Source organism: Maritimimonas rapanae (assembly GCF_057837205.1).
Map to the genome: position 1 here is coordinate 1,735,001 of NZ_JBYQFI010000001.1, position 57,671 is coordinate 1,792,671.

Below are 57,671 nucleotides of genomic sequence, written 5' to 3' on the forward strand. Positions count from 1 at the left end.
AAATTTACATCAAAAATGAACTCTACCAAAGTTTTTTGAAATGAAAGTTATTAACAAGAGTCAAAGAATTCTTAATTAAGCTGTATCTAGTTGATTTTTAAAACGTTGTAAGCCTTCTTTAAACGTATATAATGGTAAGCCTAGCTGCTTATGAGACTTTGTAAGATCAAATCCTGTTTTTATTGGTCGAGGAGCGCGTTGATTTAGCTCTTGGGTAGAGACTCTTTTTATATATCTTTTATCGAGATTAAATAAATCTGCTACATCGATAGCCATATCGTATATGCTTAATAATTTGGTACTCGATACATTATATATACCAATACTACTTTTTTGAATTGCTAGCAAACATGCATGAGCTAAATCGTCTGCTAAAGTTGGCATACGAAATTGATCATCTATAATGGTAACTGCCTTTTTATTTTCTACAGCTTCTTTAATCCAAAGGATAATATTATTTCTACTCATTTCATCCACTAAACCATAAACTAATATGGTTCTTAATATGGTGTGATCAATTTTGGAATCTAGAACTACTTCTTCAGACTTCAACTTAGACAATCCATAATAATTTACCGGATTTGGTTTATCATCTTCTTTATAAGGGCCGTCTTTTCCGTCAAAAATAAAATCGGTAGAAATATGAATTAAATGAATCTTATGTTTTTTACACGCCTCGGTTAATTGTTTAACCAGCTCTACATTTAAAAGATTACATTCTTCCTTATTATCTTCGCATTGATCTACATTGGTCATCGCTGCCGTATTAACAATAAAATCAGGGTTAACTTCGTCAATTAAACTATGTAGCTCGTCAAAAAGAATTAGGTCTATATTATAATAGGTATAGTCTGACTTATTTGCATTTCTATTTTTTCCTCTGGAAAGTGCATAAACCTGATACCTTTCCTGGCAAAGTAAATTCACTAACTTTTGCCCAAGTAAACCATTACTCCCGGTAATTAATACTTTCTTCACCTATAATATAGTATTGAGTTTTGCAATCTGTTCGGTACGGCCTAAAACAATTAACTTGGAATTTGGAATTAATTCAGTATCTGATTCTGGATTGATGATATATTCATTTTCTGGAGTTTTAAAACCTATAATCGTGCATCCAGTTCTTCCTCTAAAATTTAAATCTTTTATAGATTGTAATACATATTCTTTAGGTAAATCTTCAATTGCAATTTCTTTTAAATGTGTAGAATTCTCTTCGTCAACAGCAAGCATATCTACAAATTCAACAATATCTGGAGTCACTAAAAGCGAAGCCATATGCTCACCTCCTAATTTATCTGGCATTATAACATTATCTGCCCCAGCTATTCTTAGCTTATTATCAGATGAATCATTAGAAGCTCTGCTAACTATAGTTAAATTATTATTTAATTGTCTTGAAGATAATACAACGTATAAATTATTGGCATCTGAAGGCAATGCTGATATTAAACTTGCCGCATCCTCTATACCTGCTTTTTTTAAAACACTATCTCTGGTAGCATCTCCTTTAATATATAATATCCCTTCTTCTTCTAATTCGATAATACGTTCATCGTCATTCTCAATGACAATTATATCTTTATTAAACTTTTTTAATTTGGCAACTGCTTGTTTACCATTTCTACCATAACCACATACAACGGCATGATTATTAAGCTTTTCAATTTTTTTTTGCACTTTTTTATTTTTTAACTTTTCAAATAATTCTCCACTTGCAATATATTCAGTTAACACCGTAGCTACATAACCAAGGGTAGTAACACTCATTAAAATCAAAAATATTGTAAAGAGTCTTTCTTCTTCACTTAACGGATGTACTTCACCAAAACCAACAGTAGTTATAGTTATTACTGTCATATAAAGTGCATTGATAAATGTATCGTTAGATAGATACATATATCCTAGCACACCAATAATTATAACAAGAAAAAATAATAATATCGCTTTATATAACTTTGACTGGAAAACGTTCATAAAAACTATAAATCAAATACTGAACTTCTTTTAGTATATATCATATCCTTTAATTTTAACAAGAAAGCCAACGTTAAATAAATACCAAACCAAAAACCTAAGGTAACAAAAGAAATATAAATAAAAAATAGTCGAACATTGGTAACACGCATCCCCAATTTATCGGCAAATCTAGAGGAAACATCGAAGCCTCTTTGTTCAAAAAAATGTCTTATGGAATGGATTACTTTCAATACTCAAAAAATTATTGCGCAAGTTAACTATTTCTTAAAATAATACTTTAAGGTTATAATTAAATTTAGATAACAATTCTGTATTTTTGTGGTTTGTCAATTTTTAATGAATTTATGATCGCGGAACAAGAGTATATTGAGGTACAAGGAGCTAGAGTTCACAATCTAAAAAACATTGATGTAAAAATACCACGCGAAAAATTAGTAGTTATTACTGGGTTAAGTGGTAGCGGAAAATCTTCTTTAGCATTTGATACTATTTATGCCGAAGGTCAACGTCGCTATATCGAAACTTTTTCAGCTTACGCAAGACAGTTTTTAGGAGGATTAGAACGGCCTGATGTCGATAAAATTGATGGCTTATCGCCAGTTATAGCAATTGAGCAAAAAACCACAAGTAAAAATCCAAGATCAACTGTGGGTACAATTACAGAAATTTATGATTTCTTAAGATTACTTTTCGCTCGTGCAGCTGATGCTTTTTCTTATAATACTGGTGAGAAAATGGTCAGTTATTCTGATGAGCAAATCCAAGAACTGATCTTACAAGATTTTAAGGCTAAAAAAATTATCGTATTAGCTCCAGTTGTTAAATCTAGAAAAGGGCATTATCGTGAGCTCTTTGAGCAAATATCTAAGCAAGGATTTGTACGTGTTAGAGTAAATGGTGAATTATTGGAGATAGAAAAAGGAATGCGTTTAGATCGTTACAAAACGCATGATATTGAAATTGTAATTGATCGATTAAAAGTTGATGACTCTTCTGAAAAGCGCCTAAATGAAACCATTAAAACTGCAATGTATCATGGTGATGGGGTTTTATTGGTTTTAGACCATGAAACACAAAAAGCGCGTTATTTTAGTAGAAATTTAATGTGTCCTTCTAGTGGAATTTCTTATCCACTACCAGAACCAAATTCATTTTCATTTAACTCTCCAAAAGGAGCTTGCTCAAACTGTAATGGTTTAGGAAAAGTAAGTGAAGTAAATATTGATAAAATTATTCCTAATAAATCGAATACTATTTTAAATGGTGGCATTGCTCCGTTAGGAGATTATAAGAGCTCTTGGATTTTTAAACAGATAGATACTATAGCTGAGCGTTATAAGTTCACCATGACAACTCCTATAGAAAAAATTAAAAAGGAAGCCATGGATATCATCCTTTATGGAGGTAATGAAAAATTTGATGTGGTTTCTAAAGATGTTGGTATTACCAGAAATTATGAAATAGATTTTGAAGGAATTATAAGTTTTATAACCAATCAATATCACAATACCGAATCAACATCAATTAAGCGTTGGGCCAAAGAGTTTATGGACGAAAATATTTGTTCAGAATGTAATGGTTCTCGTTTAAGAAAAGAGGCGTTGCATTTTAAAATAGATGGTCAAAGTATTGCAGACATGGTTAGCATGGATATTATTCAACTAGCCGATTGGTTTGCTAATATCAAGAAAAAATTATCTGAAAAACAGTTGCAAATTGCTTCAGAAATTTTAAAAGAAATAGAAGCTAGAATTCAGTTTTTATTAGATGTTGGGTTAGATTATTTAACTTTAAATAGAAGTTCAAAAACCCTATCGGGTGGAGAAGCACAACGCATTCGTTTGGCAACTCAAATTGGTTCTCAACTTGTTGGTGTTTTATATATACTAGATGAGCCAAGTATTGGCTTGCATCAAAGGGATAATCAAAAATTAATTGATTCATTACAAAAGTTGAGAGATATTGGCAATTCTGTTTTGGTGGTTGAGCACGACAAAGATATGATAGAACATGCCGATTATGTTATTGATATTGGCCCCGAAGCTGGGCGACATGGAGGAGAAATAATCAGCATCGGCACTTCTAAAGAATTACTTTCAAGTAATACATTAACAGCTAATTACCTTAACGGAAAGTTGGAAATTGAGGTTCCTAAAACAAGAAGAAAAGGTAATGGTAAAAATATAGTTTTGAGTGGTGCAGCTGGTAATAATCTAAAAAGTATTACGGCTACTTTTCCTTTAGGTCAAATGATCTGTGTTACAGGAGTTTCTGGTAGTGGCAAATCTACTTTAATAAATGAAACATTATATCCAATTTTAAATCAACATATTTATAAATCGGTAAAAAAGCCACTTCCTTATAAAACTATTAAAGGATTAGAGCATGTTGATAAAATCATAGAAATTAATCAATCACCCATAGGTAGAACACCACGCTCAAATCCTGCGACCTACACAGGTGTTTTTAGTGAAATACGAAATTTGTTTTCTAAAACACCTGAAGCTATGATTCGTGGCTATAAACCAGGACGATTTTCTTTTAATGTAAAAACAGGAAGATGTGAAACCTGCGAAGGTGGTGGTGTTCGCGTAATTGAAATGAACTTTTTACCTGATGTTTATGTAGAATGCGAAACATGTCAAGGCAAACGTTTTAATAGAGAAACACTTGAAATTCGCTATAAAGGAAAATCAATTTCAGATGTTCTAAACATGACCATCAACGAAAGTGTAGCATTCTTTGAACACATTCCAAAAATTTATAGAAAATTAAAAACCATACAAGATGTTGGTTTAGGTTATATCACCTTGGGGCAGCAATCTACGACCTTGTCAGGTGGCGAAGCCCAACGTATAAAACTTGCATCTGAACTTTCTAAAAAAGACACAGGTAATACCTTTTATATTTTAGATGAACCTACTACAGGGCTGCATTTTGAAGATATACGCGTACTAATGGAAGTTCTTAATAAATTAACAAATAAAGGGAATACTGTACTTATTATCGAACATAATCTTGATGTTATTAAATTAACCGATCATATAATAGATATTGGACCAGAAGGCGGAAAAAGTGGTGGTGAAATTTTATGTGTTGGTACCCCAGAAGAAATTATAAAAAGCAAAAATAGTTATACCGCAGAGTTTCTTAAAAAAGAATTACTTTAGTTGGTTGTTTAACATTAAAAAAGAGAAAAATGACGAATGATTCAAAAGTTAATGAAGAAAGAAAAATTTTAGAAAAACTTCAGCAAAAAACATGGAATGAGATAAAAACCAATGACTCTTGGGCAATCTTTAAGATTATGTCTGAGTTTGTTGATGGTTATGAAAAACTGAGTAAAATAGGGCCATGTGTATCTATTTTTGGTTCAGCAAGAACAAAACCAGATCACAAATACTATATATTAGCCGAAGAGATAGCTTACAAACTGACCCAAAATGGTTTTGGAGTGATTACTGGAGGTGGCCCTGGTATTATGGAAGCTGGTAACAAAGGTGCAAATAGAGGAAAAGGAACTTCGGTTGGATTAAATATAGAACTGCCTTTTGAACAACATGATAATCCTTGGATCGATAGTGATAAAAGTCTTGAATTCGATTACTTCTTTGTACGCAAAGTAATGTTTGTAAAATATTCGCAAGGTTTTGTAGTAATGCCTGGTGGTTTCGGAACATTGGATGAGCTATTCGAAGCGATGACTTTAATTCAAACTAAAAAGATTGGTCGTTTCCCTATTATTCTTGTGGGAACAGAATTTTGGAGTGGTGTTTTAGACTGGATTAAAAACGTACTTATAGACAAATATGCTAATGTAAGTCCTGAAGATTTAAACTTATTTAGAGTGGTAGATACAGCAGATGAAGCGGTAGAACACTTTAACAAATTTTACTCTAAATATAGCTTAAAACCGAATTTCTAATTATCGATTTTCTAATGAGTTTCAAGAAAAAAATAACCATCTTTTTGATGGTTTTTCTTTCTATAAATATGTTTTCGCAAGAAAACATAAAAGTTATGTTCTATAACTTATTGCAATTCCCAGAAGCTCCTCCATCTAATCGTGATGAAATTTTAAAAACAATTATAGATGAGACGACCCCTGATCTTTTTATGGTTTGCGAATTACAATCAGAATCTGGTGCGATTACTATTCTAAATAAATCGTTACAAACTAATGATGATAGGTATAAAATGGCAGATTTTGTAGATAATCATTCTAGTGGTACAGATTTACAACAAATGGTTTTCTATAATTCAAAAAAAATCATTTTAGAAAGCCAGAGTGAAGTTATTACATCTGTAAGAGATATTAATCATTATACTTTTAAATTAAATACTATAGATGTAACTACTAACCCAATTTATATTGACGCTTTCGTTACACACTTAAAAGCAAGTCAGGGTTTTGACAATGAACAAATACGTTTAAATATGGTTCTTGATTTTACTACCGCATTGGCCCAAGTACCTAAAGATCATTTTGTATTATTTGCAGGTGATTTTAATTTTTACACCTCAAATGAAGCTGGTTATCAAGAGATTTTAGACCCAACGAACTCAATAATACTTAAAGATCCTATTAATAGACCCGGTAATTGGCATACTAATTCTTCTTTTGCAGATATTCACACACAATCTACAAGAACATCAAACTCCAACTTTAGTGACTTTGGAGCTGGCGGCGGTTTAGATGATAGGTTTGATTTTATTATGTTATCTGAAAACCTATTTACTAATTCAACTTTGAGTTATGTAGATCAATCATACAAAACTTTTGGTAATAATGGCAATTGCTATAACGGCAACATCAATAATTCTAATTGCTCGGGCACTTACTCACAATCCATAAGAAATGCATTGTATAATATGAGTGACCATCTACCAGTTATACTAGAATTGCAGATGAATAACGTTCTAAGTGTAGAAAATCATACTTTATTATCTAATTTGATTCATTTTAAAGAAGGAAATGTCATTAAGAATAAACTTTCATTAAAAATTAATGTCAAATTATTAGATGAAAAGTTGATTATTTATAATAGTTTGGGGCAAAAAATAAAAATTGTTAATATTACCAATTCAATGATTAGTAATGATATAACTTTAGACGCAACTAATCTAGCAAGTGGTATCTATTACTTAACCATTGATAATTCTTCTACACTAAGCCCTATAAAATTTATTAAAGCCATTGATTAAGAAAAGGTACATCATATCGTTTATTTTGCTTTTTTGTTTGAATTCATTTGCACAAAATGATCAGATTAAAATAGATGCTTTTTTAAATGTAAAGACACACGAGTTAGAAATAGCTCAAAGCATTATTTATTTTAATAAAAGTGATGTAGCACTAGACACCGTTTATTTATTAAACTGGCCAAATAGCTATTTAGGAAGAAGGTCTCCTCTAGCAAAACGACTTGTAGAAGATTATGATAAAAGCCTATACTTTGCTAAACGAAAAGATAGAGGCAACAGCAGTATTAAAGAGCTTAACGATGGTTCTCAACCTTTAAAATGGTTTGTAAAAGAAAATGTGCAAGATATAATAGCTGTAGCCTTAAATGATAAATTAAAGGCACGCGATTCTGTTCAAATTAAAATTAATTATACCGTAAAGATACCTAGTGATGCTTTTACAAAGTATGGTGTAAAAAACAATACTTTTAACTTAAAAGATTGGCATATTATACCAGCTGTATTTGATGGTAAATGGCAATTAATGAGCAACTTGAATATGGATGATCTTTATATGCATCCTACCGATTATGTAATTAATTTAAAACTATTCGAAGGCATTACTTTAAATACTGATCTAGATAATTCTAAAACTGATTCTCCACCACTTACTATTCATACATTAACTGGCAAAAATCGTGTAAATCCAGAGCTAAATATTACAATTTTAAATGACTTTAAATATTTTAAAACTGACGATATTGAGATTATAACGAACCTTAACGGAACTCTTTTACAAGATAATGTAAAAAGAGATGTCTTAAACCGTCAACTTTTTTTTATTGAAGCACATCTAGGAAAATATCCTCATAAAAAATTGTTGATCAATAAAATATCTTATGATAGAAATCCTATTTACGGATTGAATCAATTACCAAAGATCTTAAATCTTTTTGCAGGTGTTTTTGAGTGGGATATAAAAATGTTTAAAGTTTTAACCAGAAAATATTTAGAGAATACTTTATTGGTTAATAGAAGAAAAGATACATGGCTTTTAGATGGTATTCAAACATATTTAATGATGCAATATGTTGAAAAATATTATCCAGAAATTAAAGCTATGGGTAATATTTCTAGAATTTGGGGTGTAAGAAGTTATAATATTGCTAAGCTAGATTTTAATGAGAAATATCCTTTTGTGTATCAATTTTCTGCTCGTAAAAACTTAGATCAAGCCTTAACTACTGGTCAAGATTCTCTATCAAATTTTAATAGAAAAGTTGTCAATAAGTATAAAGCAGGTATAGGTTTACGCTATTTAGATGAATATTTACAAAACGACATTGTTCAAAGAAGTATTAAAGAATTTTATCAAAAAAGTTTTCTAAAAAGAACTTCTAGTGACTATTTTAAAGAATTAATAGCTACTAAAACTTCAAAAAATATTGATTGGTTCTTTGGTGATTATGTAAATTCTAAAAAGAAAATAGACTATACTATTTCTAAAGTAAAAAAATCTACAGACTCTGTTGAAATCACTATTAAAAATAAACGTAATTTTTCTGCACCAATAGCTTTATATGGAGTTAAGGACAAAGAAACTATTTTTAAAAAGTGGTTAGACCCAATCGATTCTACTAGTACAATAAAAATTGCAAATGGTGATTACACAAAACTTGCATTAAATTACGATTATCAATATCCAGAATTAAATCTTAGGGATAACTGGAAAAACTTAAACGGAATTTTTAATAAACCCATTCAACTTCGATTTTTTAAGGATATTGAAAACCCTTTTTATAATCAAGCATTTTATAATGTTTTTGTAGATTATAATTTTTATGATGGTTTACTTATAGGTCCTCGTCTATATAATGAAGCCTTATTTAAAAAGAAATGGCTCTATAAGATTACACCAACTTATGGGTTAAAAAGTAATCAATTATCAGGTTCTTTTTCATTAGTTTACGAGACCTTGCCTGAAAAAACCAAAGTATACAGGTATAGAATTGGTTTAGGTGGTAGTACTTTTCAATATGCTCCAGAACTATCTTACACAAGATTTACACCTTTTATTACTGTTGAATTCAAACGAAAAAGCTTAAGAGATGTTGGTGGAAAATCTTTCTTTGCGAGATATGTTTTGGTAGATAGAGAAACAGAACTTAATGCTCCTGAATTAGAATCTGATAGTTATAACGTACTTAATTTACGATTTGGGGCTTCTAAACCAGATATAATAAAAGGCATTGGCTATTCTACAGACTTTCAGTTATCTAAAAATTTTAGCAAACTATCTTTTAATTTTCGTTACAGAAAACTTCTTAATTCTAATAGACAGTACGATCTACGCTTGTTTGCTGGCACATTCATACATAATGATACCCAAGGTGATTTCTTTAGCTTTTCACTTGATAGGCCTTCCGATTATTTATTCGATTATAATTATTTAGGTCGATCTGAACAATCAGGTTTTTTAAGTCAACAGATTATAATTACCGAGGGTGGATTTAAATCACAATTCGAAAATAGTTTTGCCAACCAATGGATGGTAACTGCAAATGGCAGCATAGGTATTTGGCGTTGGGTAGAGGCGTATGCTGATGCAGGGTTTTATAAAAATAGAAATCAAGATATTCAATTTAAATATGATAGTGGTATTCGTTTAAATCTTGTTCAAGATTTTTTTGAAGTTTACTTTCCATTACAATCTAGTTTAGGTTTTGAACCTTCTTTAGATAATTACGATACTAAAATTAGATTTGTAATCACCTTAGAGCCTGCAAAAATTTATAATTTTATAAAACGAGGATTTTATTAAGCGCCAGTATTAAATCTATAGTTTATTATTTTCAACAAAAGATAGAAAATCAATTAATTATTTCATTAAGTTTTTGAATTTTTGATAAAATTTGATGTGATTTTTAGATAAAATTATCATTTTATCAATTCTATGGCTTTATTTTTAATTTTCTTATAAATAAGCTATCTTTGCGAAGCTGCTAAAAAATCTAAATTCATGTCAGAAAAACTAATTGATTCTCAAGAAAAACTATCTTACGAAGAGTTTAAAAAAGAGATCATAGAAGACTATAAAACTGCTGTGGTTAGTAGAGAATGTAGTTTATTAGGTAGGCGTGAAGTTTTAACTGGTAAAGCAAAATTTGGCATTTTCGGAGACGGTAAAGAGGTGCCACAATTAGCTATGGCTAAAGCTTTTAAAAATGGTGATTGGCGTTCAGGTTATTATAGAGATCAGACTTTTATGATGGCAATTGACGAATTAACACCTCAACAATTCTTTGCCGGTCTATATGCACATACAGACATTACTGCTGACCCTCAATCTGCAGGTAGACAAATGGGTGGTCATTTTATGACTCATACAGTAAATGAAGACGGTAGCTGGAAAAATCTAATGCAGCAAAAAAATGTGAGTGCAGACATCTCTCCTACAGCTGGGCAAATGCCTCGTTTATTAGGTTTGGCACAAGCATCTAAAATGTTTAGAAATGTAGCTAGTTTAAAAAATAAGTCTACATTATCTGATAACGGTAACGAAATTGCTTGGGGTACTATTGGTAACGCAAGTACTTCTGAAGGATTATTTTTTGAAACTTTTAATGCTGCGGGGGTGCTACAAGTACCGATGGTAATTAGTGTTTGGGACGATGAATATGGCATATCTGTTCCAGCAAAATACCAAACAACAAAAGAAAACATTTCTGAGATTTTAAAAGGATTTCAGCGAGATGAAGATAATCCAGGTTATGAAATTTTTGTAGTAAATGGTTGGGATTATTCTAAACTAATCGATGTTTACAATCAAGCTTCAGATGTTGCCAGAAAAGAACATGTACCCGTACTAATTCATGTAAAAGAATTAACACAACCTCAAGGACATTCTACTTCTGGTTCACATGAACGTTATAAAAGTGCGGAACGCTTGCAGTGGGAAAAAGATCATGATTGCATCTCTAAAATGCGCGAATGGATTATTAACGTTTTTGAGAATGAAGAAGAAATAATAGTATTAGAAAAAGGTGCAAAAAAACAGGTTAGTACAGCCAAGCGAGAAGCTTGGTCAGCTTATTTAAAACCTATTAAAGAAAAACAACAAGAACTATCGCAGCTTCTTGAAGTAATAAATTCTAAAAGTTCTAATGCAGTTTTTATCTCAAAACTGAAGAATGAATTACAATCTAATAACGAACCAACCAAAAAAGATGTTCTTTCTATAGCCAGAAAGATTCTTGTCTATATTAGAGAAGAACAGTTTGAAGAAAAGCAAAAGCTCCAAAGTTGGATTCAAAACTTTATCAATTTAGGGTTTAAAGAATATAGTACACACCTCTTCAGTGAAAACAACAACAAGGCAACATCTATTAAAGAGATCCTTCCTGAGTATTCAGGTGAAAGTCAAAATGTTGATGCGAGAGTTGTATTAAGAGATAATTTCGACAAAATTCTTTCTAACAACGAAAGTGTGGTAATCTTTGGTGAAGATGCTGGTTACATTGGTGATGTAAATCAAGGTTTAGAAGGTTTACAAGAAAAACATGGGAAACTTAGAGTGGCAGACGCAGGTATAAGAGAAGCCACTATTATGGGGCAAGGTATAGGTATGGCCATGCGAGGTTTAAGGCCTATTGCAGAGATTCAATATTTAGATTATTTACTATATGGCTTGCAAATTTTAAGTGATGATCTTGCTACATTAAGATATAGAACCTTAGGAAGACAAAAAGCTCCTCTAATTGTTCGAACTAGAGGACATCGTTTAGAAGGTATTTGGCATGCGGGTTCTCACATGGGCGCAATACTACACCTCTTAAGAGGTATGTATATTTTAACGCCTAGAAACATGACGAAAGCTGCAGGGTTTTATAATACTTTACTTGAAAGTGATGAGCCTGCTCTAATCGTTGAAAATCTTAATGGATATCGTTTAAAAGAGAAATTACCTAATAACTTAGGTCAATTTACAACACCAATTGGCGTTGTAGAAACTATTAAAGAAGGCTCGGATGTTACCGTAGTATCTTATGGCTCAACCTTAAAATTAGTAGAAGATGCTGCCAAAGAATTAGCTCAAGTAGAAATAGATATTGAAATAATAGATGCCCAAAGTTTATTACCGTTCGATTTAAATCATGACGCTGTTAATAGCTTAGAAAAAACAAATCGTCTTGTTATAGTAGATGAAGATGTTCCTGGTGGAGCTTCAGCATATTTATTAGATCATATACTAAATAAACAAAAAGGATATCAGTTTTTAGACAGTCAACCAATTACTATAACCGCTAAAGATCATAGAACCGCTTATGGTACAGATGGAGATTATTTTTCTAAACCATCTACAGAAGATATTTTTGAAGGAATTTATGCCTTAATGCATGAACTAAATCCAACAAAATATAAGAATCTTTACTAAAAAGCGTTTTTTAAAATAATTATAATTTAGTTTAGAAGTAATTAATTACTTTTGTCAACTGAAAAATAACTCAAATTTTAATTAAATGATACGAGCTAAGTTAATAATCTCAGTTCTTACCCTACTTTTCATTTCATTAACTATTAATGCCCAAGATGGTCAAGACCAAGAAGTTAAAGCTTCTTTAAACTCTGGTTCTCTAGAGAGTCAATTTGATTATATGTTTAAAAAATCGTTTAGATGGACGGATCCTAAAACTGGGTTAAGGTATAAAACCATTAAGGTAAATGATCTTTACAAATTTAAAGGAAATGTTGTTGACACCTTAAAAAATGCCAAAGCAAAATATATTCAGGCAAATGCTACTATAGCTACTCAAAAAAATGAAATTGAAACATTAAAAACTGATCTTGGTAAAACTAATGAAAACCTATCGTCTGTTACACAAGAAAAAGATAGTATAAAGTTCTTAGGTATACCAATGAGTAAAGCTGGATACAATACTTTGTTATGGTCTATTATCGCCGCTTTATCTGTATTACTCGCTCTTTTTATTGGAAGATTTAAACGTAGTAATGCGATTACTATCGAAGCAAATAAAGCAAAAGTTGAAATAGAAGAAGAGTACGAAAGTCACAGACAGCGTGCTTTAGAGCGTGAGCAAAAACTACGCCGCGAACTTCAAGATGAGCATAACAAGCAAAAATATGCAAAGCAAGAAACTAAAAAGGGTAGTAAATAAGCTATCCTTTTTTTTATGCTTTTATCTATTATATACAATAAATTAAAAATTAAACTGTTAATAGTCTTTGTGTGTAAAACACAACCTCCCTTTTAAATTTATGAATTGTTTGAAACCTTGTACCGAATGAAAGGAAAAGGACTATTTTTAGTAATTATATTTTTATTGATTTCACCAATATATGCTTGGAAAGAAATTCCTATAAAGAATATTCCGTTGGTTAAAACTGTGAAATCTTCTGAAGTTTCTTTTAAAGATTACGCAACAGTTTTCTACAATAGTTTAGAATGTATGGAGCTTGATTTCGAGATTTTTAAATTTGCTTTAAAAGGATATTTAAAACTCGAAAAAACTGGTGAGTTAGACAATTCTAAATACTTAACTGTTATAGATTTTAGTAGATCTTCTAAAGAGCAAAGACTTTTTCTTATTGATACCGAAACAAGAAAGATAATTCATAAAAGTCTTGTTGCACATGGTAGAAACTCAGGTTTAGAATTTGCTAAAAAATTTTCAAATAAAGTTAATAGCCACCAAAGTAGCTTAGGCTTTTATAAAACAGCTGAGACATACAGAGGTAAGCATGGTTTTTCGCTTCGTTTAGACGGATTAGAATATTCTAACAGTAATGCTAGAAGACGAGCAATAGTTATTCATGCAGCAGATTATGCCGAAGAAAATTTTGTAAAAAAAGAAGGCAGGTTAGGTAGAAGTTATGGGTGCCCATCTCTACCAAAAAAAGGATATACAGAAATTATTGAAAAAATAAAAATGGGTAGTTGTTTATTTATTTATTATCCTCAAAAAACATATTTGGTAAATTCTAAATTGGTAAATTCTAATATTACCATTTCTCAAGATATCTAGTTAAGCCTGCTAGTATATCTCTTTTTTATATTTTCCATTTGCTCTACAACCAATTTATCGGTGTTATAAACGTCATCATAAAAAATAAGATCATTATTCTCATCTACTTTAGCTGTAAAATAATACAATAATACAGGTAATCGATTATTTAATTTAATTATCTTTTCCTTTTTATCTTTAATGTATTTTTTAACACTATCTATATTTCGCTTATTTTCGTCATACTCTAAAATATAATCAGCAAGTTTTAATGCGTTGTGAACCCTAACGCATCCATGACTATAACTTCTTCTTTCTTTATAAAATAGAGATTTTGAAGGTGTATCGTGTAGATAAATGGCATGTCTATTTGGGAAAATAAATTTTACTAATCCTAAAGAATTAGAACCGCCTCCTCTTTGCCTAACTAAATAATTAAATTTTCCTTTATTAATTTCATCCCAATTCAAGCTACTAAAATCAACTGAGTCTTTTTGGTAAGTAATTACTTCAAAATTATTGCGTTCAAAATAAGTTGAATCTTTTTGAGTCTTAACCAATATTTCTTCTAAAGATATCTTTTTAGGCACATACCAATATGGATAAGCTATAATATATTTTAAAGAATCTCTAATTTCTGGTGTTTGTGTTTTATACTTACCTATAACCGTATTATGCTTGTATTTCAATTGATTATCCTTAAAAATCTCTAATTTAAAAGCAGGTATGTTTGCAAATAAGTAATCTTTTGGTAATTCTTCTTTCCATCGCCAACGCTCTAAATTAGTAGATAACGTTTGGTAATATTCGTAAGGGCTTTTTGACAAAGCCTTAGCAGTATTTTTACCAATCTTACCATCTGGCTTTAAACCATGTTTTTTTTGAAACTTTTTTAGTGTTTCTATAAATATTGAATCGGTAGGTATTGAGTCTAAATAATTGTGGTGTGCCAAGGCTTTTTTAGCCTGAACAATTGCTTTGATTGAGTCTGTTCTAAAGTTAACAACTTTAATACGTTCGTTACTTAAAGATGAATTTTCTAAATATACACTAAGCTCTAATTGCAATTCTTTATATGGCTTGCTTTTGGGTTGGAGGTTTAAAAGCTCACCAATTAAGTTATTCTTTTTAAGTGCATTAATCATATAATTAGACAAATCTACCTTGAATTGTTTTCTGGGTAAAACTGTAATAGAGTCGATCGAATCTAAGATACCATAGTTTAAATGTTTACCAAAAAGCATGTAAGAGTTGGTCAATAATAACTCCAGCTCAGATGCAACTTTATAGCGTTCTTTAACATCTTTTATTTCAGTAAGTTCTCGTTTGATCTTATTTAAAATATCGGTTGCATATAATACTGAAAACAAACCGTACTCATTAGCCTCCGATAATTTTTTTAATAAAATTGATCCTCGGGTGTTTAATTCAACTGAGTCGTTGATCCAAATAGGATTATGTGATACGTCTTTATAAAAATCATTGATTTCACTTATGTTTTCTAAAGATACTTTTTGAATGATCTGAGCGCTGTCTAAAACATTAAAATTTGTTTTAAAAAAGGCTTGCAACTCTTTTTTATAGTCAACTTTTTCTATAAAAGGAGCTTCTTTTTTCAAGTCTTTAGCACAAGAAAATAGCAACATTAAAATACAGCTACAGAGGAGAGTGTTCTTCATAGCTTTACATTCTTTTTCAATTTTTGGTTATTTTAAATATACAAAAAAGCTGCCAAAAGGCAGCTTTCGTGAAAATATTTCAAAAGAAATACTACTTCTTAGTATAAAACATTTAAAGCAATTCTATCATTATTATTAAATGTAATTGCTGGACCACAAGATTGCATTAATGAATTTACATCGGATCCTGTTGGCGTACCAGCTATATGGATTGCACCAACACCTGCACTACCTTCATTTACATTAGATCCACAGCTTTCTCTAGTTTGGTAGTCAGTGTGACGGAAACCGATACAGTGACCTACTTCATGTGCCATAGTACCAGCTAATTCTGCTACATCAGGAGCAATTGAAAGTTCAAACCATCTACTGTTGATACCAAATCCTTTTGCAGGGTCACCTTTTCTTGTTGGAAAACCAGCAGCTCTACCTAATGTGATAAATCCACCAGATTCTAACTCATAAAATTCAGTCACTTCTATATTAGCCTTTCTTTTTCCTTTTAATCCAAATGCTACTCTACTAAAAGTAATATCTAATTCTTCTGCATTATACATTTCGATAGTAGCATCTAAAGCATCAGATCCCAATTGTCCTAAATCAGGGTCAACACTCATTGTTATGTTTCTAGAGCCACCTCTAACACTAACTATATTATTAGTTCTATACTGTTTTGTGTTTATACCATCTTGTACGCCTGCAGCCATTTCATCAATCTGCTCTAAGGTAAAAAACATATCTTCGACTGCTATTCCATCTTCATCCATAAAATTCATTGCTTTAGCATTAGATACATCAAAATGCATCTTTTCTAATTTAGCCAAAGCATCTTTAGGAATTTCAGTTTCAATAGAAGTACTATCTGTGTTACAAGCGACAATTACTGTTAAACAAGATAAAATCAATAGGGAGAAAATCTTGGTAAATAAATTCGTTTTTTTCATTTTTAATTTTGAATTTTTGTTAATATTAAGTTAAAAATTTGACGAATATACATTTTTATTTAATAAATACTAATTTTAAGTTATAAAAAATAAGAAAAAGTTAATATTTATTTAATAAATCATTACCAATTCTGCATTTTAGGCAATTCTGTTTATCACAATATTTATTTTTAAGTTGAAGTAATGCCTGTGATTCTAAAGAAGAATGAGCCATAATTTTAAGTTTAGCGAACTTTTCTACAATCGAATTCTTTTCTGTTTTAATACTTTTGATTAATTTAAGAATGATTTCTTCGTCTAATTTTCCAATATGTTTTAGATAAATAAATCGTAATGGAATCACTGTATTAATTAGCAATAGGTCAATGAATTGTTTTGAAAGTTTTTTAGCTCTTTTCTTAGAAGTTGCATCGAAAGTATAATGTGTTTCCCAGTAAGAGGAAGTAGCAACCGAAAACAGCTTATAATACTCTTCTATAGTATTAATTTCTATAAGTCTAGAAAATAAATTTTGATTGCTATAATACAAACTTGCAAGTTGCGCCAATCGAATTGTAGGAAAGTTATTGGGGCGCAATCTAAAAAATTGAACGCTGACTTGATTAGAGGTTTTTAATTGATGTTTTTTAACTAAATAGTTATACTCTCTTTTTAATGAAAGGTAATACTCATCTTCTACGGTTTTATTTAACAACCCAGTTTGACCAAAAAGTAGAGCTTCTAATTTTAGAGGATCATTCCATTCTTTTTTAAGTACAGAAAATTCGAAACTATTAGCTAGTTCAAAAAAGGCTTCACTATTTACTTTTAATCCGAAATTTTTCGCTAGCAATTGAAATAAAACAGCTTCCCAGTCATTATTAGACTTTTCCAATAACTGCAAAATAAAAGAAGTTTTCTGCTCCAAACGTTCAAAGTATAAAAATTCAAACCAATTATTGAGTAAAAAATTATCTATACTAGCAATGTCTTTTTGGCAATTGATCCATTTTGATTCTTTAGAAAATAAGTTGTTATAATTATTAAGAAGATCTTTTTCAACCAACGATTTTAATTCAAGAGTTGGTAATAAGCTATTATCCTTTCTGTAAATTGGCGCATCATCTTCCCAAACTACATGTAAAATTACACTGTCATAATTAGTATCTTTTTCGTGACCATGGACATACCAATCAGATGATTTAACATGTAGCTCAACATTGCCAGCCCATTTTTGTTCATCTATTATGATTTGCGCATTAAAAAAATCTGGGCCTGTATTTAGATTATGGCTCCCAACTTTTTCAATAACTACTGGTAATTTATTGATAGTTTCTAGTTCCGATAAGGTAAATAACTTGAACTTCCAGATGTGATGTAAAAAATCTTCCTTCATAGTTTAAGAAGGTTAATTTACATCTTTTTTATAAGTAATTTATCGGTAGGAAAAATCAATTATATACTAAAAAAATTATTGATTTATCAATCTGTAGATTAAGATAGCTGCGCGTTTTGTAAGATCTTCAATAGTATTCAAATTTACTGTTTCTTTTGGCGTATGCGCTCCATTGCCCATAGTTCCTAAGCCGTCAAGGCAATCAACATATTCTGCTACAAAAGACACATCAGCCGCTCCTCTTTTAGCAGGATCGTAACCTTCTACACCGCCCTGTTTAAGGTCTGAACTTACTTTATTTAATACATCTAAAAGAGCTTTATTGCCTTCTGTAGGTTTCATTGCAGGGTAACTATCTATAAAACTAATTTTAGCAGAAGTTTGAGGTAGGTTATTTGCAACTATTTCTCGCATTTTTGCTCGAGCTCTTTCCTTTTGTTCTTCAGATATAAATCTTAATCCACCATCTACAACTGCTGTTTGAGCTACCACATTACTTTTACCAAATGCATTTCCTTTACTTAAAGCTTCTTCAAAACTTATTTGAGTTCCACCTAAGATTACACCAGGGTTAAAAGTTAAGTATTGCTCTCCTCTTACATCATTATAAAATTCATTAAGAATTCTAGACATTTCGAAAATAGCGCCAGCACCCACACGTTCATTAAATACACCAGACGAATGTGCTCTCTTACCAGTAACTTCTACTTTCCATCCAGAAGATCCTCTTCTTGCTACTGTTGCATTATTAAAACCTGTAGAAGTTTCAAAACCCAAAGCAATATCACTACGTTTTGCAGCTTCAATTAAATCTTTTCTACTAATGGTTAATGGCTTACCTGTACTCTCTTCATCACCTGTATATGCAGCAATTATTTGTGCATTCTTTAGTAAACCGTTATCAGCCAAAGCTTTTAAAGCATATAACATAATCACATCTCCACCTTTCATGTCATTACCTCCTGGAGCATGTGCAATACTATCGTTTACCATTTTAAATTCTTGAAAAGGACTATCCTCTTCAAAGACAGTATCTAAATGTCCAATTAATAAAATACGTTTTCCTTTGGTCTTTTTTGGCTGTGTCTCAGCAAATAAATGGCCAGAACGATTTACCTCAGATAGATCTACCCAAGTCGTTTTAAAACCTAAATCGCTAAAAGCATCCTTAAATACCATCCCAACTTCTTTAACACCTTTATGGTTCATTGTACCACTATTGATGTTAACTACTTTCTTTAAAAAATCAATCGCCTCAGTATTATTAGCTGAAACTGATTTTAAAATTTTCTTTTCTGCTTTGCTTAGCTTTTGACTAAAAGCGTTACACACTAAAAAGCAACAAATAAAGAGGATGGCTTTAGTTTTCATATTGGTTAGATTACATTAATTACATCGTGTTTGGTTATTATATGGTGTTCGCCATTACTCAAATCTACTAAAACGGCTTCGTTTTCTCTATTGATCAATTTAGATATTTGATCTATAGAAGCATTTTTAGTTACAACAGGAAATGGTGCTTTCATAATATCTTTAATAGGTTTATCTGCTATATTTTTATCCTCAAAATATAATCTGAATAGATCACTTTCATCTACGGAACCAACAATACCTTCGGTATCGACTACTGGCATTTGCGAAATATTAAATTTACGCATTCTATCAATAGCATGACCAACCAATTCTTCAGTTTTTATAGTTACTAAAGGTTTATCTATATGATCTTTAATAAGATCGATCGCATTGGTTACTTCTTCATCTAAAAAGCCGCGCTCTCGCATCCAATCGTCGTTAAACATCTTGCCTACATAACGACTACCATGGTCATGAAATAATACAACTACTACGTCATCCTTTTTAAATTCATCTTTTAGTTGTATCAATCCTTTTATAGCAGATCCTGCAGAATTTCCTACAAAAATCCCTTCTTCTTTTGCTATTCTTCGCGTATAAACCGCTGCATCTTTATCAGTTACTTTTGTAAACCCATCTATAATATCAAAATCAACATTTTCAGGTAAAATATCTTCACCAATACCTTCCGTTATGTAAGGATATATTTCATTCTCATCAAAAATTCCAGTTTCATGATATTTTTTAAATACAGATCCATAAGTATCTACTCCCCAAATCTTAACATTCGGATTTTGTTCTTTTAAATATTTACCAACACCAGAAATGGTTCCGCCTGTACCAACACCTACTACAAAATGAGTAACCTTACCATCTGTTTGTTCCCAAATTTCCGGACCCGTTTGTTCATAATGCGCAACCGCATTGCTCGGATTATCATATTGATTTACATACCAAGAATTTGGCGTTTCTGTACCCAAACGTTTAGAAACTGAATAATAACTACGTTCATCTTCTGGTTTTACATCAGTAGGGCAAACGATCACCTCTGCTCCCACAGCTTTTAATACATCTACTTTTTCTTTAGACTGCTTATCGGTAGTTACAAAAATACATTTATAGCCTTTTACGATTGCTGCTAATGCTAAGCCCATACCTGTATTACCCGAAGTTCCTTCTATAATGGTTCCGCCAGGTTTTAAGCGCCCATCAGCTTCTGCATCTTCTACCATTTTTAAAGCCATTCTATCTTTTACCGAATTACCAGGGTTGGTAGTTTCTACCTTTGCCAATACCAAAGCATCTACATCTTTAGCTACATAATTTAGCTGTACCAATGGCGTATTACCTATGGTTTCTAATATATTTTTTGCGTATTTCATTCTAAAAATTTATCGCAGCAAAAATAGCGAATACTATGCACAAATTAATATGCTAACTAAACATTCTTGGGAAAGCCTTTTCTATCGATTGTTGAAGTACACTTACGCGGAAGGCCGACCTCAAAAAGCCCAAACCGTAACCTAAAAACTGTGTAAGTGTAGTAAAAATACTGGTAAGACCAACTAGAGGGTTTTTATTTTTAATAGTACTATCAACGAAAATTAACACGAAATAAATACCATAGAAATAAAGAAACCATTTATAGACAAAGTAAAAAGATATGATAGAAAAAAGCAAGCCAAGTAAAAACAAACTAGGAAACCAGTACGTAATCTTTGCCGTACTAGGGTGTTGTTTATTCAAAATAGGGCGGGCAGCACCAAAATTAAAAGTCTGTTTAAAAAAGCTTTGGAAGGTATTTCTGCGTTTATGATAGACAAAAGCTTTTTCTATAAATTGTGATTTATATCCGTTTTGCCATAATCTAAAAGTTAGATCGATATCTTCACCAAAATGTTGTTTACCAAATCCACCCATTTTATTAAATGCTTCCTTTGACAGCCCCATATTAAAACTGCGCGGTTGAAATTTTTTAAGGTTTTTATTACCACGAATTCCTCCAGTGGTTAACACCGAAGTCATAGAATAGTTGATCGCTTTTTGTAAGATGGTAAATGATTTATGCGAAGCATCTACTCCACCAAAGGCATCGATATAATTATTTTGCAAAGCCTTATCAACCTCAGCTAAATAATTTTCGGGTAATAAAACATCAGAATCTAAGATGATAAAATAATCACCAGATGCTTTTTGCATACCATAATTTCTACTTAACCCCGGCCCACTATTCTCTTTAAAAAAGTATTGAATGTTTAGTTTATCCTTAAAGCGTTTTACAACGTTTTCTGTAGTAATAATAGAACCATCTTCAACTATAACAATCTCAAAATCTTCTTTAAAAGTTTGTTGCGTTAAACTATCTAATAACTCCTCAACTTCTTGTGGACGATTGTAGACAGGTATAATAATAGAATAGCTTAACTGCACTATATAAATTAGGTTTACTGTAAAAATAGAAATTTAGTTTGATTCTTGATTCATTTTCGGGTAACTTTGCTTATCAGTCGATAAAATGAATTAAAACTCACATTAGCTTAACGTTTGTAGCACATTCAGCGAAACTGCAGATTTTTTATCATTTTTTAACTTCATCTAAAAGAAGTAAATTGTAGCTTTTTATAATTTCTTATGAAGCTCTTCAAAAAAATTGTACTGTTCCTTTTTGTAGTTATAATTGGCTTTGTGGCCCATATTTTTATTTCAACAGGGTTTTTTAGAACTATTGAAAATAAATTTGATGGTGAAATATTGTATAGAATTCCAATTGCAGGAGCAGAAGACATTACTATAAGTGCTATTGATAGCTTTGCTATTGTTTCTGCTACTACAAGAAAATCTTTACCCAGAACTGAGGAAGAATATGGTGGTTTGTATTATTTAGATTTAAAGACCAAGGATTATAAACCAATACATTTAACTTTCAATTTTAAAAAGCCTTTTGCTCCACATGGTATTTCTATGGCTAAGATTGATAGTACCTACAAAATAATGGCTGTCAATCATACACCAACAAGTCATACGATAGAGGTTTTTAAACTTAATGGTCAAAGTTTAAAACATATAGAAACGCTTGAGCATTCTTCAATGATTAGCCCGAATGATATTGTAATGATTGATGATGATCGTTTTTATTTTACGAATGACCACAAATACACCGAAGGTATTCTGCAATTAATTGAAGATTACGGAGGGCTATCTATTTCTAATATTATTTATTTTGATGGAGAAAATTATACTGAAGTCGCAGGCGGAATTTCTTACGCCAATGGCATTAATTATGACGTTGAACGAAAGTTGATATTTGTTGCTTCACCACGAAAATTCTTAGTGAAAGTATATCAAAGAAGTAATAATGGTTTATTAAAATTTATTGAAAATATTGATTGTAATACTGGTGTTGATAATATAGAATTCGATATGAAAGGTAATTTATGGATTGGTGCGCATCCTAACTTACTCCGTTTTGCATCTTATGCTAAAGGTGAAAAAGAAACCTCACCATCAGAAATTATAAAAATAGATTATCGGAATAAAGGAGATTATATTATTGAGCAAATTTATGTTGAAGATGGCAGCGAAATGTCTGCATCTACAGTAGCAGCTCCTTTTGGTAACCTTATTTTAACTGGTAATGTGATGGATGATGAGTTTTTAATCTTAAAAAAAGATATGGAATGATATTCGAAAAGAATTGTATCTTGTTTTATCCTTTTTAAAAGATAATTTTATTCAAAATTTAGAATTATGAAAAACTACAATTGGCTGCTAGCTATTTTACTTTCAGTAGCAATTATTATAGCAGGTTACTTTATTGGCAACATGCATAAAACAGGAAAAAAATATGATCGTTATGTACAGGTAAAAGGTTTATCTGAGCGAGAAGTATCTGCAGATCTTGCTGTATGGCCTATGAATATTACCCTTACCGGAAATGATCTAAGAACATTGAAAAATGAAATCGAACGACAAAACAACGAAGTCTATAGCTTCTTTATCAATCTAGGTTTTGATAAAAATGAACTAACAAAAGGTATTGCCACTATTAATGATGCCCGTGCTAATATTTATAATAACAATCAAAACACAACTTATCGTTATTTAGCTAAGTCAGAATTTACAGTAAGAACCAACAATGTAGAAAAGCTTCAAAAAGCTTTAGCTGAATCGTTAGATCTTATAACTAAAGACATTTTGTTAAGTTCAAAAAATACATGGAGACCAATTGAATATATCTTTACAAGATTGAATAAGTTAAAACCATCTATGATTGAAGAGGCAACTAAAAATGCACGTGAAGTTGCTGAAAAATTTGCACAAGATTCTAATTCTAAAGTTGGTGAGATTAGAAATGCTAGACAAGGTTTGTTTTCTATAAACGATAGAGATCAAAACACTCCAGAAATTAAAATTGTTAGAGTAGTTTCTACCATAGACTTTCAACTTGAAGATTAAATTTAAATGAAGGCAGCTACCGTAAAAGAACTTAAAACTGAACTAAATTACCAAACAAAAGAGCAGCTGCTAGAATTATGTTTAAGGCTTTCTAGATTTAAAAAAGAAAACAAAGAATTACTTACCTATTTACTTTTTGAAACTGATAGTGAATCTGGTTATATAGAAAGTGTAAAACAAGAAATTGATGAGCAATTTAAATTGATTAATACGAGTAGTTACTTCTATATTAAAAAAAGTGTTCGTAAAATATTACGAATGGTAAAAAAATACATTCGATATTCTAAAAATAAAGAAACTGAAGTGGAGATTTTGCTCCATTTCTGCGACGTTTTAAAAAACATGAAACCTTCTATAGCTAGGAATCTAACATTACAAAATATTTTAAATCGTCAAATAGTATTGATAAAAAAAATAATTACAACACTTCATGAAGATTTACAATATGATTATGAATTGGAACTGAAACAATTAAATAATTAATGTTTTTAGAAAAAGAAATAATAGAGATAACGTCACTAATAGAAAAGGCATCAGTAAAAAATTTATCAGTTTCAAAAAAAGGAATTGATTGGCATTTAGATCACACACTTAAAGTGTTAATAAATGTACCTAAGGCATTGAAAAAATCTGATCCAACAAATTATAAATCAAATTTTAATTTTTGGCGTTTTGTGATTTTTACATTGAATTGGATTCCTAGAGGAAAAGGAAGAGCACCAAAGCATGTTAGGTCTTTTGAAGAAATTAAGCCCAACGAATTGACACTACAACTAAAAGAGACTAAAAGGCAACTAGCTAGTATAGAAGAGCTACATTTAAAAAATAATTTTAAACACCCTTATTTTGGTATTCTGAATTTAAGACAAACTAAGAAGTTTTTAAGATTACATACTGAGCATCATATAAAAATATGTAGAGATATACTCAAATAAAAATTCTTTTTATTTTTAATACTAAAAAAAAAAATTATTACGTTGTATAATATAAAAAATCCTCTTAATGTCTAGAAATTGCATTGTCCTACTTATTTTATTACCCTTTTTTATCTATTCATGTGGAGAAGAAGAATTTGTATGCGAAAACTGTATCGATATTGTTGTAGAAGAAGATAATTCGGAAATTATTCAAGATAATGAGTTAATTTTTATTGATGATGAAGGTAGAAGTTATTCTCTTGGGCTAGATTGTGGAACACCTAATGGTGACTATACTATCATTTCAAATGAGTTTACATTACAAGGCACTATAATACCTGATGATTTACCTAATGAATTTGATTTAAGTAATTTTTTACCTCCAATAGGAAATCAAGGTAAACAAGGTTCTTGTGTGTCTTGGGCGGCTACATATTACATGAAATCAGTGCAAGAAAAAATACAGTTTGATCATGAATATGATGAGACAACAATTATGAGTCCTGCTTATACATATAACCAAATTACTAAAGGTCAATGTGGAGGGACATCCATAACGGCGACTTTAGATATTTTAAAAGGAAAGGGGGCTGTATCATTAGATATATTTCCTTATTTAGAAACTGAATGTCATAAACAACCTACTGATGCAGCTGATGCTTTAGCTGAAAGTGCGAAAATTGATGATTATAAAGTTTTAAGTGGGTTTGATATGGTTGATGAAATGAAAACTTTATTAATAAATAAAACACCTATTATTATTTCAGCAGTGTTAGATCAAGAATTCGGAAAAAAAGATGCTCTTAACTTGACTGCTTATAGAGAACATGATGTTAATTATGAGGGAGCGGGTTGTCATGCTATGCTTGTTGTAGGATATTCTGACATCAATAACGCTTTTAAAGTTGTAAACTCATGGGGAATTGATTGGGGAGATAATGGCTTTGTCTGGATTGATTATAAAGCTTTTGAAAATGTACTAAAACAAGAAGAAAAATTTAGAGTTATTACTGGAGCTTACATTGCTATTGATGCTATTTAAAATAAAAAATCCCGCTCGTGGCAGGATTTAATTTTATTTAATTAAAAGTTTAATTTCCCTTTTTATAATCTGCTAAAAATTTAGCTAAACCTATATCAGTTAATGGATGCTTCAACAGCCCATCAATTGCTTTTAATGGTCCTGTCATTACATCAGCACCAATTTTAGCACAATCCATAATATGCATAGTATGCCTTACAGAAGCAGCAAGAATTTGAGTTTCAAATCCATAGTTGTCATAGATTAAACGAATCTCTTGTATTAAACCTAAACCATCTGTAGACACATCATCTAAACGACCAATAAAAGGGGACATATAAGTGGCTCCAGCTTTAGCAGCTAATAATGCTTGTCCAGCAGAAAAAACTAAGGTTACATTGGTTTTAATTCCTTTATCAGAAAAATATTTACATGCTTTAACACCATCTTTAATCATTGGTATTTTCACAACAATCTGTGGATCTAACTGCGCAAGAGCTTCACCTTCTTTAATCATTTCTTCAAAATCAGTAGCTATTACCTCTGCGCTTACATCTCCATCAACAATTTCACAAATGGCTTTATAATGGTTTAGAATATTTTCTTTACCAGTAATTCCTTCTTTGGCCATTAATGAAGGATTAGTAGTTACACCATCAAGAATACCCATATCTTGAGCTTCTCTAATTTGGTCTAAATTGGCCGTATCTATAAAAAATTTCATTGTGTTATTTTAAGTTGAGCAAATATACTTTGTCGAAAAAGTAGATGCTAATAGATAACGTAGATTTTATTAACATGTTTTACAAGCTATAACTTGTAATGATTCATTAACAACTTCTCGTAAACTTTGTCAGGAAGAACACGCTTTAATACTATAGAAAATTTCTCCATAAAAGCGCCAACTTTATAATGTCCTTTAGGATGTTTAGTATTAATTATTTTATAGACCATTTCTGCCATTATTTCAGGATTCATCCCAGAATCTACATGTGTATCCATTAAAGCTAAGTTCTCTGTATACTTGTTTTTATAAGCAGAATCTTCAAAAACTGGTGTATGATATCTACCAGCCGCAATATTAGTAGCAAAATCTCCTGGAGCAACATTAGTAATGTGTATGCCAAATTCTTTTGTTTCCATTCGTGCAGCTTCTGTTACTAATTCTAAAGCTCCTTTGGTTGCAGAATACATTCCCCGAAAGGGTAAACCCATATAACCCGCTATTGAAGTAACATTGATAATTAATCCAGATTTTTGTTTACGCATTTGTGGTAAAACTGACTTCATTACATCAATAGGACCAAAAAAATTGGTATCAAAAACCTTACGCATCTCTTCGGTTGGTGTATCTTCTATTGGGCCAGTAATGCCCATACCAGCATTATTCACCAAAACATCTATTTTGCCTTCGTTAGAGATAATTGTATTTACAGCATTATTTATTGATTTAACATTAGTAACGTCTAAAGCCAACATGTTGATTTTACCACTTTTTACTTTATCAGGATTACGACTAGTTCCATAAACTATCATTCCTTTATTTAAAAGATATTGGGCTATGCTTTTGCCAATACCAGAGGAAGCACCAGTTATTAAAACAACTTTAGACATAAAAAAGGATTATTTAAAAGCAAATGTAACAAATTGAAGTTTTGTGTTACTAACAAGTGAACTTTAGAAGTTTATGTAAACAAAAAATGGCAAGCGACCTACATCACACCGCTACGACCTAATACCTTTGCTGCATTCCTGCCCTGGAGGATTCAAAGGGAGCTGGTTGTGTAGGACTTGCCGCTGCAAATTTACAACCAATTTCTAATTTTCCTATAGTTTTTGCACTTTTTTAAACAACTCATTAAGCGCAAAAATTAAGTATCTAACACTTAAATAATTATATTTGTTCAACTCAAAAATTTAACACAATGGAAAATCAACAAAACCCAACAAAAAAAATTGCCTTAAACTATGGACTTTATCTAGCATTTGCCTCAATTTTACTACACGTAGCTTTGTTCGCTATGAGTAAACATTTAGAACAAGATTGGAAAATTACAGTTTTAGGTATAGCAATTACTGCTGTACTAATTGTATTAGGTATTAAAAAGTATAAAGAAGCTAATGGTGGTCTATTAACTATAGGGCAAGGTTTAAAAACTGGTATTTCCATTGCTTTAATAAGTATCGTTATTTACATTATTTATACCCAATTATTTTTAAATGTTATTGCTCCAGATACCATGGAACAAGGTATGGAACTTGCTCGTCAAAAACTTGAAGAAAACCCTAATTATAGTGAAGATCAAATTGAGCAAGCTATAGAAATGCAAAAGAAATTTTCTTCGCCTGCAATTTTATCAGCCGTTATGCTAATATTTAGTTTATTCATAGGTTTTGTTATATCTTTGATCGCCTCAGCAGTGATGCAGAAAAAAGAAGAATACTAAACCTAAAAGTATATGAACATATCGGTAGTTATCCCACTACTTAATGAAGAAGAATCTTTAAATGAATTACATGATTGGATTGTACGTGTTATGCAATCCAATCAGTTTTTATACGAAATCATTTTTATCGATGATGGCAGCACAGACAACTCTTGGAAAGTAATTGAAGACCTATCACATAATAATAAAAATGTAAAAGGTATTCGTTTTCAAAAAAACTATGGTAAATCACAAGCTTTACATGCTGGCTTTAAAGAAGCTCAAGGAGAAGTAGTGATTACAATGGATGCTGATTTACAAGATAGCCCAGATGAAATCCCTGAATTATATGATCTCGTTGCAAAAGAAGATTACGATCTTATTTCTGGTTGGAAAAAGAAACGATACGATTCTAAAATAAGAAAAAATCTACCTTCTAAACTTTTTAATGCAGCAGCTAGAAAAACCTCCGGTTTGCATTTACATGATTTTAATTGTGGGTTAAAAGCTTATAAAAAAGAAGTCATTAAAAATGTAGATGTATATGGCGAAATGCATCGCTATATTCCAGTATTGGCTAAAAACGAAGGTTTTAATAAAATAGACGAAAAAGTAGTTCAACACCAGGCTCGAAAATATGGTGCTACTAAGTTTGGTATGGATCGTTTTGTTAATGGTTTTTTAGATTTAATATCCATCTGGTTTTTGTCAAAATTTGGTAAAAGACCTATGCATTTATTTGGTCTTTTAGGAAGCCTAATGTTTATAATTGGGTTTTGTTTCGCTTTATATTTAGGTATCGATAAGTTATTTCTAAATCCAACAGGTAGGTTGATTACCGCTAGACCACAATTTTATATCGCGCTTGTTGCCATGATCTTAGGAACACAATTATTTCTAGCCGGATTTTTAGGTGAACTTATTCTTAGAAGTAGACGAGATAGCGATCGTTATAAAATAAGCAATACGGTTAATTTATAGATTTCTTGAATATCTAAATTAGTATCTTTGCCTGTAATTATTATTAGGAGTAAAATTATATATGGAAAAGAATACTATTTTAGAAAAAGCCGAACAATGGCTCAATCCTACTTTCGATAGAGATACTCAACAAGAAATTCAGACTTTAATAACTAATCAATCTGACGATCTATTTGATAGATTTTATAAAGATCTAGAATTTGGTACTGGAGGTATGAGGGGTGTTATGGGGGCTGGCACTAATAGAATCAATAAATATACGTTAGGTAAATCCACTCAAGGTCTATCTAATTATTTACATAAAAACCTTCCTGCCAAAGAATTAAAAGCAGTTATAGCTTATGATTGCCGTCATAATAGTCAACTTTTTGCTAGTATAGTAGCGGATATTTTTTCGGCTAATAATATCAAAGTCTTTTTGTTTGAAGATCTAAGACCTACGCCAGAATTATCTTTTGCAGTTCGTCATTTAGGGTGTGACGTTGGTATTGTACTAACCGCTTCTCACAACCCGCCAGAATATAATGGTTATAAGGTTTATTGGAATGATGGCGGCCAAATTGTCCCTCCGCAAGATAAAGACATTATTAATGAAGTTAATTCAGTTAATTTTTCAGAAATTAATTTTGATGCGAATCAAAAATTGATTGAAAAAGTAGGTAAAAAAATAGATGAAGCTTTTATAAAAGCTTCGGTTGCTAATGGAACTTTTAATGTTCTAAATAGAGGTAGTTTGAAGATTGTATTTACATCATTGCATGGTACTTCTATTATGTCAATTCCTCAGGCTTTAAAAAAAGCTGGATTTTCTGATGTAAACGTTGTTAAAGAGCAAAAGAAACCAAATGGTGACTTTCCTACTGTAAAATCTCCAAATCCAGAAGAGCCCGAAGCTCTTAAAATGGCAACCGATCTAGCGGATAAAATAAATGCTGATATTGTTATAGGTACAGACCCAGATTCAGATCGATTAGGTATAGCTGTTCGTGATCTAAATAATAATATGGTACTCCTTAACGGGAATCAAACCATGAGTGTTATGACCGATTATCTTATTAAACAATGGTACGAAGAAAACAAATTAAATGGTAATCAATTTGTAGGGTCTACTATCGTTTCTACTGATCTAGTAAAAGAAATTGCTAAAAGTTATAATGTAGAAACTAAAGTAGGATTGACAGGTTTTAAATGGATTGCAAAAATGATCCGCGATTTTAATAACATGGAATTTATTGGCGGTGGCGAAGAAAGCTTTGGTTATATGGTAGGTGATTTTATTAGAGATAAAGATGCTGTTACAGCAACATTATTAGCTTGTGAAATTGCTGCTAATGCAAAAAATAACAATTCAACTTTTTACAAAGAATTATTAAACCTTTATTTAAAACATGGTTTTTATAAAGAACATTTAGTGTCTTTTGTAAAGAAAGGTGCTAATGGTGCTCAAGAAATTCAACAGATGATGACAGAAATGCGTAATAACCCTATTACAACTATTGATGATTCTAAAGTTGAATTTTTATATGATTATCAAACTTCTATCTGTCAAAATTTACTAAATGGCAAAAAAACTGACATTGATCTGCCAAAATCGAACGTTTTAATCTATCAAACAGAAGATGGTACTAAAGTTGCTGCCAGACCTAGTGGAACAGAACCTAAAATTAAATTCTATTTTAGTGTAAATCTTCCACTACATGATTTAGAGCAAGTAATGCCTACTGAACGATTATTGGATCAGAAGATAGAGCGCATTATAAAAGAACTGAAGTTAGATTAATGAATTATTTTAAAAAGATAATCCGCTTTGCACTCCCTTACAAAGTTTATGGTATTCTAAATATTGTTTGTAATATTTTTTATGCGCTGTTTAGTGCTTTATCTTTTATGGCATTGATACCTATGCTAGATATTTTATTTGAAAAAGATAAAGTTAAACCGTTAGTGAAACCAGTCTACCAAGGTGTTTCTAACTTAAAAGATTATTATAAAGATTATCTGGCATATCAGGTCAATTTATTTGCAGAGAATGATGCTTCAAAAGCATTGTTATTAGTTATAAGTTTAGTGATTATACTTTTCTTATTAAAAAATGTATTTAATTACTTAGCCATGTATTTTATTACATTTTTACGAAATGGAGTGCTAAAAGATTTGAGGAATGTATTGTACAAAAAGACAGTAGAGCTACCTCTTTCCTATTTTTCAGAAAAAAGAAAAGGAGATATTATGGCACGTATTGGTACCGATGTGCTAGAAATTCAACATTCATTTTTGTCAATCCTTGAATTAATTGTTAGAGAACCACTTACTATTATTTTTACTATAATTATGATGCTTATAATTAGTGTCAAGCTTACCATTTTTGTGTTTATTTTTATTCCTATTTCTGGATTTATTATTTCAAGCATTGGTAAACAATTAAAAAAACATTCAGACAAGGTTCAAAAAGAGCAAGGTACTTTTTTATCAACTTTAGAAGAAACTTTAAGCGGTTTACGAATTATTAAAGGTTTTAATGCTCAGAAAAAATTTAATCATAAATTTCAAGAATCTACTTCTAGATTCAATCGTTTTTCAAATAGTTTGTTAAATCGTCAGAATTTAGCGTCACCAACCAGTGAATTTTTAGGCATTGCTGTTATTGCAATTTTGCTATGGTATGGAGGTCGTATGGTACTTATAGATGGTTCTTTAGATGGAAGTTCTTTTATAGCTTATATGGGTTTAGCATATAATATTTTAACTCCTGCTAAAGCAATATCAAAAGCATCTTATGGTGTCAAAAGAGGTAACGCTGCGGCTGAAAGAGTTTTAGAAATTATAGAAACCGAAAACCCCTTAAAAGATAAACCAAAAGCAATTGACAAATCCAGTTTTGATAAAGAAATTAAGTTTGAAAACATATCTTTTAAGTACGAAGATGAATATGTTTTAGATGATTTTTCACTCACTATTCCTAAAGGAAAAATGGTGGCGTTGGTAGGGCAATCTGGTAGCGGTAAATCTACACTTGCAAACTTAATTACTCGATTTTATGACATAAATAAAGGGAAAATTTTAATAGATGACATAGACATCAGAGATTTAACCAAAGCTTCTCTTAGAGATCAATTGGGTATTGTTACACAAGACGCTATTCTATTTAATGATACTGTAAAAAATAATATTCTTTTAGGTGTGGAATCTGCTTCAGATAAACAAATTATTGAAGCCTTAAAAATTGCCAATGCTTGGGAATTTGTAAAAGATTTACCTCAAGGAATTAATACTAATATTGGTGATAGTGGAAACAAGCTTTCTGGTGGCCAAAAACAACGATTAAGCATCGCTAGAGCGGTACTAAAGAATCCTCCAATTATGATCTTAGATGAAGCTACCTCAGCTTTAGATACCGAATCTGAACGATTGGTTCAAGATGCTCTAGAAAAAATGATGCGGAACAGAACTTCAGTGGTTATAGCACATAGATTATCAACCATTCAAAAAGCTGATACAATTGTTGTAATGCAAAAAGGAAAAATAGTCGAACAAGGCAAGCATGATGAATTATTAGCCAAAAATGGTATCTACAAAAAATTGGTAGATATGCAATCTCTTGCATAAAACTTATTAGATGAATATTATAGAAAGTTTAGAATGGCGTTACGCTTGTAAAAAGTTTGATGAATCTAAGTATTTATCTAATAATCAAATAGAAATATTAGCAAAAGCTTTTAACCTTACAGCTACTTCTTTTGGATTACAACCCATAAAATTATTGATAATTAAAGATAAAAAATTACAAAAACAGTTGGTTCCTTTTTCATTTGATCAAGAACAAGTTTATAATGCCTCACATTTATTGGTTATTTGTATTCAAGATTATTTTACATTAGATGATATTGATGCCTATTTTGATCTAGAAAAAGAAATTAGAGGAACTTCCGAAGAAATTCTAAAACCTTACCGTAAACAATTAAAAGATATTTTTATTAATAAATCAACAATAGAGAAGCAGAAATCGGCCATAAATCAAGCATATATAGCTCTAGGAAATTTAATGACCGTATGTGCTTTAGAAAAAATTGATGCTTGCCCAATGGAAGGATTTATCGCTCAAAAATATGATGAAATTTTAAACCTACGTGAGCAAAATTTGAAATCAGTTTTACTACTACCAGTAGGATTTAGATCAGAAGATGATTTTATGAGTACCTTAAAAAAGGTGAGAAAACCAATAAACCAAACAGTTATAAAAATTCAATAATAATTATATGAATTCTGAAATAAGAAACCTAGAACCTAATATATTGTGGAACAAGTTTGCTGATTTAAATGCTGTACCTCGTGCTTCAAAAAAAGAAGAACGCATCATTAAATTCATGGTCGATTTTGGCGAAAATTTAGGTTTAGATACCCAAGTCGATGGTGTAGGTAATGTTATTATTAAAAAACCTGCGACAAAAGGCATGGAAGATCGAAAAACCATTGTAATGCAATCACATTTAGACATGGTACATCAAAAAAATAATGATACTATTTTCGATTTCGACACACAGGGCATAGAAATGTATGTTGATAATGATTGGGTAAAAGCAAAAGGTACTACTCTTGGTGCAGATAATGGTTTGGGTGTTGCAACTATTATGGCAATTTTAGAATCAAATGACATTACACATCCTGCTATAGAGGCACTCTTTACTATAGACGAAGAAACAGGAATGACTGGCGCAATGGGGTTAGAAGGTGGTTTGCTTGAAGGTGAAATTCTTTTAAATCTAGATACTGAAGATGATGATGAAATTGGTGTGGGCTGTGCCGGCGGTATAGATATTACTACCACAAAATCATATTCTCCACAAGATGTAACACAAGATGTTTCGGCATATAAAATTTCTGTAAAAGGATTACAAGGTGGTCATTCTGGTATGGATATTCATAAAGATTTTGGTAATGCAAATAAAATGATGAATCGTATTTTATTTGCACTGAACGATTTGATAAATATTTCTGAAATTGATGGTGGTAGTTTACGTAACGCTATACCAAGAGAAAGTAATGCAATAATTGTTACTGAAAAACCAGAAATTTTAGAAGAAGAATTTTACACAATTGCCAAAGCAATTATTGATGAATATAGTTCTATAGAAGAAGATATAGAAATTGATCTTGAAGAATGTATGCAACCAGAAACAATTTTATCTAAACAAGATCAAAATACACTATTAAAAGCTGTGTATGCTACTCATAATGGTGTTTTTAGAATGAGTCCAGACATTGAAGATCTGGTTGAAACATCTAATAACGTAGCTCGCGTTTTGGTAAAAGATGGTGAAATAAAGATTCTATGCTTAACACGAAGCTCTATTGAATCTGGTAAGATGGATTTGGCTTACTCAATAAAATCAGGATTTGAGTTAGCGGGATTTGAAGTTGAACTATCAGGATCATATCCCGGTTGGAAACCAAATCCTAATTCTCCAATACTAAAAGTGCTAAAAAATATCTATGTAGATATGTTCAATGAAGAGCCAAATGTATTAGCATGTCATGCAGGTCTTGAATGCGGTATCTTAGGAACAAATTACCCTAATATGGATATGATTTCATTTGGACCTACTATTAAAGGAGCACATTCTCCAGATGAACGTGCAAACATCAGTTCATCGCAAAAATATTGGAAATATGTTCTAGAAATTTTGAAGAACATACCAGAAAAGAAATAATAAAAGCAGCCAATTGGCTGCTTTTATTTTAATGAACATATATATCTTCAAGTTATTTTTTTGTTACGCGAACAGAAACACGTCTATTTTGTTGTCTTCCTTCCTCTGTATTATTATCAGCAATTGGGTGTTCTTCTCCATAACCCTCAGCAGATAATCTAGATGCATCTACACCTCTACCTATTAAAGCTGTCATAACAGCTGTTGCTCTATTAGCAGATAATGTTTTATTAGCAGTTGGGTCCCCGGTATTATCTGTATAACCACCGATTTTAATATTTACATTAGGATAAGCGTTTAAAATTGAAGTTAAACTTTCTATTTGTTTTACTGACCTATCGTCAAGTTCAGCAGAACCTGTTTTAAATAATATCCTACGCATTTCAAACCAAGTATCTTTATCAACAGCTTTATTACTATCTATAAAATCAATTAGTTTCATTTCAACTCCTTTTGAAGGAACTATTATTTCCACTCCATTTTGTAATTTTCTTTTCAAGAATTCTCCAAGATCTTCAAAGCCTTTTACTGTTTTACCAACTAAATCTTCACCAGCATTGTAGATAGCATTCATATCATCTACAACATTAGATGCTGCTTCCTCTATGCCTTCTTTAACGTCTGTGGTAACTTCTTCAACCTTGTCTTCAACATCTTTAGCATCATTTTCACAATTTCTTAATAAATAAATAGCCAATAATCCTAGACCTATCAGAAGTATCCATGGTAACCACTTATTACTTCCTCTTTTAACATCTCTTTCTATGTCATCTACTGCATCTGAAACCGTTTCTCGAGCATCAGAAAAAGAATCTACAGCAAGGTTATCTAATGATCCTACACCCAATGTTCCTAATAATTTATCCATAAAACCAGATGGCGCGGCTTTCTTTAGGTTATTCTTCTGACCAGACAATAATTTTGTAAGTGCGCTTACTCCGCCATTAGCTATTTTCTTTCTAACAATAGCCATAAGTACTGGTAAAGCCATTTTTAGCAAACCAGATGAGGAACCTTTTTTTAATCCAACAGCATTACCAATAAGATCAGTAATACCATCAAGTTTATCTCCAAAAAGCGAACCTAATAGGTTTCCGCTGAGATCTAATAAACTATTATTAGAGCCTCCAAAAAGGTCACCAATATTATCTAAAATACCACCACCAAATTCGGAGCGTGTTACCATATTTAATAAGTCGGATGCTCCAGATTGTGTATTGGCCTTGTTCATTAAACCACCCATAAGAGCAGGTAGAACATGTTCTAAGCCAGATTGAGTTGCTTCGCTGCTTTCTCCAAAAAAAGAAGCAGCCTTACCTACCACAGCATCAGTAAGATAGTCTTTGGCAAGATCGAATAAATTTACAGACATAATTTTTAGTTTTTTGATTGTTTCACGTAAAGTTATTTAAATAATAAGTAGAAAACAATTATAAAATTGAATTTTCTCAAAAATTTTAATAAAAAAAATGAATATTTACAAGCTTTTAAAATATAATATTTGACGTTTTTTGCGTTATTACTTAAATACTTAAAATATAAAAATGAAAGTTTTAAAAGCCTTAATAATAATTTGTACATCCATCTTATTCATTTCCTGTAGTACAAGTGATGATTCACCAAATGAGCAACCTGTTCAGAGTGATCTAGTAGGAACATGGGATTTAACTGAATTAAGTATTGACGGGACTGCTAATATTTCAGGTATCCCAATTGGTATCCCTGTAAAAGGTAACGGTAAAGATCTAAATGCAAAAATTGTTCTTACTGAACAACCAAATAATATTACTGCTTCAGGTAATTTTGTTATTGAGGTAATTGTAGATGTACCAGGTAGCGTTGTAACACAAGATATTCCTTTTAATTTAGACGTTTTAGTAGGTAATGGAACTTGGTCATTAAATAATAATGGAGAATTTATTATCACAGATAACGTTGGCTCTCAAACATTTGATATTAGAGAATTTAGCGGTTCTATTTTAAAATTAAGAACCCTAGAAGAAGTTCCCGTTCCATATAATGGCACTACCATTTTGGTAGATGCTACTATAGATATGACTTTACAAAAACAATAAATAGTTACACAAAGCCAAGCTTAAAAAGAGAAAATTTTTTCCTCTTTTTTTTATTTGTCAGAATTTTTAGACTTCGTACTTTTGGCAAAACCTAATAGCAATGAAAAACACTAAATACGTTTTCGTTACCGGAGGCGTAACTTCATCACTCGGTAAGGGTATTATAGCTGCTTCTTTAGCTAAATTATTACAAGAACGAGGCTATTCAGTTACCATTCAAAAGTTAGATCCTTATATTAATATTGATCCTGGCACTTTGAACCCTTATGAGCATGGAGAGTGTTTTGTAACGGATGATGGCGCAGAAACCGATCTAGACTTAGGCCATTATGAACGATTTTTGAACATTCCTACTTCTCAAGCTAATAATGTTACAACTGGTAGAATCTACCAAACAGTTATAGACAAAGAACGTAAAGGTGATTATCTAGGCAAAACTGTTCAAGTTATCCCTCATATAACTGACGAAATAAAACGTAGGGTGCAACTTATTGGTAATACTGGCGAATATGATATCGTAATTACAGAAATTGGTGGAACTGTTGGCGATATTGAATCGTTGCCTTATGTAGAATCTGTTAGACAATTATTATGGGAGTTGGGTGATGACAATGCCATTGTTATTCATTTAACTTTGGTGCCTTATTTAGCTGCTGCGGGAGAATTAAAAACCAAGCCTACACAACATTCTGTTAAAATGCTGATGCAGAGCGGTGTGAGTCCAAATATATTAGTATGTAGAACTGAGCATGAAATTTCCGATGATATTAGAAGAAAATTAGCTTTATTCTGCAATGTAAAGCAAGAAGATGTAATTCAATCGCTTGACGCGGAAACCATTTACGATGTACCTAATATGATGTACTCTGAAGGTTTAGATACTGCTGTTCTTAAAAAACTACAGCTATCTTCAGACGATAAGCCTGTATTACATAAATGGAATGATTTTCTTAGAAGACATAAAAACCCAAAACATACTGTTGAAATAGGACTGGTTGGTAAATATGTAGAATTGCAAGATGCCTATAAATCAATTTCTGAAGCTTTTATTCATGCTGGTGCAGCAAATGAAGTAAAAGTTAATTTGCATTGGATGCATTCTGAAAATTTAAAAGTAGATCAACTTAAAAACCTAGACGGAGTTTTAGTAGCTCCAGGTTTTGGTGAGCGCGGTGTTGAAGGAAAGATTGATGCTATAAAATATATTAGAGAACATAATATTCCTTTCTTAGGTATTTGTTTAGGTATGCAAATGGCCGTTATAGAATTTGCCAGAAATGAATTGAATCTAAAAGATGCAAATTCTACAGAAATGGTAGAAAAAACTAAGCGTCCTGTTATTGATCTTATGGAAGAACAAAAGACCATTACCAATATGGGTGGTACTATGCGTTTAGGTGCTTGGAATTGCAAATTAGACAAAGACTCAAAAGTTTATGATGCATATGGTGTAGATATGATTAGTGAACGCCATAGACATCGTTACGAATTCAATAATGATTACCTCGAACAGCTTACCAAAGCTGGAATGAAAATTACTGGTGTAAACCCGAAAACAGGTCTTGTAGAGATTGTAGAATTACCAAAACATCCTTGGTTTGTAGGTGTACAATATCATCCTGAATATAAAAGTACTGTGTTGAACCCGCATCCGCTATTTGTAGCCTTTGTAGAAGCTTCTCTAAAACATAAAACGCTATAATCTATCTACCATAAGATTCAGGTTTTATTTTTTCTTTAACATTCTAAAAAGTGAAAAACTTTATATTTGTGTATAAACTTACAGATCATGAAAAAAATATTACTTGTTTTTTGCCTATTTTCTTTATTCTCTATTAATTCTTTTGCTCAAGAGAAACCAACTCCAGTATCAAATGATGGCTTTAATGCATCGCTTGCGAAAGAAATGGGTGCAGATGATTATGGCATGCGTAAATATGTAATGGCCTTTTTAAAGAAAGGACCTAATAGACCAACAGACAAAGATGAGGCTGCTAAATTACAAGCTGCTCATATGGAAAACATTGGACGTTTAGCAAAAGAAGGAAAACTAGCTATTGCTGGACCTTTTCTTGACAATGGAGAACTACGTGGTATCTATATTTTTAATGTTGAATCTGTAGAAGAAGCTAAAAAATTAACAGAAACTGACCCAGCCATAAAAGCTGGTAGCTTAGTAATGGAATTACACCCTTGGTATGGCTCAGCTGCTTTGGGGTTGGTTGTTAAATACCATGATAAAATTTCAAAGATTAAGATGTAATAATTAACCTAAATAATCAAGAATAAAGAATAGAATTATACCACCAATAACTGTAATAATAATACCTATTATTATTTCTTTAAGGTTTCTTTCTTCTTTTTCTTTTTTAGGTTTAATTATTTTTTGGTTATAATTACCTTTATTATCACCAATATGAATATTAGACTCGGATATTTTTATTGAAGCAGGTTCTTCAATTATTGTAAAATTATATTCTGAATCAACTAATTTCTGGCCTTTTTCAGTAAATCCATAACAATATCCTGTTCTACCTTTTTTCCTTATATAATTTAGATTCTCAGCCCTTATTATATCTTTTTTCAATTGCTGATCAGTATCTTTACTCATGCAAATGAGCCCATCATTTTCAATTATTTGTAATACTCTTTCAAGTCTTTTATCCTGTGCCATTTAAGTTACTTTAGTAATTCCTTTGCTCTTAATTTAGCTTCTTCATTACGATCAATTTTATGTTCTGGGCGTGTCCATTTTGGTTTTTCACCTAAAGCTTCATATTGAGAATTTTCTGCTTCCACAGTTTCTGGCTGCATTTTTTTAATAAATGGTTTTTGAGGGTTTAAACCTAACAGTTTAAACAGTTCCATATCCTCATTTACATCTGGATTCGGCGTTGTAAGTAACTTATCTCCTGCAAAAATAGAATTGGCACCTGCAAAGAAACACATGGTCTGCCCCTCTCTACTCATATCTGTTCTACCAGCGCTTAAACGCACTTGCGTTTCTGGCATAACAATACGTGTTGTAGCAACCATACGTATCATTTCCCAAATTGAAACTGTTTCTTGGTCTTCTAATGGAGTACCTTCTACTGCAACTAACGCATTGATAGGTACAGATTCTGGCTGTGGGTTTAAAGTTGACAAAGCCACTAACATGCCAGCTCTATCTTCCTCTTTTTCACCCATACCAATAATACCACCGCTACAAACTGTAACATTTGTTTTACGAACATTATCAATAGTTTCTAATCTATCTTCATAACCACGTGTAGAAATTACCTCTTTATAATATTCTTCAGATGAATCTAAATTATGATTATAGGCATACAACCCGGCCTCAGCTAAACGTTGTGCTTGATTTTCGGTCACCATTCCCAACGTACAGCAAACTTCCATATCAAGTTTGTTAATTGTACGAACCATTTCTAATACCTGATCAAATTCAGGCCCATCTTTTACATTACGCCAAGCCGCACCCATACAGACTCTAGAACTACCTGAAGCTTTAGCGCGTAATGCCTGAGCTTTTACTTGAGGAACTGTCATTAAATCATTTCCTTCAATATCCGTATGATAACGAGCTGCTTGTGGACAATAACCACAATCTTCAGGACAACCACCAGTTTTTATTGATAGTAAAGTAGATACTTGGACTGAATTAGGATCATGATGCTTTCTATGAATGGAAGCAGCTTCATAAAGTAATTCCATTAAAGGCCTATTATATATTTCTAAGATTTCTTCTTTGGTCCAGTTGTGTCTTGTAATACTCATAAAATCGTTAAGATTAGAAATTCAAAAATAGGGAATCTGCTGCTAATTTTTTGATAATATTATAGAAACTGCGTTACCACCAAAACCAACAGCATTTACCAAAACTTTATTAATCTTTTTTGGTTTTTTACTATCTATAAATGGAACTTTTATAAATTGTTGATTTTGCAACATTAAAATAGCCATTTCTACATTTAACATACCAGATGTTGCGAAAGTATGTCCTAATTTCCATTTATTGTTTGTAAGTGTAGTGGTATTTTTACCAAATACTTTTTCAATTGCTTTGTATTCTGCTAAATCGCCTTTAATTGTTCCTGGTGTGTGTGTAACAATAACATCAATCTCTTCTGAATTTAAATTGCCTAAAGCCATTTTCATAGAACGTTGAAAACAATCAGCTTCAGTAGATAAAGAAGCATTGTGTTTTAAAATCTCTGTAGCATAACCAATACCCTCAACAAAAGCCAAAGCATTCTCTTTTTTTCCTTTTTCTAAACTAGCAATTGAGGCTCCCTCACCAAGAATCATTGTATTTCTTTTCTTTTCTAAGTTTAGCGCTTGGCACGGGTAAGGTTCTTCACTTTGTTTAGAATGACAATTCGCATAGATCTTTAGAGCTTTCATCTGAGCAATAGTAAATGGTGTTAACGGTGCCTCGCTACCACCTACCAAAAACTTATCTGTCATACCAGAATTGATCCAAGCAACACCATTTAATAAAGCATGTAACGCCGTAGAACAAGTAATTGAATGTGATATTTCGGGACCTTGCGTTTGAAGATCGTGTGCCACCCAAGAAGAAATATTACCCAAAGTAGTTGTAGGTGAACTTAATGTAGAGGACTGGTTTTCCTTTAAAAACTCTTCATGATATTTTTCAAATAATGTAGTAGCTCCTCGAGATGATCCTATGTTTATACCAAAATTATCTTTTGCCTTCCATCCTGCTTGTTTTATTGCTTGTCTGGAAGCATAGATTGCGTATAAAACCGAATCATCAAGATCATTATATTTTGAATTTGAATTTCTTAATTCTCCTATTCTATCTTTTGCAAAAGCAGACAATGGTGCGACTAAAACTTCTTTGTTAAGAACTCTGTGTTTAGCAAAAAAATGATGATCATTTTGATAATTCTTCCAAGCATCAGCTAAAGAAACTCCTAAAGGAGAAATAGATGAAATTGCTGTTATAGAAATAGGTTCATTCATAAACTGTGGCAAATTTAAGTTTCTGTGTAACAAAAACCATCCTTAAAACACTTATATTTATAAAAAGAAGCATTGTGAGTGAATACGTTCAACAAAAGAGTTGGTTTTCAAGAAATTGGTTATGGGTAGTTCCAGTAAGTGGATGTCTTGTCGTTATTTTATTAATAATATTCGGTGTAGGTGCTGCCATTTTCGGAGTCACAAAATTGATGACAGGATCTGAACCATACGAATATGCCCTAGAAAAAGCTGCAAAGGATCCTATTGTTATTCAGCATTTAGGAGATTCTATTGAAAGCAATGGAATAATGCAAGGAAATATTTCATTAAACAACAACTCTGGTGAAGCAAATATTACAATTCCTATAAAAGGAAATAAAGGAAAAGGGTCGGTTACTATTATTGGTAAAAAAGAAAATGGTGATTGGACTTTCGAAGAATTATACGTAAAAATTAAAGAAAAAAATATTACGATAAACTTAATCGATAAAGGATTAGAAGGTATCTAAGACTTTTTCTATCACACTATAAATCTTATCTAATTCTTTGTTAGATATGGTAAAAGGTGGTAGAATATAAATGGTATTACCTAGCGGACGCAAACAAACACCGTTTTGCATAAAAAAATCGAATAATTTATTTCTAAGATTACCATAGCGTTCCATTTCTATATTCAAATCTACAGCATAAATAACCCCTAACTGACGTGTTTCTTTTACTTTAGGGTGATCTTTTATTGTATTATTAAAATCTTGATGCGATTTAATAATTCGTTGAATATTACTTTGAATTTTTTCAGATTGCAATAATTCGATTCCTGCTAAAGCTGCTGTGCATGCAATTGGGTTAGCAGAATACGTATGCCCATGAAAAAAGCCTTTAACCAATTCTTCACTTAAAAAAGCATCATATACTTTTTGTGTGCAACTGGTAATAGCCATGGGCACTAATCCAGCAGTTAATGACTTTGACAAGCAAATTAAATCTGGCTGATTTATTAGATATTCTGAAGCAAAGTTCTTATCCGTTTTACCAAAGCCAGTCATTACCTCATCTGCAATTACTAGCACATTATTTTCTTTGGCAATAGCAAGCAATTCATCTAGTAAATTACCATCATACATTTTCATAGCAGCTGCACCTTGAACCAAAGGTTCATAAATAAAAGCTGCAACATTATCACGACGAATTAATTGTTTGAATTGTTTTTTAATCTCGTCAAAGTTATTCTGAGTTGGAACTGGAATTCTTTCTACATCAATAAAAAAATCTTCGAACGGCCCGTTATAAACAGACAGCCCTGAAACAGACATGGCACCAAAAGTATCTCCATGAAACCCATCTTCTAAAGCAATAATTTTTCTTCGTTTTTCACCGTTATTAAAATAATACTGCAATGCCATTTTAATAGCTACATCTACCGATGTAGAACCATTATCTGAAAAAAATAGTTTTTGCTGGTTATTAGGTAAAATATCTATCAGAGCTTCAGATAATTTTATAGCAGGTTCATGTGTAAAACCTGCAAAAACAACATGATCTAATTCTTGCATTTGGCTGGCCACTCGATTGGTAATGTATTCATTGCAATGTCCGAACATACACGTGTACCAAGACGCAATTCCGTCTATATATTCGTTACCATTTTCATCATACAAAACACATCCCTTTGCCTTGGTAATTGCAATATGGTCTGGGCTTAACTTATGCTGCGTTAGCGGATGCCAAAGATGTTTTTTATCTCGTTCTTTTAGATTCATAAGTTCTTTTTAAACCTTTCAGCATATTCTTTAACCACGTTTTGATCAAAATATGGTTCTTTATCAACTCTACCAATTACATTTATTTTGGTCATTTTCTGAATAATCTCTTCTGTGGTTTTATGCTCATTTCCACTAAAAATTACAGAAACATCAAATCCTTTTTCTTGTAAAGTCTTAATGGTTAATAGTGAATGATTGATACTCCCTAAATAATGACGAGAAACAACAATTACTTTATAGTCTGACTTAATAATATCTAAAATGGTATGCTTATCATTTAATGGAACTAATAAACCACCTGCTCCTTCGATCACCAAATGATTCTTGGTTGTAGGTTCTTTTATTTTTTTTAGATCAATTTTAATTTCATCTATTTCAGCAGCAGCATGGGGGCTCATCGGTGTATTCAAGGCATAACTGTTCAGGTGGAATTTTGACTTATCGTTAGAAACCAATCGTTCCACTTTTTTAGTGTCGCAATTATCTAAATCTCCAGCTTGAATAGGTTTCCAATAATCAGCTTGTAAAGCTTCTGTAACTATAGCAGCGGCTACAGTTTTTCCTACATCAGTTCCAATTCCTGTAATGAAATACCTTTTCATCTAAAAATCGTTTTACATTCATTACAGATATATTTCTTTCTTTCGAAAAAAGGGAACAACATGTAAAAAAAGTTTTTGTTATTAGGTGGTGCAATTAATATTTTAGTAGAATTACATTTTACACAATGTATATCCTTTCCTTCCTTATCTTTATTATATACTCTTATTTCATTATAAATATTCAGAGCCTTATCAGCATCATCTTTATGTACTAGTATTTTGACACCACCAATAGCCTGACTAATTAGAGGATCAGCATCTACAGTAGTTTCATCCATCAGCATAAGATTTATTCCTTCAGACTCTAATTTAGATTTTATTAATTGAGCTTCGGTCGAATAATTAAAAGATGCTAAAAGAAAGTAATTATCATTCATAATAAAAGTTTAGACAAAAGTAACAAGCTTCTCTAAAACATCTGTAATTTCTTTTTTAGAATTATAAGAGTGTAGACAAAAGCGCAAACGTTCTTTTCCTTCAGCTACTGTAGGTGAGAGAATTGGTTTTACATCAAATCCGTTTTCTTTAAATTTTTGAGCAATAGATTTTATTTTTTTATTCCCAGGAATTATACAACAATGTATGGCAGAATTACTTTCTATAAAACCTAGTCTCAGCCTTTTAAATTCAGATTTAAAATGTTGAATATTACTGTGAAGTCCTTTAGATGCTTCGACTGCGCTCAGCATGACATCGTATGTAGTTTTTATAGTTGCGAGTGAATGTGGAGATAAAGCAGTTGTGTAGATAAAACTTCTAGCAAAATTGACTAAATATTGTTTTAATTGTTCATTACTTAGAATGGCAGCGCCATGGCAACCCAATGCCTTACCAAATGTAATTAGTCTAGCAAAAACATCTTTTTCTAATCCTAATTCTTGAACTAACCCTACTCCATTATTTCCTACAACGCCCGTGGCATGAGCTTCATCAACTATAAGATAAGCATTGTACTTATTACAAAGTTGTGACATCTTAGATAAGTCGGGTGAATCTCCATCCATAGAAAAAATAGATTCTGTAACGACATAGACTTCGACATGCTCAGTCTGACTATTATCATTATCCTGAACTCGTTTTAGCATCTTATCCAGATTATTTAGATCATTGTGCTTAAACTTATAAGCTTTGGCATTGCTCATTTTAATGCCATCGCGAATAGAAGCATGAATAAATTCATCATATAAAATGATATCTCTTTTTTGAGGAACTGACGAAAAGAAACCAATGTTTGCATCATAACCCGAATTAAAAATGAGTGCTGATTCACTTTTGTGAAATTCACAAAGTGTTTTTTCTACCTCATCATATAATCTATGATTTCCTGTAAGCAAGCGCGAGCCGGTTGCTCCATTTTGCTTGATATTCTCCTTAATTAAATACTGATGTACTTTATCAAATATCACTTCAGATTTTGCAAAACCTAAATAATCGTTAGAGGAAAAATCAATAAGATTTGTCTGATTTCCAAGTATTCTAAAGGCATCATTTTCTTGACGATCTTTTAACTTTTTATGTAGTTTTTTTGGCAACTCCATCAAAGCAAATGTATATAAAATCCAGTATCTTTATACCATGTTTGCTCTTGTAGATTGTAATAATTTTTACGCATCGTGTGAGCGGGTTTTTAATCCGAATTTGCGCAATAAACCTGTTGCTATTTTAAGCAATAATGATGGTTGTGTTATTTCACGTAGTGATGAAGCAAAAGCTTTACAGTTACCAATGGGTGCACCTATTTTTAAATGGGAAAATTTTTGCAAAACAAACAATATAAACGTTTTATCATCTAATTATCCGCTCTATGGCGATATGAGTGAACGTGTAATGTCTATTTTAGAACAGTTCACGCCAGATGTAGAAGTTTATAGTATAGATGAGGCTTTCCTGCAATTTAAAGGATTTGAAAATTATGATTTTACTCTTTACGGGAATGACATCCGGAAACGAATATTAAAATGGACAGGCATACCAACCTGTGTAGGAATTGCTCCCACTAAAGCATTAAGTAAAGTTGCCAATAAAATTGCTCGTAAATTTCCTGATCAAACTAATGGAGTTTATGTAATCAATTCTGAAGAATCTAAAATTAAAGCCTTAAAGTGGATAAAACTAGAAGCTGTTTGGGGTATTGGTCGAAGACTACAAAAACGTCTAAAAGTTAAAGGGTGTGAAACAGCATATGATTTTACCCAATTATCAGATCAATGGATCCGAAAAAATTTCTCTATTACAGAATGGAAATTGAAAAAAGATTTAGAAGGTATTTCTAAATTACCATTAGACTTTAGAGAAGCTAAGCGTGCCATTGCCACTACCCGAAGTTTCGATTACACTTATGATGATATAAATTATATAAAAGAACGGGTATCTACATTTGCTGCCAGCTGCGCCGAGAAATTGCGCCAACAAGGTTCTAGTTGTTTTATGATTATTGTTATGTTGAGTAGTGATAGTCATAAAAAACAATTAAAACAGCATCGTACTAGTACTCGGATTATTTTACCATTCCCTACAGATTCTTCTTTAGTAATTAGTAACGAGGCAATAAAAGCTATTGAAACTATTTTTAAACAAGGTATTAAATATAAACGTGCTGGTATTATTGTTACCGGATTGGTACCAACGAATAATCATCAATTAGATATCTTCCGTCAAGAAAACCCGAAACATAAACCACTAATGTCTGCTATCGATAGCCTTAATCATAAATACAAAGATTATAAAATAAAGCTTGGGAGTCAAGATTTAGAGCGTACTTGGAAAATGCGTCAAGAACGATTATCACCACGCTATACTACTAATATTAATGAAATTATAAAGGTAAAATAATTGCTTTTATTTTTACCTCAAAAACAATACCTTGTACTCTCATTTTTTACAAAAACAAAAAGCTTTTTATTAACAATTTCAATATGAAAAAAATTACACTAATTATTCTGTTTTTTTCCCTAGTTGGATATTCTCAGATGAAACCAGATGATGTAAAAACCTTTACACTTAAAAACGGAATGAAGTTTTTAGTTGTTGAAGATTTTACCATTCCCAATGCAAATATGTATTTATTCTATAAAGTTGGTAGTAGAAATGAATACCAAGGTATTACAGGATTATCGCACTTTTTTGAGCACATGATGTTTAACGGCGCCAAAAAATATGGCCCAAAGTTATTCGATCAAACTATGGAATTTCACGGTGGCGCCAACAACGCATATACTAGAAATGACATCACAGCCTATACTAATTGGTTTCCTGCCTCGGCAACAGAAATAATTTTTGATTTAGAAGCCGATCGTATTTCTAGTTTAGCTATCGATCCGAAAATGGTAGAAAGTGAAAGAGGTGTTGTCTTAAGTGAACGTAGTACTGGTTTAGAAAATTCTCCTTGGAGATCGCTCATTCAATCTGTTGAAGCTACTGCGTTTCAAGAGCATCCATATCATTGGCCTGTAATTGGTTATGAAGATGATATGAAAAACTGGACTCAAGCAGATCTAGAACGTTACTTTAAAACTTATTATGCTCCTAATAATTGTATTGTAGTAATGTCTGGAGCTGTTAAATATGAAAAAATTAAAGAACTAGCCGAAAAATATCTTGAACCAATTCCATCACAACCCGCACCTCCAAAAGTACATATAGTGGAACCTCCTCAAACTGGTGAACGTAGAATTGCAGTTCAAAAAGAAGTGGCTACACCATATTTAACTATTGGTTATAAAACTCCCGATGCAGAGAGCGAAGATTATTATGCTTTAAGTATATTAAGTTCTATCCTTACTTCGGGGCAATCATCTAGATTATATTCAGAATTGATAGATAAACAACAATTAGCAACTCAAATATATTCAGATTATAATGAGAGTTTCGACCCTACTCTATTCTATATTTATACGGTAACCAATAAAGGTGTGAAACATGAGGATCTAGAAAACGCTATCTATAAAGAAATGGATAAAATAAAAAATGAAGGTATTACCGAAAATGAGCTTCAAAAAATTAAGAATCAGAAATTAATGGAATTTTACGGTCAAGTAGAAACTATTAATGGCAAGTCTAATAATTTAGGTACTTACGAAGTATATTTTGGAGATTATAAAAAAATGTTTGATGCCCCAGAAAACTATAATAAAGTTACTGTAGCCGATATACAAAATGTTGCTAAAAAATATTTCTCTAAAAGCAATAGAACAGTTGGTGTTTTAAAAACTAATACAAACGAATAGGTCATGAAAAAACTACAACAACTATATATAGGTATTGTATTATTAACTATACTTCCAGCAATAGTAACTGCTCAGGGTTATAAATTACCCAAATATTCAACTTTTACCTTAGATAATGGACTAAAAGTATATTTAATGGAGCGACATTCTGTACCAGTAATTAATGTTTCTACAATAATTCCCGCAGGTGCAGTAAATGATGGAGATCAAGCTGGCTTGGCCGACTTAACCGCGACAGCATTAAAACATGGAACTAAAAGTTATACAAAAGCACAATTAGATGAAACTATAGATTTTATTGGTGCAAGTTTAAGCACAAGTGCCTCAAAAGAATTTTCTAATATCTCGTCTAAGTTTGCCGCTAAAGATAGAAGCAAAGTTTTAAGTATTATTAAAGAAGTTTTAATACAGCCATCTTTCGATGCTACAGAATTCGATAAAGAGAAAAGTAGGTTATTGGTAGGTTTAGAACAACAAAAAGAAAGCCCAAGATCGGTTATTGGTTCTTACTTTAATAAGCTGATTTATGGAGATCATGTATATGGTAATATTACAGCAGGTACAATTGCAAGTATAAAAGCTTTAACGGTTGAAGATGTTAAAAAATTCCATGCTGCAAATTATATTCCGAACAATGCTGCAATTAGTATCGTTGGCGATTTCTCTTCTGAAGAAATGAAGAATGAGATTACTAAATTATTTTCTGATTGGAAAAAAGGTAATGCCTCAGCTGCAAATAACGTAGCTAAATCTATAAACAAACCATCAGAGAATAGAGTTTTATTGGTAAATAAAGATGATGCTAAAGAAACTACTTTTTACATAGGTTCTACTGGAATTAGTAGAAATAATGAAGACTTTGTAGCTATTAGTGTTATAAATACGCTCTTTGGTGGAAGATTTACTTCAATGCTTAATGACGAATTACGTGTTAATTCTGGATTGACCTATGGTGCCAGAAGTCGTTTTAGTACCTTAAAAAATGGTGGTACTTTTTTGATTAGTACGTTTACAGCTTCAAAAACAACTGAGGCTGCTATTGATAAAGCTTTAGAAGTATTGAATAACCTTCATAAAAATGGTATTGATCAAAAAGCTTTAACCTCAGCTAAGAACTATGTAAAAGGACAATTTCCGCCACGTTATGAAACAACTGGCCAACTAGCAAATTTACTAACTCAGATGTTTTGGTATAATTTTAATGAATCTTTCATTAATAATTTTGAAAAGAATGTAGATGGTTTAGACCTTAAAAAAGCAAATGATATTATTTCGACTTACTTCCCTAAAAACAACTTACAATTTGTTCTAGTAGGTAAAGCAGCAGATATTAAATCGATTGCCGAAAAATATGGTAAAGTGAAGCAAGTAGAAATTAAAGAAGAAATAAAAAGTACTTTTTAAAATATTAAAAGCCAAAGTTAAAAACTTTGGCTTTTTTATATTCCAAACGCGGTAAGCACCAACTTTCTAGAACCTCCTCTGTCTCTATGTTCGCATAGATAAATACCTTGCCATGTGCCAAGATTTAACCGACCATCGGTAATTGGTATTTGTACTGAAGTTCCCATAAGCGAAGCTTTAATATGCGCTGGCATATCATCTGAACCTTCAAAAGTATGTTTGTAGTAGGGTGCATTTTCTGGCACCATGACATTTAAATGGCTTTCAAAATCTTGTCGAACTGTTGAGTCAGCATTTTCATTAATGGTTAAGCTAGCCGATGTATGTTTAATGAATACTTGTAACAAACCTTGATTGATTTGATTTAATTCTGACACTTGCTCTAAAACCAAATCAGTAATTAAATGATAACCTCTACTAAAAGCAGGTAATCGAAATTCTTTTTGAAAAAACTTCATATTCTTTTAATTTCTATCTACAATATATCAAATTTCTATTTTAAAACAGGTAAATTAGTAACGATACCATTTAATAGTATATAAGTATGAAATCATTACTACAAAAAATAAGCATAGCCTTAGCTAAACGAAAATTTAAAAAAGAAGGTGCGAAAACTACGGTAAAAAAACTAGCGAAAGAGGCTAAGTTACAACGCGTAAGCATCTGGCACAGAGCTCATGATATTTTCTTTATTATTTTAAGTGTTTTTGCTGCTGGGTTTGGTTTAAAAGGATTTCTTCTACCAAACAATTTTATAGATGGTGGTGCTATGGGTATTTCTTTATTAATCTCAGAAACAACATCTATATCATTGTCATTATTAGTAATCATCGTCAATTTACCTTTTATCATTCTAGGTTACTTTCATATTGGTCATCGTTTTGCTATTAAAAGTATTTTGGCCATCGTGGGTTTGGCAGTTATATTACTGTTAGTGCCTTACCCTATTATTACTTCAGATAAATTATTGATCGCTGTTTTTGGTGGGTTCTTTTTAGGGGCTGGTATTGGCTTGGCCATTCGGGGCGGTGCAGTTATTGACGGTACTGAGGTTCTAGCAATTTATTTGAGTAAAAAAACAGGACTTACTATTGGTGATGTCATTTTACTATTTAACATTGTTATATTTATGGTTGGTGCTTATGTATTATCGGTTGAGGTAGCCTTATATGCAATGCTTACCTATTATGCAGCTTCTAAAACAGTAGATTTTGTAATAGAAGGAGTAGAAGAATATATGGGTATAACCATAATTTCTAAAAAAAGTGAAAAACTACGGTTGATGATCACCGAAAACTTGGGACGCGGTGTTACTATTTATAAAGGTAAAGGAGGTTATAATAAAAATGGTGATGAACAACGCGAGTTAGATATAATCTATACCATTATTACTCGCCTAGAGATTGCCCGATTACAAACTGAAATTGATAAAATAGACACTAATGCCTTTGTCTTTAAACAAAGTATAAAAGACACCAAAGGTGGTATGATAAAAAAGAGAGTTTTCGCAAAATAGCTTATTAAACCGTAACGATAACCATCAATCTGCTACTAACAAGCATAACTAACTTAAATTTTTTATTATGCAGATTACCAAAAATACTGGCCGTATTGTAGGTGTACTTTTTCTATTAACAGTAATTGCCGGGGCTTGGGGCACAGCAACAAGAGGATTATCGGGTGCAAGAGATAATATCATAGATTTTTTAAATAGGTTGACTGAAAATGCTGATCAAATGAAATTAGCAATTGGTCTAGATGTTTTAGGCAGCGCCATAGCTGTGCTTATTGCTATTTATCTTTATCCTATTGTAAAAAAATATAGCCAGCGATTGGCTATAGCCTACTTTGGTATTGGCTTAATAAACTTTAGTATAGTAATTATTAGTAATATTATTCATTGGTCATTATTAACTGTAGGTAAAGAATACGCGGTAAATACTGTAACAGATGCGCAACATTTTACAACGCTGGCAACTATGCATTATGAGGCTTATTACTTTGCTCACTTTTTAATATTAATGTTGTATTCTATTGGTGGTAGTATCTTATATTATTTCTTATTAAAAACTAGTTTGGTACCAAAGTGGTTAGCGATTTGGGGTATACTGGCTTCTGTAATAGTTTTTGTTGGTGCCACATTATCGATACTAGAAATACCTGTTTCTTTCTATCTATTTATACAAAATGGTATTTTTATATTGAGTTTTATTTTGTTTTTACTAATTATGGGTTTTAATACAGATAAATACAATTCTTTAAATTGATTTTTTTAATAAAAAGAGAGGGATTCTCCCCTCTCTTTAACACCTTTTTAAGCATGAGCAATTAACTTCCAGGTAACTGCCTTTCCATTGTACGGTGGCATTCTATTACCTTTTGCAATTGGAGCTGTAGTACTTGGTGAACCAACTACTTTCCATACTCCGCTCTCAGGGCATGTTTGTCCGGTTGTGGCAGTTGTGCCTATCGGTTTCTTCATGTTTCTGAAATTAAATTTCCCCTCAAATTTGGAACACCGGGTGAGGAATATTACCCGACAAGGAAATTTGAAATCTCAGATTTTTATACTATCTTAGTAATGTCAAAAAAAGATTGAAAAATCTGAGGGTCAAGTCAATTTCCTAAACGAAAACTTGACCTTTTTTATTTACTTTCTCTTCTACAAAATTTATAATATTTTATTTCACCAATTATAATTTCTTCAATATCATAAATAATGCTTTCATTTTTATAGTCGATATTCATTTCTCTTAAAATATTCTTTATAAAAACATAAAAATACTCTCCTGCTTTCACCATTTTAAATGCTTTATCATCAGAATGGTCAGCTTTTGTCATATACAAACAGTCATCTTCTTCATCACCTTTATTACGACCAATTTTTACATACTCCATATCAGATAAACCAATATACTTACTTGCGCCCGAGCTAAATCCTAATTTACCAGTTTTATGTACCGTTGCTTTTACAACGCCATATTTACTTGATGAGTCAAAAAAATCTAGTTCAATCATGCTTAACACTTTACAGATACAAATATACGAAAAAAAATAATACCATCAAAATTTAAAAATAATGAATAGTAATTCAATGTTTTTCTATTGAGATAGAAGTGAGATGGTGATGAGATGGATGTGTTACTCTTAAATTTAATTTAGTTAAAAAATCTCAAATCATATCACAAAAAAAAGCCAAAGTAAAAACTTTGGCTTTATAATATTTCAAGTAAATAACTTCTATAAATGTATCACCTCATCATAAGCATCAGCTACAGCTTCCATTACCGCTTCACTCATGGTTGGGTGAGGGTGTACAGCTTTTAAAACTTCATGACCAGTAGTTTCTAGCTTTCTACCCAAGACAGCTTCAGCAATCATATCGGTAACACCAGCACCGATCATATGGCAACCTAACCATTCACCATATTTAGCATCAAAAATCACTTTTACAAAACCATCTTTAGCGCCAGAAGCACTTGCTTTACCAGATGCTGAGAACGGGAACTTTCCTACTTTAATATCATATCCTTGCTCTTTGGCTTGAGCTTCGGTTAATCCTACAGAAGCAATCTCTGGTGTACAATAGGTACAACCTGGTATATTACCATAGTCTAATGCTTCTACATGCTGTCCTGCAATTTTTTCCACGCATAAAATTCCTTCCGCAGAAGCGACATGTGCCAATGCCTGACCAGGAGTTACATCTCCAATAGCATAATAACCTGGTATATTGGTTTGGTAATAATCGTTTACCAAGATCTTATCTCTATCTACCACAATACCTACATCTTCTAAGCCTATGTTTTCGATATTGGTTTTAATACCTACAGCAGACAATACCACATCAGCTTCTAATATCTCTTCACCTTTTTTGGTCTTTACCGTAGCCTTAACACCTTTACCAGAAGTATCTACAGAAGTTACTTCAGCAGATGTCATAATCTTAATTCCGTTCTTTTTAAAGCTACGCTCTAATTGTTTAGAAACATCAGCATCTTCAACTGGCACTACACTTGGCATAAACTCTACAATAGTAACTTCTGTACCCATAGAGTTATAGAAATAAGCAAATTCTACACCGATAGCACCAGAACCTACTACAATCATTTTTTTAGGTTGCTTTGGTAATACCATCGCTTCTCTATAACCAATAACCTTTTTACCGTCTTGTGGTAAGCTTGGCAATTCGCGTGAACGTGCACCTGTAGCAATAATTATATGGTCTGCACTATATTCTTTACCTTCTACATCTATCTTCTTCCCTGGCTTTAGTTTGCCAAAACCTTCTAATACATCGATCTTATTTTTCTTCAATAAAAACTGTACACCTTTGCTCATTCCATCAGCAACACCACGACTACGTTTTACTACGGCATCAAAATCTTTATCGGCATCTTTTACAGACAATCCGTAATCTTCGGCATGTTTTAAATATTCGAAAACCTGAGCAGATTTTAATAAGGCTTTTGTAGGTATACAGCCCCAGTTTAAGCAAACACCTCCTAAGCTTTCTTTTTCTACAACAGCGGTTTTAAAACCTAATTGCGAAGCTCTAATAGCAGTTACGTATCCGCCCGGACCGCTTCCTAAGACTATAATATCGTATTTCATCTGTGAATTTTTATCGTTTTAAGAGTTATTTATTGTGTTGGTATTAAGAAGCACAAATTTAGGGAAATTTTGTGGGTTTTGTATTTTGTTTTTTGTCATTCTGAGTGAAACGAAGAATCTTCTGTTTATGAGATTCTTCACTTCATTTTATTGCGTTCAGAATGACAGCTCTGTCATTTCAAGTTCATGTGAGAAACCTAGAGATTCGTCGTCGTTCTTAAAAATCACTCTGTCAGAATGACAAACAAGCGTTATCAAAAACTAATCAAACTTGATTGCTTTAACAGGACTAATCTTACTAACAATATAAGATGGAATTAAGAGCATTATCAAACATAGCACAAGTGTACCTATGTTGAGTAATAATATATATCCAAAATCTAAATAAACTGGCGCCCGATCTACATAATAGGTTTCAGGGTTCAATTTAATTACGCCAAAATATTTTTGAATTAGTAAAATACCTATACCTATTACATTACCCCAAAACAAACCCACCGCAATTAAATAAGCAGCATTGTACAGAAATATCTTACGGATGCTCCAATTAGAATTGCCCAAAGCCTTAAGAATTCCTATCATTTGTGTACGCTCTAAGATAAGTACCAATAAAGCTGTAATCATATTAATACCAGCGATCAAGATCATAATACCTAGAATTACATAAATATTGGTATCAAAAAGGCTTAACCATTCAAAAATTGCTGGGTATTTTTCACTAATGGTTTGTGCATTTAGAGTAGAACCAATGTTTGCATATATTTCGCCCCCCTTATTTTTTAATTGATCAAAATTATCCAATAAAACTTCAAATCCACCTACTTGATCTTTACTCCATTTATTTAAGCGTTGAATTTGTCTAATATCACCAATTATATAGTTTTCATCAAATTCTTGAAATCCAGAATTATAGATTCCAGCAATTGTAAACACTCTCACATTAGGTGCTTTATTTACATCATTTTTAACAAAAAAAGTATTGAATTTATCACCAACTTTAAACCCTAACCTGTCAGATGTGATTTTAGAAACTAACACCTCAAAAGACATCTCATCGCTAAACTTTAGTAACTCACCATCCACTAAATAGTCTTTAAAAAAAGACCAATCATAGTCTTTTGAAACGCCTTTTAAAATAACACCTTCAAAATCTGTTTCAGTTCTAATTACACCACCCTTAGCAGCAAAGGTTTGTACATTTTTAATTCCGTCTACAGAGGTGAATTCTGGGTAAAAATCTTGTTTAGTTGAAACTGGGTTAATAGTAATTTGCGAATTATTGTCTTCGTAATTAGCTATTTGTACATGTCCATTAAAACCTGAAATTTTTTCTTTTATCTTACGTTGTAATCCTAAGCCAGTAGCTATAGAAATCATCATAATAACTATACCCAATGCAATGGCAGCAATAGCTATTTTTATTATTGGTGACGAAATACTACTTTTATACTGTTTAGCAGCAATAATTCGTTTAGCTATAAATAACTCGTAATTCAATGTAGATGATTAAAATGTCGTTCAAAAGTACATATTTCTTTTTGGTTTTAATTTCCCTTTCGGGGATGATTTCATGCAAATCTCAGTCATCGAAAAATGTTTCAGAAACTAAGTCAAAAGAACCCACAAAAAAGGAAATTATTGTTGGTGCAAACAATACAGAAAAATACTTATCGATTTTAAAGGATAAGAACATAGCTGTAGTTGCCAATCAAACCTCGGTTATTTTTAAAAACCATGATTCTTATACACATTTAGTAGATAGTTTGCTTGCCTATGGAATTCAAATACGAAAAGTATTTGCGCCAGAACATGGTTTTCGTGGAAAAGCAGATGCTGGTGAACATGTTGAAGACGGAAAAGATGCTAAAACAGGATTGCCTATTATTTCTTTACACGGTAAAAGCAAAAAGCCCTCACAAGAAAGCTTAAAAGGATTAGATCTGATTGTTTTTGACATACAAGATGTTGGTGTGCGATTTTACACCTACATAGCTACTTTGCAATATGTAATGGAAGCTTGTGCAGAAGCTGATATTCCCGTTATAATTTTAGATCGTCCAAATCCTAATGGACATTATGTCGATGGACCAACTCTAGAGTTAGAGCATAGAAGTTTTTTAGGATTAAATGCAATTCCTTTAGTGTATGGAATGACCATTGGTGAATATGCTCAACTAATTAATGGTGAAGGCTGGTTAAAAAGTGGAGTAAAATGTGATTTAATAGTGATTCCTTTACAAAATTATACGCATCAAACTTCTTATAGTTTAGCAATTAGACCGTCACCTAATTTACCTAATGATAAAGCAATTAACTTATACCCTAGCCTTGGTCTTTTTGAAGGCACAACAATTAATGCTGGTCGTGGTACAGAAATGCAATTTCAAATTTATGGAGCCCCATTTTTTGAGAAAACAGATTTTAGTTATACCCCTAAAGCAAATTTTGGTGCTAAATACCCAAAACATAAAGGCAAGCTTAGTAATGGTGTAGATCTAAGAAAAGAGAAGCGATTAAATAAGGTATATCTGAAATGGATTATTGATGCTTATAAAAAGACTCCAAAAACTGAGGAATTCTTTGGTAAAACTTTCACAATACATGCTGGTAATACAAAACTCCAACAACAAATTGAGCAAGGTTTATCAGCAGAAGAAATAAGAAGCTCTTGGCAAGCAGATATAGACAAGTTTAAAAAAATTAGAGCTAAATATTTAATGTATCCGAATTAGATTCTATTAGTTAGTTATTAGTGGAAAACTAAAATCAGAATAACTATATACAATTTCGTCATCGGCTATTTGAAAATCGTAATCAACACTAATTAAGATAGGGAAGCCATACTCGCTATCATATTCTATAACTAAAGAAGCAGGGCTTTGATTGATTATAGTTTCAATAAGTTCAAATGCTTCTTCCACACTATTAGTCTCATTTAAAATATCTTCAGCTG

General features: G+C 31.7%; 53 protein-coding genes and 1 other RNA gene (1 of these 54 cut by a window edge). 28 read left to right on the top strand and 26 right to left on the bottom strand.

Annotation, left to right across the window (positions count from 1 at the left end; all coding sequences use genetic code 11):
* Positions 1–75 precede the first annotated feature (75 nt).
* Genes AC3IF2_RS08285 through AC3IF2_RS08295 form a run of 3 tightly spaced genes read right to left on the bottom strand, consistent with a single transcriptional unit; the run spans position 76 to position 2,210 of the window.
* Positions 76–978 (bottom strand): SDR family oxidoreductase, encoded by a 903-nt coding sequence (locus AC3IF2_RS08285; protein WP_489166596.1) that lies wholly within the window; start codon positions 976–978, stop codon positions 76–78.
* Positions 979–1,977 carry a potassium channel family protein gene (locus AC3IF2_RS08290; RefSeq protein WP_489166597.1) on the bottom strand — a complete coding sequence of 333 codons (999 nt, stop codon included), beginning with the start codon at positions 1,975–1,977 and terminating at the stop codon, positions 979–981.
* Between the two features lie 5 nt (positions 1,978–1,982).
* Positions 1,983–2,210 carry a PspC domain-containing protein gene (locus tag AC3IF2_RS08295; RefSeq protein WP_480196601.1) on the bottom strand — a complete coding sequence of 76 codons (228 nt, stop codon included), beginning with the start codon at positions 2,208–2,210 and terminating at the stop codon, positions 1,983–1,985.
* Between the two features lie 114 nt (positions 2,211–2,324).
* Here AC3IF2_RS08295 and uvrA point away from each other — a divergent pair, with 114 nt between their 5' ends.
* The 7 genes from uvrA to AC3IF2_RS08330 all read left to right on the top strand — a co-directional run bounded on the left by uvrA (position 2,325) and on the right by AC3IF2_RS08330 (position 14,207).
* A complete protein-coding gene (gene uvrA / locus AC3IF2_RS08300) occupies positions 2,325–5,150 on the top strand; it encodes an excinuclease ABC subunit UvrA (protein WP_489166598.1) in 2,826 nt (941 codons plus the stop codon).
* A gap of 29 nt (positions 5,151–5,179) precedes the next feature.
* Positions 5,180–5,905 carry an LOG family protein gene (locus AC3IF2_RS08305; RefSeq protein ID WP_489166599.1) on the top strand — a complete coding sequence of 242 codons (726 nt, stop codon included), beginning with the start codon at positions 5,180–5,182 and terminating at the stop codon, positions 5,903–5,905.
* Between the two features lie 95 nt (positions 5,906–6,000).
* Complete coding sequence (locus AC3IF2_RS08310) at positions 6,001–7,185, top strand: T9SS type A sorting domain-containing protein (RefSeq protein ID WP_489166600.1); 1,185 nt, start codon at positions 6,001–6,003, stop codon at positions 7,183–7,185.
* A 37-nt stretch (positions 7,186–7,222) separates the two neighbouring features.
* Positions 7,223–9,985 (top strand): gluzincin family metallopeptidase, encoded by a 2,763-nt coding sequence (locus AC3IF2_RS08315; RefSeq protein ID WP_489166601.1) that lies wholly within the window; start codon positions 7,223–7,225, stop codon positions 9,983–9,985.
* Positions 9,986–10,183: 198 nt separating this feature from the next.
* Positions 10,184–12,598, top strand: coding sequence for an alpha-ketoacid dehydrogenase subunit alpha/beta (locus tag AC3IF2_RS08320; RefSeq protein ID WP_489166602.1), 2,415 nt, complete (start codon positions 10,184–10,186; stop codon positions 12,596–12,598).
* Positions 12,599–12,683: 85 nt separating this feature from the next.
* A complete protein-coding gene (locus AC3IF2_RS08325) occupies positions 12,684–13,340 on the top strand; it encodes a tRNA (guanine-N1)-methyltransferase (protein WP_489166603.1) in 657 nt (218 codons plus the stop codon).
* Between the two features lie 126 nt (positions 13,341–13,466).
* Entirely contained in the window at positions 13,467–14,207 is a 741-nt protein-coding gene (locus AC3IF2_RS08330) for a murein L,D-transpeptidase catalytic domain family protein (protein ID WP_489166604.1), read from the top strand.
* Here the strand turns inward: AC3IF2_RS08330 and AC3IF2_RS08335 are convergent.
* The 6 genes from AC3IF2_RS08335 to AC3IF2_RS08360 all read right to left on the bottom strand — a co-directional run bounded on the left by AC3IF2_RS08335 (position 14,204) and on the right by AC3IF2_RS08360 (position 21,967).
* The gene (locus tag AC3IF2_RS08335; RefSeq protein WP_489166605.1) at positions 14,204–15,865 is read right to left on the bottom strand and encodes a L,D-transpeptidase family protein; all 1,662 of its coding nucleotides are present in this window, start codon (positions 15,863–15,865) and stop codon (positions 14,204–14,206) included. The two genes, AC3IF2_RS08330 and AC3IF2_RS08335, sit on opposite strands and share 4 nt — an antisense overlap.
* Positions 15,866–15,963: 98 nt before the next feature.
* On the bottom strand, positions 15,964–16,809 hold the full coding sequence (locus AC3IF2_RS08340) for a M57 family metalloprotease (RefSeq protein ID WP_489166606.1): 846 nt from the start codon (positions 16,807–16,809) through the stop codon (positions 15,964–15,966).
* A 100-nt stretch (positions 16,810–16,909) separates the two neighbouring features.
* Positions 16,910–18,184 carry a DUF2851 family protein gene (locus tag AC3IF2_RS08345; protein ID WP_489166607.1) on the bottom strand — a complete coding sequence of 425 codons (1,275 nt, stop codon included), beginning with the start codon at positions 18,182–18,184 and terminating at the stop codon, positions 16,910–16,912.
* A gap of 75 nt (positions 18,185–18,259) precedes the next feature.
* A complete protein-coding gene (locus AC3IF2_RS08350; protein WP_489166608.1) occupies positions 18,260–19,555 on the bottom strand; it encodes a M20/M25/M40 family metallo-hydrolase in 1,296 nt (431 codons plus the stop codon).
* A 5-nt stretch (positions 19,556–19,560) separates the two neighbouring features.
* On the bottom strand, positions 19,561–20,919 hold the full coding sequence (locus AC3IF2_RS08355) for a pyridoxal-phosphate dependent enzyme (RefSeq protein WP_489166609.1): 1,359 nt from the start codon (positions 20,917–20,919) through the stop codon (positions 19,561–19,563).
* Between the two features lie 52 nt (positions 20,920–20,971).
* Positions 20,972–21,967 carry a glycosyltransferase family 2 protein gene (locus tag AC3IF2_RS08360; protein WP_489166610.1) on the bottom strand — a complete coding sequence of 332 codons (996 nt, stop codon included), beginning with the start codon at positions 21,965–21,967 and terminating at the stop codon, positions 20,972–20,974.
* A gap of 201 nt (positions 21,968–22,168) precedes the next feature.
* On the opposite strand from AC3IF2_RS08360, the gene AC3IF2_RS08365 reads away from it, so the two are divergent.
* The 5 genes from AC3IF2_RS08365 to AC3IF2_RS08385 all read left to right on the top strand — a co-directional run bounded on the left by AC3IF2_RS08365 (position 22,169) and on the right by AC3IF2_RS08385 (position 25,951).
* Positions 22,169–23,218, top strand: a complete 1,050-nt coding sequence (locus AC3IF2_RS08365) for a hypothetical protein (protein ID WP_489166611.1) — start codon at positions 22,169–22,171, stop codon at positions 23,216–23,218.
* Between the two features lie 66 nt (positions 23,219–23,284).
* A complete protein-coding gene (locus tag AC3IF2_RS08370) occupies positions 23,285–23,992 on the top strand; it encodes an SIMPL domain-containing protein (protein WP_489166612.1) in 708 nt (235 codons plus the stop codon).
* A gap of 6 nt (positions 23,993–23,998) precedes the next feature.
* Positions 23,999–24,475 carry a hypothetical protein gene (locus AC3IF2_RS08375; RefSeq protein WP_489166613.1) on the top strand — a complete coding sequence of 159 codons (477 nt, stop codon included), beginning with the start codon at positions 23,999–24,001 and terminating at the stop codon, positions 24,473–24,475.
* Positions 24,475–24,927 carry a hypothetical protein gene (locus AC3IF2_RS08380; RefSeq protein ID WP_489166614.1) on the top strand — a complete coding sequence of 151 codons (453 nt, stop codon included), beginning with the start codon at positions 24,475–24,477 and terminating at the stop codon, positions 24,925–24,927. Before AC3IF2_RS08375 ends, AC3IF2_RS08380 begins: the two co-directional genes overlap by 1 nt.
* A 67-nt stretch (positions 24,928–24,994) precedes the next feature.
* Entirely contained in the window at positions 24,995–25,951 is a 957-nt protein-coding gene (locus tag AC3IF2_RS08385) for a C1 family peptidase (protein ID WP_489166615.1), read from the top strand.
* 49 nt (positions 25,952–26,000) lie between these two features.
* On the opposite strand, the gene fsa is transcribed toward AC3IF2_RS08385, so the two are convergent.
* The 3 genes from fsa to ffs all read right to left on the bottom strand — a co-directional run bounded on the left by fsa (position 26,001) and on the right by ffs (position 27,727).
* Positions 26,001–26,654, bottom strand: coding sequence for a fructose-6-phosphate aldolase (gene fsa, locus AC3IF2_RS08390; protein ID WP_489166616.1), 654 nt, complete (start codon positions 26,652–26,654; stop codon positions 26,001–26,003).
* Positions 26,655–26,740: 86 nt separating this feature from the next.
* Positions 26,741–27,544: an SDR family oxidoreductase gene (locus AC3IF2_RS08395; RefSeq protein ID WP_489166617.1), complete on the bottom strand. Its 804-nt coding sequence runs from the start codon at positions 27,542–27,544 to the stop codon at positions 26,741–26,743.
* An 84-nt stretch (positions 27,545–27,628) separates the two neighbouring features.
* Positions 27,629–27,727: signal recognition particle sRNA small type (gene ffs, locus AC3IF2_RS08400), an RNA gene on the bottom strand.
* Positions 27,728–27,855: 128 nt separating this feature from the next.
* On the opposite strand from ffs, the gene AC3IF2_RS08405 reads away from it, so the two are divergent.
* The 6 genes from AC3IF2_RS08405 to AC3IF2_RS08430 all read left to right on the top strand — a co-directional run bounded on the left by AC3IF2_RS08405 (position 27,856) and on the right by AC3IF2_RS08430 (position 35,045).
* Positions 27,856–28,377, top strand: coding sequence for a DUF4199 domain-containing protein (locus tag AC3IF2_RS08405; protein ID WP_489166618.1), 522 nt, complete (start codon positions 27,856–27,858; stop codon positions 28,375–28,377).
* A 12-nt stretch (positions 28,378–28,389) separates the two neighbouring features.
* Positions 28,390–29,337, top strand: a complete 948-nt coding sequence (locus AC3IF2_RS08410; protein ID WP_489166619.1) for a glycosyltransferase family 2 protein — start codon at positions 28,390–28,392, stop codon at positions 29,335–29,337.
* Between the two features lie 61 nt (positions 29,338–29,398).
* Positions 29,399–31,117, top strand: coding sequence for a phospho-sugar mutase (locus tag AC3IF2_RS08415; RefSeq protein ID WP_489166620.1), 1,719 nt, complete (start codon positions 29,399–29,401; stop codon positions 31,115–31,117).
* Positions 31,117–32,943, top strand: a complete 1,827-nt coding sequence (locus AC3IF2_RS08420) for an ABC transporter ATP-binding protein (protein WP_489166621.1) — start codon at positions 31,117–31,119, stop codon at positions 32,941–32,943. Before AC3IF2_RS08415 ends, AC3IF2_RS08420 begins: the two co-directional genes overlap by 1 nt.
* A 10-nt stretch (positions 32,944–32,953) precedes the next feature.
* Positions 32,954–33,586, top strand: coding sequence for an NAD(P)H-dependent oxidoreductase (locus AC3IF2_RS08425; RefSeq protein ID WP_489166622.1), 633 nt, complete (start codon positions 32,954–32,956; stop codon positions 33,584–33,586).
* A gap of 7 nt (positions 33,587–33,593) precedes the next feature.
* Positions 33,594–35,045 (top strand): aminoacyl-histidine dipeptidase, encoded by a 1,452-nt coding sequence (locus AC3IF2_RS08430; RefSeq protein WP_489166623.1) that lies wholly within the window; start codon positions 33,594–33,596, stop codon positions 35,043–35,045.
* 52 nt (positions 35,046–35,097) lie between these two features.
* On the opposite strand, the gene AC3IF2_RS08435 is transcribed toward AC3IF2_RS08430, so the two are convergent.
* The gene (locus AC3IF2_RS08435) at positions 35,098–36,417 is read right to left on the bottom strand and encodes a DUF937 domain-containing protein (RefSeq protein ID WP_489166624.1); all 1,320 of its coding nucleotides are present in this window, start codon (positions 36,415–36,417) and stop codon (positions 35,098–35,100) included.
* Between the two features lie 172 nt (positions 36,418–36,589).
* On the opposite strand from AC3IF2_RS08435, the gene AC3IF2_RS08440 reads away from it, so the two are divergent.
* The 3 genes from AC3IF2_RS08440 (at position 36,590) to AC3IF2_RS08450 (ending at position 39,383) form a co-directional block, all read left to right on the top strand.
* Positions 36,590–37,120 (top strand): hypothetical protein, encoded by a 531-nt coding sequence (locus AC3IF2_RS08440; RefSeq protein ID WP_489166625.1) that lies wholly within the window; start codon positions 36,590–36,592, stop codon positions 37,118–37,120.
* 100 nt (positions 37,121–37,220) lie between these two features.
* Entirely contained in the window at positions 37,221–38,822 is a 1,602-nt protein-coding gene (pyrG, locus tag AC3IF2_RS08445) for a CTP synthase (protein ID WP_489166626.1), read from the top strand.
* Between the two features lie 87 nt (positions 38,823–38,909).
* Positions 38,910–39,383 carry a YciI family protein gene (locus AC3IF2_RS08450; protein WP_489166627.1) on the top strand — a complete coding sequence of 158 codons (474 nt, stop codon included), beginning with the start codon at positions 38,910–38,912 and terminating at the stop codon, positions 39,381–39,383.
* Between the two features lie 3 nt (positions 39,384–39,386).
* On the opposite strand, the gene AC3IF2_RS08455 is transcribed toward AC3IF2_RS08450, so the two are convergent.
* From AC3IF2_RS08455 to AC3IF2_RS08465, 3 genes are read right to left on the bottom strand one after another with little or no spacing between them, the layout of a single operon-like run.
* The gene (locus AC3IF2_RS08455) at positions 39,387–39,794 is read right to left on the bottom strand and encodes a hypothetical protein (protein WP_489166628.1); all 408 of its coding nucleotides are present in this window, start codon (positions 39,792–39,794) and stop codon (positions 39,387–39,389) included.
* A gap of 5 nt (positions 39,795–39,799) precedes the next feature.
* Entirely contained in the window at positions 39,800–40,897 is a 1,098-nt protein-coding gene (gene bioB, locus AC3IF2_RS08460; protein ID WP_489166629.1) for a biotin synthase BioB, read from the bottom strand.
* A 42-nt stretch (positions 40,898–40,939) separates the two neighbouring features.
* Positions 40,940–42,109 carry a beta-ketoacyl synthase N-terminal-like domain-containing protein gene (locus AC3IF2_RS08465; protein WP_489166630.1) on the bottom strand — a complete coding sequence of 390 codons (1,170 nt, stop codon included), beginning with the start codon at positions 42,107–42,109 and terminating at the stop codon, positions 40,940–40,942.
* Between the two features lie 74 nt (positions 42,110–42,183).
* Here AC3IF2_RS08465 and AC3IF2_RS08470 point away from each other — a divergent pair, with 74 nt between their 5' ends.
* A complete protein-coding gene (locus AC3IF2_RS08470; RefSeq protein WP_489166631.1) occupies positions 42,184–42,618 on the top strand; it encodes a cytochrome c oxidase assembly factor Coa1 family protein in 435 nt (144 codons plus the stop codon).
* Here the strand turns inward: AC3IF2_RS08470 and bioA are convergent.
* From bioA to AC3IF2_RS08490, 4 genes are read right to left on the bottom strand one after another with little or no spacing between them, the layout of a single operon-like run.
* On the bottom strand, positions 42,604–43,869 hold the full coding sequence (bioA, locus tag AC3IF2_RS08475) for an adenosylmethionine--8-amino-7-oxononanoate transaminase (RefSeq protein ID WP_489166632.1): 1,266 nt from the start codon (positions 43,867–43,869) through the stop codon (positions 42,604–42,606). The two genes, AC3IF2_RS08470 and bioA, sit on opposite strands and share 15 nt — an antisense overlap.
* Positions 43,866–44,474 carry a dethiobiotin synthase gene (gene bioD / locus AC3IF2_RS08480; RefSeq protein ID WP_489166633.1) on the bottom strand — a complete coding sequence of 203 codons (609 nt, stop codon included), beginning with the start codon at positions 44,472–44,474 and terminating at the stop codon, positions 43,866–43,868. Before bioD ends, bioA begins: the two co-directional genes overlap by 4 nt.
* Positions 44,471–44,851 carry a putative signal transducing protein gene (locus AC3IF2_RS08485; RefSeq protein WP_489166634.1) on the bottom strand — a complete coding sequence of 127 codons (381 nt, stop codon included), beginning with the start codon at positions 44,849–44,851 and terminating at the stop codon, positions 44,471–44,473. Before AC3IF2_RS08485 ends, bioD begins: the two co-directional genes overlap by 4 nt.
* A gap of 9 nt (positions 44,852–44,860) precedes the next feature.
* Positions 44,861–46,012, bottom strand: coding sequence for an aminotransferase class I/II-fold pyridoxal phosphate-dependent enzyme (locus tag AC3IF2_RS08490; protein WP_489166635.1), 1,152 nt, complete (start codon positions 46,010–46,012; stop codon positions 44,861–44,863).
* Positions 46,013–46,049: 37 nt separating this feature from the next.
* Here AC3IF2_RS08490 and AC3IF2_RS08495 point away from each other — a divergent pair, with 37 nt between their 5' ends.
* From AC3IF2_RS08495 to AC3IF2_RS08505, 3 genes are all read left to right on the top strand, one after another.
* A complete protein-coding gene (locus AC3IF2_RS08495; protein ID WP_489166636.1) occupies positions 46,050–47,306 on the top strand; it encodes a Y-family DNA polymerase in 1,257 nt (418 codons plus the stop codon).
* Between the two features lie 83 nt (positions 47,307–47,389).
* Positions 47,390–48,700: a M16 family metallopeptidase gene (locus AC3IF2_RS08500; protein ID WP_489166637.1), complete on the top strand. Its 1,311-nt coding sequence runs from the start codon at positions 47,390–47,392 to the stop codon at positions 48,698–48,700.
* Positions 48,701–48,703: 3 nt separating this feature from the next.
* Complete coding sequence (locus tag AC3IF2_RS08505; protein WP_489166638.1) at positions 48,704–50,104, top strand: M16 family metallopeptidase; 1,401 nt, start codon at positions 48,704–48,706, stop codon at positions 50,102–50,104.
* Positions 50,105–50,139: 35 nt separating this feature from the next.
* Here AC3IF2_RS08505 and AC3IF2_RS08510 read toward each other — a convergent pair whose 3' ends face one another.
* The gene (locus AC3IF2_RS08510; protein ID WP_489166639.1) at positions 50,140–50,562 is read right to left on the bottom strand and encodes a secondary thiamine-phosphate synthase enzyme YjbQ; all 423 of its coding nucleotides are present in this window, start codon (positions 50,560–50,562) and stop codon (positions 50,140–50,142) included.
* A gap of 86 nt (positions 50,563–50,648) precedes the next feature.
* On the opposite strand from AC3IF2_RS08510, the gene AC3IF2_RS08515 reads away from it, so the two are divergent.
* Together AC3IF2_RS08515 and AC3IF2_RS08520 are read left to right on the top strand one after the other, a co-directional pair.
* Positions 50,649–51,620 (top strand): YitT family protein, encoded by a 972-nt coding sequence (locus AC3IF2_RS08515; RefSeq protein ID WP_489166640.1) that lies wholly within the window; start codon positions 50,649–50,651, stop codon positions 51,618–51,620.
* Positions 51,621–51,687: 67 nt separating this feature from the next.
* Complete coding sequence (locus tag AC3IF2_RS08520) at positions 51,688–52,371, top strand: DUF4386 domain-containing protein (RefSeq protein WP_489166641.1); 684 nt, start codon at positions 51,688–51,690, stop codon at positions 52,369–52,371.
* A 47-nt stretch (positions 52,372–52,418) separates the two neighbouring features.
* Here the strand turns inward: AC3IF2_RS08520 and AC3IF2_RS08525 are convergent, their stop codons facing one another.
* The 4 genes from AC3IF2_RS08525 to AC3IF2_RS08540 form a co-directional block, all read right to left on the bottom strand.
* Complete coding sequence (locus tag AC3IF2_RS08525) at positions 52,419–52,586, bottom strand: hypothetical protein (RefSeq protein WP_489166642.1); 168 nt, start codon at positions 52,584–52,586, stop codon at positions 52,419–52,421.
* Positions 52,587–52,750: 164 nt separating this feature from the next.
* Complete coding sequence (locus AC3IF2_RS08530) at positions 52,751–53,122, bottom strand: hypothetical protein (protein ID WP_489166643.1); 372 nt, start codon at positions 53,120–53,122, stop codon at positions 52,751–52,753.
* Positions 53,123–53,344: 222 nt separating this feature from the next.
* The gene (gene lpdA / locus AC3IF2_RS08535) at positions 53,345–54,718 is read right to left on the bottom strand and encodes a dihydrolipoyl dehydrogenase (protein WP_489166644.1); all 1,374 of its coding nucleotides are present in this window, start codon (positions 54,716–54,718) and stop codon (positions 53,345–53,347) included.
* A 261-nt stretch (positions 54,719–54,979) separates the two neighbouring features.
* Positions 54,980–56,215, bottom strand: coding sequence for an ABC transporter permease (locus AC3IF2_RS08540; RefSeq protein ID WP_489166645.1), 1,236 nt, complete (start codon positions 56,213–56,215; stop codon positions 54,980–54,982).
* A 5-nt stretch (positions 56,216–56,220) separates the two neighbouring features.
* On the opposite strand from AC3IF2_RS08540, the gene AC3IF2_RS08545 reads away from it, so the two are divergent.
* Positions 56,221–57,450: an exo-beta-N-acetylmuramidase NamZ family protein gene (locus AC3IF2_RS08545; protein WP_489166646.1), complete on the top strand. Its 1,230-nt coding sequence runs from the start codon at positions 56,221–56,223 to the stop codon at positions 57,448–57,450.
* Positions 57,451–57,456: 6 nt separating this feature from the next.
* On the opposite strand, the gene AC3IF2_RS08550 is transcribed toward AC3IF2_RS08545, so the two are convergent.
* Positions 57,457–57,671: the 3' end of a DUF6174 domain-containing protein gene (locus tag AC3IF2_RS08550; RefSeq protein WP_489166647.1), read on the bottom strand. The gene runs 247 nt beyond the window's last position; only the last 215 of its 462 coding nucleotides appear in the window; its start codon lies off the right edge, out of view; it ends in the stop codon at positions 57,457–57,459.

What these genes read in the sequence shown, in the direction of transcription:
- lpdA (WP_489166644.1), bottom strand. Translation starts at nt 54,718, where the DNA reads ATGAAATACGATATTATAGTCTTAGGAAGCGGTCCGGGCGGATACGTA.
- AC3IF2_RS08325 (WP_489166603.1), top strand. Translation starts at nt 12,684, where the DNA reads ATGATACGAGCTAAGTTAATAATCTCAGTTCTTACCCTACTTTTCATT.
- AC3IF2_RS08485 (WP_489166634.1), bottom strand. Translation starts at nt 44,851, where the DNA reads ATGAATGATAATTACTTTCTTTTAGCATCTTTTAATTATTCGACCGAA.
- AC3IF2_RS08335 (WP_489166605.1), bottom strand. Translation starts at nt 15,865, where the DNA reads ATGAAGAACACTCTCCTCTGTAGCTGTATTTTAATGTTGCTATTTTCT.
- AC3IF2_RS08355 (WP_489166609.1), bottom strand. Translation starts at nt 20,919, where the DNA reads ATGAAATACGCAAAAAATATATTAGAAACCATAGGTAATACGCCATTG.
- AC3IF2_RS08380 (WP_489166614.1), top strand. Translation starts at nt 24,475, where the DNA reads ATGTTTTTAGAAAAAGAAATAATAGAGATAACGTCACTAATAGAAAAG.
- AC3IF2_RS08500 (WP_489166637.1), top strand. Translation starts at nt 47,390, where the DNA reads ATGAAAAAAATTACACTAATTATTCTGTTTTTTTCCCTAGTTGGATAT.
- AC3IF2_RS08320 (WP_489166602.1), top strand. Translation starts at nt 10,184, where the DNA reads ATGTCAGAAAAACTAATTGATTCTCAAGAAAAACTATCTTACGAAGAG.
- AC3IF2_RS08375 (WP_489166613.1), top strand. Translation starts at nt 23,999, where the DNA reads ATGAAGGCAGCTACCGTAAAAGAACTTAAAACTGAACTAAATTACCAA.
- AC3IF2_RS08405 (WP_489166618.1), top strand. Translation starts at nt 27,856, where the DNA reads ATGGAAAATCAACAAAACCCAACAAAAAAAATTGCCTTAAACTATGGA.
- AC3IF2_RS08515 (WP_489166640.1), top strand. Translation starts at nt 50,649, where the DNA reads ATGAAATCATTACTACAAAAAATAAGCATAGCCTTAGCTAAACGAAAA.
- AC3IF2_RS08330 (WP_489166604.1), top strand. Translation starts at nt 13,467, where the DNA reads ATGAAAGGAAAAGGACTATTTTTAGTAATTATATTTTTATTGATTTCA.
- AC3IF2_RS08425 (WP_489166622.1), top strand. Translation starts at nt 32,954, where the DNA reads ATGAATATTATAGAAAGTTTAGAATGGCGTTACGCTTGTAAAAAGTTT.
- AC3IF2_RS08545 (WP_489166646.1), top strand. Translation starts at nt 56,221, where the DNA reads ATGATTAAAATGTCGTTCAAAAGTACATATTTCTTTTTGGTTTTAATT.
- AC3IF2_RS08525 (WP_489166642.1), bottom strand. Translation starts at nt 52,586, where the DNA reads ATGAAGAAACCGATAGGCACAACTGCCACAACCGGACAAACATGCCCT.
- AC3IF2_RS08420 (WP_489166621.1), top strand. Translation starts at nt 31,117, where the DNA reads ATGAATTATTTTAAAAAGATAATCCGCTTTGCACTCCCTTACAAAGTT.
- AC3IF2_RS08510 (WP_489166639.1), bottom strand. Translation starts at nt 50,562, where the DNA reads ATGAAGTTTTTTCAAAAAGAATTTCGATTACCTGCTTTTAGTAGAGGT.
- AC3IF2_RS08350 (WP_489166608.1), bottom strand. Translation starts at nt 19,555, where the DNA reads ATGAAAACTAAAGCCATCCTCTTTATTTGTTGCTTTTTAGTGTGTAAC.
- AC3IF2_RS08495 (WP_489166636.1), top strand. Translation starts at nt 46,050, where the DNA reads ATGTTTGCTCTTGTAGATTGTAATAATTTTTACGCATCGTGTGAGCGG.
- AC3IF2_RS08520 (WP_489166641.1), top strand. Translation starts at nt 51,688, where the DNA reads ATGCAGATTACCAAAAATACTGGCCGTATTGTAGGTGTACTTTTTCTA.
- AC3IF2_RS08450 (WP_489166627.1), top strand. Translation starts at nt 38,910, where the DNA reads ATGAAAAAAATATTACTTGTTTTTTGCCTATTTTCTTTATTCTCTATT.
- AC3IF2_RS08340 (WP_489166606.1), bottom strand. Translation starts at nt 16,809, where the DNA reads ATGAAAAAAACGAATTTATTTACCAAGATTTTCTCCCTATTGATTTTA.
- AC3IF2_RS08490 (WP_489166635.1), bottom strand. Translation starts at nt 46,012, where the DNA reads ATGGAGTTGCCAAAAAAACTACATAAAAAGTTAAAAGATCGTCAAGAA.
- AC3IF2_RS08530 (WP_489166643.1), bottom strand. Translation starts at nt 53,122, where the DNA reads ATGATTGAACTAGATTTTTTTGACTCATCAAGTAAATATGGCGTTGTA.
- AC3IF2_RS08305 (WP_489166599.1), top strand. Translation starts at nt 5,180, where the DNA reads ATGACGAATGATTCAAAAGTTAATGAAGAAAGAAAAATTTTAGAAAAA.
- AC3IF2_RS08370 (WP_489166612.1), top strand. Translation starts at nt 23,285, where the DNA reads ATGAAAAACTACAATTGGCTGCTAGCTATTTTACTTTCAGTAGCAATT.
- AC3IF2_RS08465 (WP_489166630.1), bottom strand. Translation starts at nt 42,109, where the DNA reads ATGAATGAACCTATTTCTATAACAGCAATTTCATCTATTTCTCCTTTA.
- AC3IF2_RS08395 (WP_489166617.1), bottom strand. Translation starts at nt 27,544, where the DNA reads ATGTCTAAAGTTGTTTTAATAACTGGTGCTTCCTCTGGTATTGGCAAA.
- AC3IF2_RS08415 (WP_489166620.1), top strand. Translation starts at nt 29,399, where the DNA reads ATGGAAAAGAATACTATTTTAGAAAAAGCCGAACAATGGCTCAATCCT.
- AC3IF2_RS08435 (WP_489166624.1), bottom strand. Translation starts at nt 36,417, where the DNA reads ATGTCTGTAAATTTATTCGATCTTGCCAAAGACTATCTTACTGATGCT.
- AC3IF2_RS08455 (WP_489166628.1), bottom strand. Translation starts at nt 39,794, where the DNA reads ATGGCACAGGATAAAAGACTTGAAAGAGTATTACAAATAATTGAAAAT.
- fsa (WP_489166616.1), bottom strand. Translation starts at nt 26,654, where the DNA reads ATGAAATTTTTTATAGATACGGCCAATTTAGACCAAATTAGAGAAGCT.
- AC3IF2_RS08410 (WP_489166619.1), top strand. Translation starts at nt 28,390, where the DNA reads ATGAACATATCGGTAGTTATCCCACTACTTAATGAAGAAGAATCTTTA.
- AC3IF2_RS08385 (WP_489166615.1), top strand. Translation starts at nt 24,995, where the DNA reads ATGTCTAGAAATTGCATTGTCCTACTTATTTTATTACCCTTTTTTATC.
- pyrG (WP_489166626.1), top strand. Translation starts at nt 37,221, where the DNA reads ATGAAAAACACTAAATACGTTTTCGTTACCGGAGGCGTAACTTCATCA.
- AC3IF2_RS08310 (WP_489166600.1), top strand. Translation starts at nt 6,001, where the DNA reads ATGTTCTATAACTTATTGCAATTCCCAGAAGCTCCTCCATCTAATCGT.
- AC3IF2_RS08290 (WP_489166597.1), bottom strand. Translation starts at nt 1,977, where the DNA reads ATGAACGTTTTCCAGTCAAAGTTATATAAAGCGATATTATTATTTTTT.
- bioA (WP_489166632.1), bottom strand. Translation starts at nt 43,869, where the DNA reads ATGAATCTAAAAGAACGAGATAAAAAACATCTTTGGCATCCGCTAACG.
- AC3IF2_RS08440 (WP_489166625.1), top strand. Translation starts at nt 36,590, where the DNA reads ATGAAAGTTTTAAAAGCCTTAATAATAATTTGTACATCCATCTTATTC.
- AC3IF2_RS08345 (WP_489166607.1), bottom strand. Translation starts at nt 18,184, where the DNA reads ATGAAGGAAGATTTTTTACATCACATCTGGAAGTTCAAGTTATTTACC.
- bioB (WP_489166629.1), bottom strand. Translation starts at nt 40,897, where the DNA reads ATGAGTATTACAAGACACAACTGGACCAAAGAAGAAATCTTAGAAATA.
- AC3IF2_RS08505 (WP_489166638.1), top strand. Translation starts at nt 48,704, where the DNA reads ATGAAAAAACTACAACAACTATATATAGGTATTGTATTATTAACTATA.
- AC3IF2_RS08430 (WP_489166623.1), top strand. Translation starts at nt 33,594, where the DNA reads ATGAATTCTGAAATAAGAAACCTAGAACCTAATATATTGTGGAACAAG.
- AC3IF2_RS08365 (WP_489166611.1), top strand. Translation starts at nt 22,169, where the DNA reads ATGAAGCTCTTCAAAAAAATTGTACTGTTCCTTTTTGTAGTTATAATT.
- uvrA (WP_489166598.1), top strand. Translation starts at nt 2,325, where the DNA reads ATGATCGCGGAACAAGAGTATATTGAGGTACAAGGAGCTAGAGTTCAC.
- bioD (WP_489166633.1), bottom strand. Translation starts at nt 44,474, where the DNA reads ATGAAAAGGTATTTCATTACAGGAATTGGAACTGATGTAGGAAAAACT.